This is a genomic window from Stenotrophomonas sp. YJH_SMC_127 (genome assembly GCF_059372445.1).
Map to the genome: position 1 here is coordinate 447,456 of NZ_JCAFVO010000002.1, position 53,488 is coordinate 500,943.

The 53,488-nt window shown below is 64.4% G+C and carries 62 protein-coding genes (2 of these 62 only partly in view); 40 read left to right on the forward strand and 22 right to left on the reverse strand.

All coding sequences use genetic code 11. From position 1 onward, the window contains the following. The 4 genes from AC5QAB_RS07350 to ptsP form a co-directional block, all read right to left on the reverse strand. A protein-coding gene (locus AC5QAB_RS07350; RefSeq protein WP_032959029.1) for a carbohydrate porin crosses the window boundary here: on the reverse strand, positions 1 to 737 show its 5' portion. The gene continues 517 nt to the left of window position 1, outside the view; 737 of the gene's 1,254 nt are visible here — the first part of the coding sequence; it begins with the start codon at positions 735 to 737; its stop codon lies off the left edge, out of view. Between the two features lie 13 nt (positions 738 to 750). Further along, positions 751 to 2,457, reverse strand: coding sequence for a fructose-specific PTS transporter subunit EIIC (locus AC5QAB_RS07355; protein WP_197561112.1), 1,707 nt, complete (start codon positions 2,455 to 2,457; stop codon positions 751 to 753). Positions 2,458 to 2,543: 86 nt separating this feature from the next. Continuing rightward, positions 2,544 to 3,500, reverse strand: a complete 957-nt coding sequence (locus AC5QAB_RS07360) for a 1-phosphofructokinase family hexose kinase (protein WP_100450075.1) — start codon at positions 3,498 to 3,500, stop codon at positions 2,544 to 2,546. Continuing rightward, entirely contained in the window at positions 3,497 to 6,007 is a 2,511-nt protein-coding gene (gene ptsP / locus AC5QAB_RS07365; RefSeq protein WP_197561111.1) for a phosphoenolpyruvate--protein phosphotransferase, read from the reverse strand. The genes AC5QAB_RS07360 and ptsP overlap by 4 nt, the downstream gene beginning before the upstream one ends. A 157-nt stretch (positions 6,008 to 6,164) precedes the next feature. Here ptsP and AC5QAB_RS07370 point away from each other — a divergent pair, with 157 nt between their 5' ends. The 3 genes from AC5QAB_RS07370 to AC5QAB_RS07380 all read left to right on the forward strand — a co-directional run bounded on the left by AC5QAB_RS07370 (position 6,165) and on the right by AC5QAB_RS07380 (position 8,305). Beyond that, on the forward strand, positions 6,165 to 7,148 hold the full coding sequence (locus tag AC5QAB_RS07370; RefSeq protein ID WP_014647193.1) for a LacI family DNA-binding transcriptional regulator: 984 nt from the start codon (positions 6,165 to 6,167) through the stop codon (positions 7,146 to 7,148). A gap of 355 nt (positions 7,149 to 7,503) precedes the next feature. Beyond that, positions 7,504 to 7,950 (forward strand): Rap1a/Tai family immunity protein, encoded by a 447-nt coding sequence (locus AC5QAB_RS07375; RefSeq protein WP_321210526.1) that lies wholly within the window; start codon positions 7,504 to 7,506, stop codon positions 7,948 to 7,950. A 121-nt stretch (positions 7,951 to 8,071) separates the two neighbouring features. Then, positions 8,072 to 8,305: a metallothionein gene (locus tag AC5QAB_RS07380; RefSeq protein WP_495233261.1), complete on the forward strand. Its 234-nt coding sequence runs from the start codon at positions 8,072 to 8,074 to the stop codon at positions 8,303 to 8,305. 7 nt (positions 8,306 to 8,312) lie between these two features. Here AC5QAB_RS07380 and AC5QAB_RS07385 read toward each other — a convergent pair whose 3' ends face one another. The 3 genes from AC5QAB_RS07385 to AC5QAB_RS07395 form a co-directional block, all read right to left on the reverse strand. Beyond that, a complete protein-coding gene (locus tag AC5QAB_RS07385) occupies positions 8,313 to 8,882 on the reverse strand; it encodes a cysteine hydrolase family protein (protein ID WP_053494322.1) in 570 nt (189 codons plus the stop codon). A gap of 3 nt (positions 8,883 to 8,885) precedes the next feature. Then, entirely contained in the window at positions 8,886 to 9,524 is a 639-nt protein-coding gene (locus AC5QAB_RS07390) for a DUF6766 family protein (RefSeq protein ID WP_049407371.1), read from the reverse strand. Between the two features lie 100 nt (positions 9,525 to 9,624). After that, positions 9,625 to 9,813 carry a hypothetical protein gene (locus tag AC5QAB_RS07395; protein WP_014647187.1) on the reverse strand — a complete coding sequence of 63 codons (189 nt, stop codon included), beginning with the start codon at positions 9,811 to 9,813 and terminating at the stop codon, positions 9,625 to 9,627. Between the two features lie 148 nt (positions 9,814 to 9,961). Here AC5QAB_RS07395 and AC5QAB_RS07400 point away from each other — a divergent pair, with 148 nt between their 5' ends. The 8 genes from AC5QAB_RS07400 (at position 9,962) to AC5QAB_RS07435 (ending at position 15,781) form a co-directional block, all read left to right on the forward strand. Continuing rightward, entirely contained in the window at positions 9,962 to 11,125 is a 1,164-nt protein-coding gene (locus tag AC5QAB_RS07400; RefSeq protein WP_049407369.1) for a zinc-dependent alcohol dehydrogenase, read from the forward strand. Positions 11,126 to 11,135: 10 nt separating this feature from the next. After that, on the forward strand, positions 11,136 to 11,639 hold the full coding sequence (locus AC5QAB_RS07405; RefSeq protein WP_495233262.1) for a hypothetical protein: 504 nt from the start codon (positions 11,136 to 11,138) through the stop codon (positions 11,637 to 11,639). A gap of 102 nt (positions 11,640 to 11,741) precedes the next feature. Next, complete coding sequence (locus tag AC5QAB_RS07410) at positions 11,742 to 12,683, forward strand: acyl-CoA dehydrogenase (protein WP_197561110.1); 942 nt, start codon at positions 11,742 to 11,744, stop codon at positions 12,681 to 12,683. Next, complete coding sequence (locus AC5QAB_RS07415; protein WP_032955969.1) at positions 12,671 to 13,429, forward strand: PIG-L deacetylase family protein; 759 nt, start codon at positions 12,671 to 12,673, stop codon at positions 13,427 to 13,429. The genes AC5QAB_RS07410 and AC5QAB_RS07415 overlap by 13 nt, the downstream gene beginning before the upstream one ends. After that, on the forward strand, positions 13,426 to 14,013 hold the full coding sequence (locus AC5QAB_RS07420; protein WP_032955967.1) for a class I SAM-dependent DNA methyltransferase: 588 nt from the start codon (positions 13,426 to 13,428) through the stop codon (positions 14,011 to 14,013). The genes AC5QAB_RS07415 and AC5QAB_RS07420 overlap by 4 nt, the downstream gene beginning before the upstream one ends. Continuing rightward, on the forward strand, positions 14,010 to 14,735 hold the full coding sequence (locus AC5QAB_RS07425) for a glycosyltransferase (protein WP_197561109.1): 726 nt from the start codon (positions 14,010 to 14,012) through the stop codon (positions 14,733 to 14,735). The genes AC5QAB_RS07420 and AC5QAB_RS07425 overlap by 4 nt, the downstream gene beginning before the upstream one ends. 83 nt (positions 14,736 to 14,818) lie before the next feature. Further along, on the forward strand, positions 14,819 to 15,247 hold the full coding sequence (locus tag AC5QAB_RS07430) for a BLUF domain-containing protein (RefSeq protein WP_197561108.1): 429 nt from the start codon (positions 14,819 to 14,821) through the stop codon (positions 15,245 to 15,247). Positions 15,248 to 15,382: 135 nt separating this feature from the next. Continuing rightward, a complete protein-coding gene (locus AC5QAB_RS07435; protein ID WP_197561107.1) occupies positions 15,383 to 15,781 on the forward strand; it encodes a BLUF domain-containing protein in 399 nt (132 codons plus the stop codon). Between the two features lie 16 nt (positions 15,782 to 15,797). Here the strand turns inward: AC5QAB_RS07435 and AC5QAB_RS07440 are convergent, their stop codons facing one another. Continuing rightward, a complete protein-coding gene (locus AC5QAB_RS07440; RefSeq protein ID WP_014647178.1) occupies positions 15,798 to 16,190 on the reverse strand; it encodes a response regulator in 393 nt (130 codons plus the stop codon). 207 nt (positions 16,191 to 16,397) lie between these two features. Here AC5QAB_RS07440 and AC5QAB_RS07445 point away from each other — a divergent pair, with 207 nt between their 5' ends. The 3 genes from AC5QAB_RS07445 (at position 16,398) to AC5QAB_RS07455 (ending at position 18,368) form a co-directional block, all read left to right on the forward strand. Further along, entirely contained in the window at positions 16,398 to 16,742 is a 345-nt protein-coding gene (locus AC5QAB_RS07445) for a hypothetical protein (protein WP_100450505.1), read from the forward strand. Positions 16,743 to 16,901: 159 nt separating this feature from the next. Next, positions 16,902 to 17,423 (forward strand): ferritin-like domain-containing protein, encoded by a 522-nt coding sequence (locus tag AC5QAB_RS07450; RefSeq protein ID WP_046430683.1) that lies wholly within the window; start codon positions 16,902 to 16,904, stop codon positions 17,421 to 17,423. A 36-nt stretch (positions 17,424 to 17,459) separates the two neighbouring features. Next, complete coding sequence (locus AC5QAB_RS07455; RefSeq protein WP_046430681.1) at positions 17,460 to 18,368, forward strand: manganese catalase family protein; 909 nt, start codon at positions 17,460 to 17,462, stop codon at positions 18,366 to 18,368. Positions 18,369 to 18,469: 101 nt separating this feature from the next. On the opposite strand, the gene AC5QAB_RS07460 is transcribed toward AC5QAB_RS07455, so the two are convergent. Beyond that, positions 18,470 to 18,793: a KGG domain-containing protein gene (locus AC5QAB_RS07460; protein WP_046430680.1), complete on the reverse strand. Its 324-nt coding sequence runs from the start codon at positions 18,791 to 18,793 to the stop codon at positions 18,470 to 18,472. A gap of 303 nt (positions 18,794 to 19,096) precedes the next feature. On the opposite strand from AC5QAB_RS07460, the gene AC5QAB_RS07465 reads away from it, so the two are divergent. Genes AC5QAB_RS07465 through AC5QAB_RS07475 form a run of 3 tightly spaced genes read left to right on the forward strand, consistent with a single transcriptional unit; the run spans position 19,097 to position 21,055 of the window. Then, positions 19,097 to 19,564 carry a BLUF domain-containing protein gene (locus tag AC5QAB_RS07465; RefSeq protein WP_014647173.1) on the forward strand — a complete coding sequence of 156 codons (468 nt, stop codon included), beginning with the start codon at positions 19,097 to 19,099 and terminating at the stop codon, positions 19,562 to 19,564. Beyond that, entirely contained in the window at positions 19,561 to 20,328 is a 768-nt protein-coding gene (locus AC5QAB_RS07470; protein WP_100450068.1) for a DUF72 domain-containing protein, read from the forward strand. Before AC5QAB_RS07465 ends, AC5QAB_RS07470 begins: the two co-directional genes overlap by 4 nt. Then, a complete protein-coding gene (locus AC5QAB_RS07475; RefSeq protein WP_032962431.1) occupies positions 20,321 to 21,055 on the forward strand; it encodes a DNA-formamidopyrimidine glycosylase family protein in 735 nt (244 codons plus the stop codon). The genes AC5QAB_RS07470 and AC5QAB_RS07475 overlap by 8 nt, the downstream gene beginning before the upstream one ends. A gap of 31 nt (positions 21,056 to 21,086) precedes the next feature. Here the strand turns inward: AC5QAB_RS07475 and AC5QAB_RS07480 are convergent, their stop codons facing one another. Further along, positions 21,087 to 21,584 carry a YciE/YciF ferroxidase family protein gene (locus AC5QAB_RS07480; RefSeq protein WP_005416567.1) on the reverse strand — a complete coding sequence of 166 codons (498 nt, stop codon included), beginning with the start codon at positions 21,582 to 21,584 and terminating at the stop codon, positions 21,087 to 21,089. A 247-nt stretch (positions 21,585 to 21,831) separates the two neighbouring features. On the opposite strand from AC5QAB_RS07480, the gene AC5QAB_RS07485 reads away from it, so the two are divergent. The 3 genes from AC5QAB_RS07485 (at position 21,832) to AC5QAB_RS07495 (ending at position 25,159) form a co-directional block, all read left to right on the forward strand. Next, complete coding sequence (locus AC5QAB_RS07485; RefSeq protein WP_014647169.1) at positions 21,832 to 22,008, forward strand: DUF3606 domain-containing protein; 177 nt, start codon at positions 21,832 to 21,834, stop codon at positions 22,006 to 22,008. Between the two features lie 13 nt (positions 22,009 to 22,021). Beyond that, positions 22,022 to 24,571 carry a DNA ligase D gene (ligD, locus tag AC5QAB_RS07490; protein WP_495233263.1) on the forward strand — a complete coding sequence of 850 codons (2,550 nt, stop codon included), beginning with the start codon at positions 22,022 to 22,024 and terminating at the stop codon, positions 24,569 to 24,571. A 138-nt stretch (positions 24,572 to 24,709) separates the two neighbouring features. After that, on the forward strand, positions 24,710 to 25,159 hold the full coding sequence (locus tag AC5QAB_RS07495) for a BLUF domain-containing protein (RefSeq protein ID WP_197561104.1): 450 nt from the start codon (positions 24,710 to 24,712) through the stop codon (positions 25,157 to 25,159). 9 nt (positions 25,160 to 25,168) lie between these two features. Here AC5QAB_RS07495 and AC5QAB_RS07500 read toward each other — a convergent pair whose 3' ends face one another. After that, entirely contained in the window at positions 25,169 to 25,399 is a 231-nt protein-coding gene (locus AC5QAB_RS07500) for a hypothetical protein (RefSeq protein ID WP_014647166.1), read from the reverse strand. Positions 25,400 to 25,624: 225 nt separating this feature from the next. Between AC5QAB_RS07500 and AC5QAB_RS07505 the strand changes: the two genes are divergently transcribed. Next, positions 25,625 to 27,118 (forward strand): FAD-dependent oxidoreductase, encoded by a 1,494-nt coding sequence (locus tag AC5QAB_RS07505; RefSeq protein WP_197561103.1) that lies wholly within the window; start codon positions 25,625 to 25,627, stop codon positions 27,116 to 27,118. A gap of 15 nt (positions 27,119 to 27,133) precedes the next feature. Here AC5QAB_RS07505 and AC5QAB_RS07510 read toward each other — a convergent pair whose 3' ends face one another. Further along, the gene (locus AC5QAB_RS07510) at positions 27,134 to 27,556 is read right to left on the reverse strand and encodes a low affinity iron permease family protein (RefSeq protein WP_019336571.1); all 423 of its coding nucleotides are present in this window, start codon (positions 27,554 to 27,556) and stop codon (positions 27,134 to 27,136) included. Beyond that, positions 27,553 to 27,807 (reverse strand): hypothetical protein, encoded by a 255-nt coding sequence (locus AC5QAB_RS07515; RefSeq protein WP_049481227.1) that lies wholly within the window; start codon positions 27,805 to 27,807, stop codon positions 27,553 to 27,555. The genes AC5QAB_RS07510 and AC5QAB_RS07515 overlap by 4 nt, the downstream gene beginning before the upstream one ends. A gap of 271 nt (positions 27,808 to 28,078) precedes the next feature. Between AC5QAB_RS07515 and AC5QAB_RS07520 the strand changes: the two genes are divergently transcribed. Further along, entirely contained in the window at positions 28,079 to 30,730 is a 2,652-nt protein-coding gene (locus tag AC5QAB_RS07520) for an excinuclease ABC subunit UvrA (RefSeq protein ID WP_197561102.1), read from the forward strand. 79 nt (positions 30,731 to 30,809) lie between these two features. Continuing rightward, positions 30,810 to 31,130, forward strand: coding sequence for a hypothetical protein (locus tag AC5QAB_RS07525; RefSeq protein ID WP_241883866.1), 321 nt, complete (start codon positions 30,810 to 30,812; stop codon positions 31,128 to 31,130). Here AC5QAB_RS07525 and AC5QAB_RS07530 read toward each other — a convergent pair. Further along, a complete protein-coding gene (locus tag AC5QAB_RS07530) occupies positions 31,127 to 31,408 on the reverse strand; it encodes a hypothetical protein (protein ID WP_010485730.1) in 282 nt (93 codons plus the stop codon). The genes AC5QAB_RS07525 and AC5QAB_RS07530 overlap by 4 nt on opposite strands. A 153-nt stretch (positions 31,409 to 31,561) precedes the next feature. On the opposite strand from AC5QAB_RS07530, the gene AC5QAB_RS07535 reads away from it, so the two are divergent. The 3 genes from AC5QAB_RS07535 (at position 31,562) to AC5QAB_RS07545 (ending at position 32,666) form a co-directional block, all read left to right on the forward strand. Then, positions 31,562 to 31,777 (forward strand): hypothetical protein, encoded by a 216-nt coding sequence (locus AC5QAB_RS07535; protein WP_044570206.1) that lies wholly within the window; start codon positions 31,562 to 31,564, stop codon positions 31,775 to 31,777. 56 nt (positions 31,778 to 31,833) lie between these two features. Continuing rightward, positions 31,834 to 32,103 (forward strand): hypothetical protein, encoded by a 270-nt coding sequence (locus AC5QAB_RS07540; RefSeq protein ID WP_012480276.1) that lies wholly within the window; start codon positions 31,834 to 31,836, stop codon positions 32,101 to 32,103. A 263-nt stretch (positions 32,104 to 32,366) separates the two neighbouring features. Then, complete coding sequence (locus tag AC5QAB_RS07545) at positions 32,367 to 32,666, forward strand: hypothetical protein (protein WP_012480275.1); 300 nt, start codon at positions 32,367 to 32,369, stop codon at positions 32,664 to 32,666. A 45-nt stretch (positions 32,667 to 32,711) separates the two neighbouring features. On the opposite strand, the gene AC5QAB_RS07550 is transcribed toward AC5QAB_RS07545, so the two are convergent. Both AC5QAB_RS07550 and AC5QAB_RS07555 read right to left on the reverse strand, forming a co-directional pair. Then, a complete protein-coding gene (locus AC5QAB_RS07550; RefSeq protein WP_495233264.1) occupies positions 32,712 to 33,023 on the reverse strand; it encodes a hypothetical protein in 312 nt (103 codons plus the stop codon). A gap of 237 nt (positions 33,024 to 33,260) precedes the next feature. Then, positions 33,261 to 34,214, reverse strand: coding sequence for an alpha/beta fold hydrolase (locus AC5QAB_RS07555; RefSeq protein ID WP_197561101.1), 954 nt, complete (start codon positions 34,212 to 34,214; stop codon positions 33,261 to 33,263). Positions 34,215 to 34,382: 168 nt separating this feature from the next. Here AC5QAB_RS07555 and AC5QAB_RS07560 point away from each other — a divergent pair, with 168 nt between their 5' ends. The 8 genes from AC5QAB_RS07560 (at position 34,383) to AC5QAB_RS07595 (ending at position 42,000) form a co-directional block, all read left to right on the forward strand. Then, positions 34,383 to 34,952, forward strand: a complete 570-nt coding sequence (locus AC5QAB_RS07560) for a TetR/AcrR family transcriptional regulator (RefSeq protein WP_103282336.1) — start codon at positions 34,383 to 34,385, stop codon at positions 34,950 to 34,952. Between the two features lie 62 nt (positions 34,953 to 35,014). Then, entirely contained in the window at positions 35,015 to 35,491 is a 477-nt protein-coding gene (locus AC5QAB_RS07565) for a nuclear transport factor 2 family protein (RefSeq protein WP_064238549.1), read from the forward strand. A gap of 79 nt (positions 35,492 to 35,570) precedes the next feature. Further along, on the forward strand, positions 35,571 to 36,299 hold the full coding sequence (locus AC5QAB_RS07570) for a hypothetical protein (RefSeq protein WP_495233265.1): 729 nt from the start codon (positions 35,571 to 35,573) through the stop codon (positions 36,297 to 36,299). Between the two features lie 233 nt (positions 36,300 to 36,532). Then, positions 36,533 to 37,177 carry an aldehyde dehydrogenase iron-sulfur subunit PaoA gene (gene paoA / locus AC5QAB_RS07575; protein ID WP_495233266.1) on the forward strand — a complete coding sequence of 215 codons (645 nt, stop codon included), beginning with the start codon at positions 36,533 to 36,535 and terminating at the stop codon, positions 37,175 to 37,177. After that, the gene (locus tag AC5QAB_RS07580) at positions 37,174 to 38,124 is read left to right on the forward strand and encodes an FAD binding domain-containing protein (RefSeq protein ID WP_495233267.1); all 951 of its coding nucleotides are present in this window, start codon (positions 37,174 to 37,176) and stop codon (positions 38,122 to 38,124) included. Before paoA ends, AC5QAB_RS07580 begins: the two co-directional genes overlap by 4 nt. Continuing rightward, complete coding sequence (paoC, locus tag AC5QAB_RS07585) at positions 38,124 to 40,328, forward strand: aldehyde oxidoreductase molybdenum-binding subunit PaoC (protein ID WP_495233332.1); 2,205 nt, start codon at positions 38,124 to 38,126, stop codon at positions 40,326 to 40,328. The genes AC5QAB_RS07580 and paoC overlap by 1 nt, the downstream gene beginning before the upstream one ends. Before the next feature lie 8 nt (positions 40,329 to 40,336). Then, complete coding sequence (locus tag AC5QAB_RS07590) at positions 40,337 to 41,398, forward strand: XdhC family protein (protein WP_495233268.1); 1,062 nt, start codon at positions 40,337 to 40,339, stop codon at positions 41,396 to 41,398. After that, positions 41,374 to 42,000 (forward strand): nucleotidyltransferase family protein, encoded by a 627-nt coding sequence (locus AC5QAB_RS07595; RefSeq protein ID WP_495233269.1) that lies wholly within the window; start codon positions 41,374 to 41,376, stop codon positions 41,998 to 42,000. The genes AC5QAB_RS07590 and AC5QAB_RS07595 overlap by 25 nt, the downstream gene beginning before the upstream one ends. Before the next feature lie 39 nt (positions 42,001 to 42,039). Here AC5QAB_RS07595 and AC5QAB_RS07600 read toward each other — a convergent pair whose 3' ends face one another. From AC5QAB_RS07600 to AC5QAB_RS07610, 3 genes are all read right to left on the reverse strand, one after another. After that, positions 42,040 to 42,510: a hypothetical protein gene (locus tag AC5QAB_RS07600; protein ID WP_495233270.1), complete on the reverse strand. Its 471-nt coding sequence runs from the start codon at positions 42,508 to 42,510 to the stop codon at positions 42,040 to 42,042. Then, positions 42,511 to 42,867 carry a hypothetical protein gene (locus AC5QAB_RS07605; protein ID WP_164109244.1) on the reverse strand — a complete coding sequence of 119 codons (357 nt, stop codon included), beginning with the start codon at positions 42,865 to 42,867 and terminating at the stop codon, positions 42,511 to 42,513. It abuts the gene before it with no gap. Between the two features lie 455 nt (positions 42,868 to 43,322). After that, entirely contained in the window at positions 43,323 to 44,078 is a 756-nt protein-coding gene (locus AC5QAB_RS07610) for a tetratricopeptide repeat protein (protein ID WP_495233271.1), read from the reverse strand. A gap of 349 nt (positions 44,079 to 44,427) precedes the next feature. On the opposite strand from AC5QAB_RS07610, the gene AC5QAB_RS07615 reads away from it, so the two are divergent. The 6 genes from AC5QAB_RS07615 to AC5QAB_RS07640 all read left to right on the forward strand — a co-directional run bounded on the left by AC5QAB_RS07615 (position 44,428) and on the right by AC5QAB_RS07640 (position 49,679). Next, positions 44,428 to 44,961, forward strand: coding sequence for a hypothetical protein (locus AC5QAB_RS07615; RefSeq protein ID WP_495233272.1), 534 nt, complete (start codon positions 44,428 to 44,430; stop codon positions 44,959 to 44,961). A 281-nt stretch (positions 44,962 to 45,242) separates the two neighbouring features. Beyond that, on the forward strand, positions 45,243 to 46,448 hold the full coding sequence (locus AC5QAB_RS07620) for an alpha/beta hydrolase (protein WP_049439763.1): 1,206 nt from the start codon (positions 45,243 to 45,245) through the stop codon (positions 46,446 to 46,448). A 347-nt stretch (positions 46,449 to 46,795) separates the two neighbouring features. Next, a complete protein-coding gene (locus tag AC5QAB_RS07625; protein ID WP_414613830.1) occupies positions 46,796 to 48,439 on the forward strand; it encodes an SEC-C metal-binding domain-containing protein in 1,644 nt (547 codons plus the stop codon). Positions 48,440 to 48,486: 47 nt separating this feature from the next. Then, positions 48,487 to 48,699: a TraX family protein gene (locus AC5QAB_RS07630; protein ID WP_111205588.1), complete on the forward strand. Its 213-nt coding sequence runs from the start codon at positions 48,487 to 48,489 to the stop codon at positions 48,697 to 48,699. Positions 48,700 to 48,741: 42 nt separating this feature from the next. Continuing rightward, a complete protein-coding gene (locus tag AC5QAB_RS07635) occupies positions 48,742 to 49,176 on the forward strand; it encodes a DUF4124 domain-containing protein (protein WP_111205585.1) in 435 nt (144 codons plus the stop codon). Between the two features lie 38 nt (positions 49,177 to 49,214). Next, complete coding sequence (locus AC5QAB_RS07640; RefSeq protein ID WP_111205584.1) at positions 49,215 to 49,679, forward strand: hypothetical protein; 465 nt, start codon at positions 49,215 to 49,217, stop codon at positions 49,677 to 49,679. Between the two features lie 97 nt (positions 49,680 to 49,776). Here AC5QAB_RS07640 and AC5QAB_RS07645 read toward each other — a convergent pair whose 3' ends face one another. The 3 genes from AC5QAB_RS07645 to AC5QAB_RS07655 form a co-directional block, all read right to left on the reverse strand. Continuing rightward, positions 49,777 to 49,944: a hypothetical protein gene (locus tag AC5QAB_RS07645; protein ID WP_414613841.1), complete on the reverse strand. Its 168-nt coding sequence runs from the start codon at positions 49,942 to 49,944 to the stop codon at positions 49,777 to 49,779. Positions 49,945 to 51,726: 1,782 nt separating this feature from the next. Further along, the gene (locus tag AC5QAB_RS07650) at positions 51,727 to 52,773 is read right to left on the reverse strand and encodes an ATP-binding protein (protein ID WP_495233273.1); all 1,047 of its coding nucleotides are present in this window, start codon (positions 52,771 to 52,773) and stop codon (positions 51,727 to 51,729) included. Beyond that, a protein-coding gene (locus AC5QAB_RS07655) for a hypothetical protein (protein WP_495233274.1) crosses the window boundary here: on the reverse strand, positions 52,770 to 53,488 show its 3' portion. The gene runs 1,171 nt beyond the window's last position; the window shows 719 of its 1,890 coding nt (coding positions 1,172-1,890); the start codon falls outside the window, past its right edge — the gene reads right to left on this strand; its stop codon occupies positions 52,770 to 52,772. The genes AC5QAB_RS07650 and AC5QAB_RS07655 overlap by 4 nt, the downstream gene beginning before the upstream one ends.

Sequence of the window (53,488 nt, forward strand, 5' to 3'; positions counted from 1 at the left end):
GTCGAGTTGTCCTGCCAACCACCGAGTTCGTAGCGGGCTTTCAGTCGTGCCGAAGCAGGGCTGCGCCAGCCGATCGTGTAGGGCACGATCCAGCCGGTGGCCTGGTTCGTATTCCACTTCAGGCCATGCTGGCCATCCTCGGCCTGGCTGGGATCAACCTGGTAGGCGCCGACGCGGACATAGACATCGGGCGTCACCCAGGCCGTGGCATCGGCCATCCAGCTCGATACCGGCCACCAGGTGAAACTGCTGGTGCGGAATACGTAGGTCGGGTTGCCACAGGCCGAGTTGCCCTGGAAGTACTGGCACAGGTCCGAACCCAGGTGGTGGATGTTGGCGACGCTGCGCCCTGCTTCCAGCACCAACCGGTCGTTGAACAACTTCTGTTCGAGGGTCAGGTTGGCCAGGCGCGTGCCCTGGCCGCCGTAGATTTCCTGCACCGAGGTGCTGTTGCCTGTACTGCTGTTGGCGAGATTGGTGCCATGGCGGTTGATGCCGTAGGCCTTGACCGTCGCACCTCGCCAGCCAAACGCCGCGTCCAGGTCCACGTCGGCACCGAACATCAGCTGGCCGGCATAGGCCGTGCCGCTGCGCTTGCCACCGTCGAGCGTGGCGGCCGCTTCGCCGGTGTAGGCGAGCTTAGGAGCGAAGACGTCGCTCGCGTCGGCGGCTGCGGCCAGTGATGGCAGGGCCAGCAGGATCACTGTCGGCAGCAGGCGGCGGGAAGGGGAGGTCATGGGCGGGTTCCTTTTACAGGGTGGGAGCCGTGACCGGCTTCTTGAGCACGCGCAGCGCGACCGCGGTGACGGCCACGCCGGCCACGAGTGCCAGCAGGTAGATGCCAAGGTGGGTGACTGCGTTCGGGATCGGCAGCACGAACACGCCGCCATGCGGCACCTTCAGTTCGACGCCTGCGGCCATCGAAATCGCACCGGCCACGGCAGAACCAAGGATCAGCGCCGGAATGGTGCGCAGCGGATCACGCGCGGCATAGGGGATCGCGCCTTCGGTCACGAAACTGAGGCCAAGCACGCCAGCGGCACCGGCCGTGCCACGCTCCTCGGCAGTGAAGCGGCTACTGAACAGCCATGTCGCCAGTGCGATACCCAGCGGCGGCGTCATGCCGCCGATCATCGTCGCCGCCATCGGCGTGTAGACCTGGCTGGAAATCAATGCGGTGGAGAAGGCGTAGGACGCCTTGTTGACGGGTCCGCCCATGTCCACCGCCATCATGCCGCCCAGCAGCAGGCCAAGCAGGATCGCGCTGCTGCCTTGCATGCCGCGCAGCCAGTCGGTCAGCCAGGCCAGCAGCCCAGCCACCGGCGTACCGATTACATACATCATCAACAGGCCGACCAGCAGCGTGCCCAGCACCGGCAGGATCAGCACCGGCTTGAGGCCTTCCAGGCTGCGCGGCAGGCGCAGCGCACGGTTGATCCAATGCACGCCGTAGCCGGCGATGAAACCGGCCAGGATGCCGCCGATGAAGCCCGCATCCATGTTGACTGCCACCAATCCCCCGATCATGCCCGGGGCGATGCCCGGGCGATCGGCGATGGAGTAGGCGATGTAGCCGGCCAGTGCCGGCACCATCAGCATGAAGCCGGACTTGGCGCCGATCTGGAACAGCGACCAGGCCAGCGTGCCCTTGTGTGCATCGTCGAAGGCATAGATGCCGCCGAGCGCGAACGCCAGTGCGATCAGCAGGCCGCCGGCAGTGACGAACGGCAGCATGAACGACACGCCGGTCATCAGGTGCTTGTAGGGGCCGGTGACCCTGGCCTTCTCGGTGGTGCGACCTGAAGCCACCCTGCCGGTCTGCACGCCAGCCTCGGCCAGCGCCTTGCGGATCAGGTTCTGGCCGTCATTGATCGCCGGCTTGGTGCCGCTCTTGAACAGGCGTTTGCCAGCAAAGCGCGACAGATCGACTTCGCGGTCGGCGGCGATCAGCACCAGGTCGGCGGCGGCGATTTCGTCGTCGCTCAACGCGTCCTGGGCGCCGACCGAGCCCTGGGTTTCCACCCGGATCGCGTGGCCCAGTGCCTTGGCCGCCTGCTGCAGGCCTTCGGCCGCCATGAACGTGTGGGCGATGCCGGTCGGGCAGGAGGTGACGGCGACGATGCGCTTGCCCGCGTCATCCCTGGAAGGGGGTGCCGATGCTGCGGCGAGCTGCGCCAGCACGGCGAGCGGGTCGTCCAGCACTTCACCGAGACCGGCGCGCACGATCTGGGCATTGCCGAAGCGGGCGCTGTCCGCCTCGCCGTCACCCACCAGCAGCAGCTGCGTTGCGGCGGCAGCCTGCGCGTCGGGCAGTGCCCCGGTCACGCCCTGATCGCTGCGGATCTCGATCGCCAATTCGACCCTTTGCTGGCGTGCGGCGCGGCGCAGCGCTTCGGCGGCAAGAACGGCCTCGATGCTGCGTTCGCCAGCGGCGATGACTACGGTGGAAGCTTGCATGGCAACTCCTGGAATTCTTCGGGTTCGTCCTTGCAGCAGGGGCGATCGGTGGCCCAAGGCCAGCCGCAGCTCCCTCTGCAGGGGTTTCAATCCAACCGCTCGATCAGTACATCGCCGGCCCACGCGCGCACCTGCGCCGGGTCCAGCCGTCGCGCGTCGCCACTCTCCAGCCGGCTCATCGAGAACGCCGTGGCCAGTCGCGCACAACTGGCCAGGTCGGGGGAGGGCTCCAACAAGGCGGCGGCGATGCCGGCGACCATGGCGTCGCCGGCACCGACCGTACTGCCCTGCGCCAGTCGCGCCGGTCGTGCGACCAGGGCGCCGCTGCAATCAATGAACAGCGCGCCGTCGGCGCCCATCGAGATCGCTACGAGTGCAACTCCGCGTTCGACCAGGGCCCGGCCCGCGGCGCGCAGGGCGCTGCGATCCAGCAGCGGCGTGCCGGCCCAGGCCTCCAGTTCATGGCGGTTGGGCTTGACCGCGTAGGGCAGTGCACCCTGTGCACCACTCAACGCCGCGGCAAGCGCGTCGCCACTGGTATCCAGCAGTACGCGCGCGCCGGCGGCGCGCACCTGCGCCTGCAGTCGGGCCCATGCATCGGCTTGCAGCCCGGACGGAAGGCTGCCGGACAGCACCACCGGCAGCTGCGGCTGGAGCAGTGCGTCGAGTCGGCGCGATACCGCGTCCAGATCGGCGTCGCACAGTGACAGGCCGGGCAGGTTGATGTCGGTGGTCTCGCCGTTGGCATCTTCCACCAGCTTGATGTTGGTGCGGGTACGGCCCGGAATGCGCAGACACGCGTCTGCGATGCCCCGATCGGAAAACAGTGCGCTGAACACGCCGTCGTTGCCATCGCCGAGCACGCCCAGCGCAGTGGTCGGCACGCCCCAGTCTGCCAGGCAGGCGGCCACGTTGATGCCTTTGCCCCCAGCGTCGTCGCGGGAACTGCGGGCGCGATGCACGTGACCCGGTTGCAGGTTCGCCAGCCGCACGGTCTGGTCGATTGCCGGGTTCAGGGTAATGGTGACGGCGCGGGAACTCATGCGCGCGCTCCATCGAGCGCACGCACCTGCTCAGCGGTTTCGCAGTCCAGCGCCGTCGCAGCCAGCGTTCGCAGATCGGCCAGCGCGCTGCCACGCAGGCGTGCTTTCACGGCCGGGATGTCGTTCGGGGTCATCGACAGTTCGTCCACGCCCAGGCCGGCCAACAGCAGTGCGCCGAACGGATCGCCGGCCAGCCCGCCACAGACGCCCACCCAGCGCCCATGCAGTCGTGCGCCTTCCACCGTGGCGCGGATCGCGCGCAGCACGGCCGGATGCAGGCTGTCGGCCTCGGCGGCCAGTTCCGGATTCTGGCGGTCGATCGCCAGCACGTACTGGGTCAGGTCGTTGGTACCGATCGAGAAGAAGTCGGCGTGGCGGGCCAGCACATCGCTCTGCGCCGCAGCGGCCGGCACTTCGATCATGATGCCGATCGGTACCCCGGGCGCCTGCAGTGCTGCGCGCTGGCGCTCGCAGATGGCGCGCAGTGCGACCAGCTCGCTCACCGAGGTGATCATCGGGAACATGATGGACAGGCGCGCGCCGTCTTTCGCCGCGCGGTACAGCGCACGCAGCTGCGGTTCCAGCAGGTCCGGCCGGCGCAGCAGCAGGCGCGCGCCGCGCACGCCCAGGAACGGGTTTTCCTCATGCGGCAGCTCCAGGTGCGCCACCTGCTTGTCGCCACCGATATCGAGCGCACGCACGATCAGTGGGCGGCCGCCGAGTGCCTTGGCCATCGCCACATACGTGGTGTACTGCTCATCCTCGCTGGGCGTACTGCCACGTTCAAGGAACAGGAATTCGGTGCGCATCAGGCCGACGCCTTCCGCGCCTTGCTCTAGTGCCAGCGGCACCTGCTCGGGCAGGTTGACGTTGGCGCCGATGTCGATGCGGTGGCCGTCCGGCGTCTGTGCCGGCTGCGCACGTTGCGCCGCTTCACGCTCGCGGATCTGCTGCTGTTCGGCGATCCACGCGCGCGCCGAGGCGAGGTCGGCCTCGGACGGAGACAGGTAGAGCCGCCCGCTGCTGCCGTCGATGATCGCCTCGCGACCGGCGCTGATCGCGAGCAGCTCGCCCCCCCCGGCGACCAGCGCCGGCAGGCCGAGGGTGCGCGAGAGGATGGCGGTGTGCGAGGTCGGCCCGCCCTGCGCGGTGGCCAGGCCAATCACGCGGGTAGTGTCGAGGTTGGCCGTGTCGGACGGCGACAGGTCCGCCGCGATCAGGATGCACGGGTGCGCGGGCAGGTCGGCCAGGCCGCCACCGGCGGCCGACGGATCAAGCTGCGCCAGCACTCGGCGGCCAACGTCACGCAGGTCGGCGGCGCGCCCGGCCAGCACCGGGTTGCCCAGCGCGGCCAGGCCCGAGGCGATGTGTTCGATGGCCTGGTGCCAGGACCATGCGACGCCATGGCCTTCGACCATCAGCTGGCAGGTACGGGTAATCAGGTCGGTGTCGTCCAACAGCGCGGCATGGGCCTTGAAGATGGCGGCGTCCGAGGCGCCAAGCCGGCGCTGGGTGTCATCCTGCAGCGCGGCCAACTGCTGGCGGGTACGTGCGAGCGCGTCCTGCAGACGCGCCCCGCCTTCGCCGAGCGGGGCCGGGCGATCGGCGACCTCGGCCTGCGTGCTGGCCAATACATGCACCGGGCCGATTGCCAGCCCAGGGCTGGCACCGATGCCGACGATGGCAGCCTGTGCCTCGGGCGGATTCCAGCCTGCCACCGGCGTGGCCTTTCGTTGTGCTGCGCGTTCGGCGTCGGCCTTTTCCTGTCCCACCAGGTCCTCCATGACCCTGCGCAGCGCGGTCAGCAGGGCAGGGGCATCCGGCCCCTCGGCAGACACGCTGACGGCATCGCCATGACGCAGGCCAAGTTGCAGCAGCGCGACCAGACTCTTGGCGTCCGCTGCCTGGTCGCCGGCACGCACCTGGGCGCGGGCCGCAAAGCGGCGCGCCGTCTCTGCCCAGCGCGTGGCCGGGCGCGCGTGCAGGCCGCTGGGGTAGGCAATGGTCCAGTCAAAGCGCTCGGCCAGATCGGTGGCCGGTACCTGGGTGGTCGTGATCGCAATGTCGCCGGTCAGCGCGTTGACGATCTCACCCGCATCGGTGGTCGCAAACAGGCGCTGCAGCGTTGCCTCATCCTGGATCAGCCGGGTCAGGCGGCGCAGCAGGGTAATGTGGGTATCGGACTGGGCAGCGATGCCAACCACCAGACGGGTGACCTGCCCCGGATTCCATTCCACGCCTTCCGGCAACTGCAGCACGGCAATGCCATCGCGGCGCACCAGATGGCGGTCCTCGCCAAGCCCGTGCGGGATTGCCACGCCATGGCCGAGGAAGGTGTTGGCCAGCGCTTCGCGCCGTCCCATGCTGGCCTCGTACCCCGGCGCCACGCAGCCGGCCGCGACCAGCATCTGCGCGACCTGGGCGATCGCATCGGTCTTGTCCTGCGCCCGCGCGTCCAGGCGGATCAGTTCCCGGCTGACGGGGGAGGGGAAGGTCTGGGGCGACAAAGGGCGGCTCCGGCAAAAGGATGGCTGGGCATATTGGGAACGTTCCCACCGCCTATTTCAATGTGCACTGCACAAAATGCCAATAGCTCTTTGGCGTTAGCATTGTCCTGAACAGCCGCCGGGCCATGGCAGGCGCACTTTTCCGGGAACGTTTCCAATGAGTATCAGCATCAATGACGTCGCGCGTGTAGCGGGGGTATCCAAGTCCACCGTGTCGCGGGTGCTCGGGGGCGGCCCGGTCAGCGAAGAGGTTCGCGGCCGGGTCGAGGTGGCGATCCGCCAGACCGGCTATCGGCCGAACCTGCAGGCAAGGCGGCTGCGCTCCCGGCACACCGGCATCATCGGGTTGATCGTTGCGGATATCCGCAACCCGTTCTTCACTGCGCTTATCCGTGCGGTGGAGGAGGTCGCCTATCGCGAAGGCCTGCGCGTCACGCTCTGCAACACCGACGAAGACCCCGAGCGCGAGGCGCTGTACCTGCAGTTGATGCACGAGGAGCGCATCAGTGGACTGATCTTTGCGCCCACACGGACCACGGTGGGGCGGCTGGAACGGCTCACGCTGGACTTCCCGACGGTACTGGTGGACCGCGCCGCGGCCAGCGGGTCGATCGACAGCGTGGTGCTGGACAATCCCGCGGCGATGGGCGCGCTGGTCGAGCATCTCGTCGAGCGTGGCTATCGCCGCATCGGCGGCCTGTTCGGCAGCACCAGCACCACGGCGGCCGAGCGCCGCGACGGCTATCTTGCTGCGATGCGCACGCACGGATTGGAGCCGGATTACCGTGAAGTCGAGCCAACGGCCGAGGCCGCCATCGCAACGGTCGACCAATGGCTGGCCGGCCCTTCGCGTCCCGACGCGCTGGTCACCAGCAACAGCCTGCTGCTCATGGGTGCATTGAAGGCGGCACGCAGCGCCGGTCTCGCCATTCCAGGGGAGCTGGCGCTGGCAGGGTTCGACAACGAGCGCTGGACCGAGCTGGTCGAACCTGGCATTACCGTGGTCGAGCAGCCGGTTGAAGACATGGGGCGCGCTGCGATGTCGCTGTTGCTGGAACGCCTGCGCATGCCGGAGCTGCCCGTGCGCAGGCTGGTGATGACGGGAAGGTGCGTGGTGAGAGGGTCGACGGCTGGGCGATAGTCCGGCGCCTGCTTGCGGCAGTCCATGAAGCAGCCGCCAGGTGTTGGCGGGTCATGCGTTGTCTGCTACAAGCCATCCGTACGCAGGCACAGGGAGCACCGCCGTGTCAGAGCCATATTCAGCACTGCTCCGCCTGCAGGCATCCATCACCATCTGTCCAGATGGCTGGCAGCGCCCGTGCCTTCATCAACCCGTTGGTCCGACTGGCGAGGCATCTCCGGGCAGTGGCGCATGGAAAACGGCCAATACGACGTATTCTGAAAGCCTCTACGATCTCACCGCGTTTCTCGGCCAGCTTGATCGGCTTTGACCTCTGCCGCGTGGCATCCATGAAAGCAACAGCCAGGGCCTCAACATGAAGGGACATCACCAACCCCAGGCGCGCCGCGTCATGCCTCGGCTCCTCGCACTTGGCCTCTGTGCGCTGGCTGGGTCCGCCGTGGCCGGAACAACGCAGCCGGCACGGACCTGGCTTGTCAGCGGCACGGAACTCATCACCCTCCTGCAGGGGAAAGGCGATGACGGGTTCTGCGACGGTGAACAGTGCCGGAGCCTGTCCAGCGCTCGAGCCAGCGGCTATATCCTGGGCGTCGCCGATGCCAGCCGCGGACAGTGGTGCGGGCAGGGCCAGATCCTTCCGCATGAACTGGTCGACCATGTGTCTTCCCATCTCCGGCAACTGCCCCGCGAGCGATTGCAGCAGGATGCGTCGCCACTGGTTGTCGAAGGGCTGCGCACGGCGTTTCCCTGTGGTCGCGGCACACCACGTGGCAACAGTGCCGAGCCCGGCAATGACCAATGAAGCATGCCGCGCCCGCTTGGCGACGATGCGGACGTCCTACACCCTCGCGACACGGTGCATTCACGGCCACCGACATTCGCGCTGCCACACTGCATGTTCCTTCCACAGCACGAGGTGCCCCATGGCTACCTGTGATGTCTGCGGCAACAACTACGACAAGAGCTTTACCCTGCAGCAGTGCGGGCGCAGCGGCACGTTCGATTCGTTCGAGTGCGCGATCCACGCATTCGCACCCCGCTGCGCACACTGCAAATGCGCGGTCATTGGGCATGGCGTTGAAGGAAATGGCCAGATCTTCTGCTGTGCACATTGCGCCGGTCATGCCGGCGTACAGGGTATAGCCGACCGGGCCTGAGCTGCCTTCAGCGCCCTCCTGCTTCCTGCCCAGAGACAAGCGAAGAAAGCCGCGCGATCCGGGCTGCGCCCGAATCAGTCAGCAGCGCCAGTGCGCGCCGCTTCCGGGAAGGCAGCCCCGCCACGACCTCCGGTGCCAACACGACGTCGAACTCTCTGGCGTTGGCATCCAGCGCGGTGGCCAGAACGCACGAATCGGCCGTCATGCCACTCAGGCACAGGCGGCGCACGCCCAATTTGGCCAGCAGAATCGGCAAGGGACTGGCCAGGAACGCCGAGTGCTTGGGCTTGAGCACGAAGTAATGACCGGGCAAGGGCGAGAGAAGGCTGGCAATTCGCCCCGCCGGACCGCCGTCGCGCCGGCACTGTTCCACCTGCTGGCGGAAATCGCGCTTCCAATCCGAGAAATTGTCATTGGCGTAGATGACCGGCCACCCGCGTTCGTCGAAGTGATCCCTCAGGCGCCGGATCTGCCGGGCCGCCCGCTCTGCCGCGGGCGCCAGCTCCTGCGCGCCCGGGAAATCGAAACGGCTGAACATGTCGATGATCAGCAAGGCCGTCGACGGATCATCTGCCATGGTTCAATCTCCTGTCTGGGTATGCGGCGCCTCGACCGGCTTGGACTGCGGCGAATCCTTCTGGCGCAGGAAGATCGTCAGCACCACCAGAGACAGCACGGCCAGGAACTCGCTTTGCCAGTTCTGCATGGATTCGAACCAGAATGTGCTGCTGGCGAGGTGCTCCACAAAGCCTGGCGGCGGCAATCCCTTCAACTGCTGTTCGGCCTCCTCGGCGCGCCAGCTTCCCAATGCATGCAGCGTAAAGCTGAACAGGAACAACAGCCCGAACGCAATCGCCAGCGAATGACCGTAAAGAACCTTCCACAGGCCACCGCGCCTGACCGGCCAGGGCGTGCGGCCGGGTTCGATGCGATTCTGTTCCTGCGCAGGGTCCAGCGGCCGCGATTCGGCCGAACCGCGCTGGCGCAGGCTGACCGTCAGCAGAACGTACATCCCCATCTGCAGGAACTCGCTCTCCCAGTTCTCGAACGTGGCGCTGACGAAGTGCCCGGTAGCCAGGTAGTGCCAGAAATCGATCGGCACGCGTCCGTGCTCGACCAGTTCCTGGTTGTGCACGTGATGCCCCGCAACTGCCTGGCCCACAATGAACACCAACGTGAGCGCAAGCAGCACCAGCGAGAGACCGTTGCGTTTCCACATGCAACACCTCGTTCAGGCCGTTCCAAAGATCGTCCATGAAGCTTGCGTGGGCAAAGGGCCATGCCTCGTGATTGCTGCGCATCCGGGATGTGAGGCGGACTCAACGCTTTCCCGTCGGATCGGGATCAGGGCGCTCGTAGTCCTCCGGTACCGCCTTGGGGCCGTCGCCGTCGTCGGGCATGTCGTGCTCCTTCCATCTGGCTCGATCGTTGCGCCGTTTGTCCGGCGTGTGCGCTTTTGACTGATCGTCCACATCCGTCGTTGGATTGAAGGGCAGTTTGTCGTTCATGGGCAGCTCCTGCGGCGAGAGAGTGAAGCCTGCGCCGCGCCGGGTTAACGCCACGACGCTGCAGAATGAACGCCGCGCACACCGGGATGTCACTGCAGCCGGATGGCGGCCTTGCGATGCTGGAGACCCGAGCTCCTGGAGCAGCACGATGCAGGCATTGACCTATCACGGCCGCAGGGATGTGCGCGTCGAGACTGTGCCCGACCCGGTACTGGCGGCGGATGACGATCTGATACTGCGGGTGACCGCCACCGCCATCTGCGGTTCGGACCTGCACCTCTACCGCGGCAAGATTCCTGATCTGCACGATGGCGATGTACTGGGCCACGAATTCATGGGCGTGGTGGAAGAGGTCGGCAGCGGCGTGACCCAGGTGAAGCCGGGCGATCGCGTGGTGATTCCGTTCGTGATCGCCTGTGGCGAGTGTTTCCACTGCAGGCTGGCCGAATATGCCGCATGCGAGACCACCAATCCTGGCAAGGGCGCGGCGCTGAACCAGAAAGGGCTGCTGCCTCCAGCTGCTTTGTTCGGATACAGCCATCTGTATGGCGGCGTAGCCGGTGGCCAAGCCGAATTCGTACGCGTGCCGAAGGCCAACGTGGGCCCGTTGCGCATTCCGGAAGGCGTGGCCGATGAGCAGGTGCTGTTCCTGTCTGACATTCTCCCGACCGGCTATCAGGCCGCGCTGAACGCGGGTGTGAAGCCCGGCTCGACGGTGGCCATCTTCGGCGCCGGTCCGGTTGGGCTGATGAGCGCGGCCTGTTGCCGACTGCTGGGAGCAGAGACCATCTTCATGGTCGACCACCTTCGTTACCGCCTGGACTATGCACGCCGTGCTTACGGCGTGACCCCCATCGACTTCAAGGAGATAGAAGACCCGGCCGATTACATCCTTACCCAGACCAGTGGGCGGGGCGTAGACGCCTGCATCGAGGCCGTAGGCTTCGAGGCCGAGGGCAGTGCGCTGGAGTCAGCGTTGACCGCTGTAAAGCTGGAAGGCAGCAGTGGCGTGGCGATACGGCAATGCATCGCGGCAACGCGCCGTGGCGGCGTGGTCAGCATTCCAGGCGTCTATGCCGGCTTCATCCATGGTTTTCTGCTGGGTGATGCGTTCGATAAAGGTCTGACATTCAAGATGGGCCAGACCCATGTGCAGGGGCTGATGCCGGAACTGCTTGACGCAATCATGGAAGGAAAGCTGGATCCGGGTGACATCATCTCGCACCGGATGCGCCTGGCCGACGCTGCGCAGGGCTACGCGATATTCGATGCCAAGGATGACGACTGCCGCAAGATCGTGCTGACACCCTGAGCATGCTGCCATGAGCGCGATTGCCGCCGGTGTCTACGCACTGTGGCTGGCTGCCGGCTGGCTGGACTTCCATTTTCACCGGCGGACCGACCTTCCACACACCTCTGCGATGCGCGAAAGCCTGTTGCATGGGCTGCAGTTGCTGCTGATCGGCAGCGGGGTGCTCGCATGGCTCCTGCTGGAAAACACGCTGTCGCTCGTCACGTTTCTGGCACTTCTGGTCCTCGCGCACGCAATCGCCGGCTACTTCGACACCGTCAGCGCGGACGGCAGACGACGCATCAGCCCGGCAGAGCAGCATGTGCACAGCGTGCTCGATGCCGCGCCGTGGGTCCTGCTGGGCTGGGTGGGCTGGCAGGTCCACCCCCGGTGGTCGCTCGAAGTGAAGCCTGCAGCACCGGGCGTCTGGTGGCTGGTCCTGCTGCCGGCGCTGGGCGTGGTCGTGCTGCCATGGTTGTGGGAGCTGCTGCAGTGCCTGCGCGCACGACGGCAGCGCGGGCAAGCGAGCGCGTGAGGATCATCGCGCAGAGAATTCATGCGCCGGCTACGCCTCCCAGACAGTGATGTGACCGCTTGCCGCCTACGTTCGACATGTCTCTCCATTTCAGGCCCCTTCATGCAGCATGTGACGCCGCCATCCCCGCTGGAGAGCCGCGCTCGCGAGGTAGTGGTCCAGCGGCCCGACCTGCCATTGCCCGGAAGCGGCCTCACGCTGCGGCGGTGGCAGGCGCTGGCGGCATGGGGGGCGGAAGACCTGTGCCTGGCCAAAGTGCTTGAGGCGCACTACGACGCCCAAGCGATCATTGCCGAACTGAACGCGCCCGCCCTGGCTGAAGGCCAGCTACTGGCGGTCTGGGCCGCGGAAGGTACAGCCAACACACTCCGCTTCGATGTTCACGGTCAGCTCCATGGTGACAAGCCCTGGTGTTCCGGCAGCGCGTGGGTGGATGCGGCATTGGTAACCGTCCGCAACGCGCAGGGCGTGTGGCTGTGCCAGGTGGCAGCGAAGCACTGGCGCACGCTTGCAGATGAGCCCTGGCCGGCCGTTGGCATGGCCGGCGTTCCGTCCACCACGGTGCGGTTCGACGGCGCACCGATGGCGCTTCTGGGAACGCGCGATGAGTACCTGCAGCGACCGGGTTTCTGGCACGGCGGTGCGGGCATCGCGGCAGTCTGGTTCGGCGCGGCGGCCGCCCTGGCCGAGCGCATGCGGCCAGCCTGCACCGAGGGGAATCGCGCGCGATTACTGGGTGAAGTGGACCTCGCCTTGGGCCCGGCGGCGGCGCTGCTTCGCGAAGTGGCGGCGCGCATCGACGCCGCGCCGGAATCGGCGCACCGCGAAGAGGTCGTGCGCCTGCGCTGCGTGGTCGAGCGCGCGGCGACGCGTGTCCTGGATCTGGCGGGGCGCGCACTGGGCCCGGCGCCGATGTGCCTGGAAGATGCCCACGCCCGTCGCTGCGCGGACCTGACCGTGTTCCTTCGGCAGAGCCACGCAGATCGCGATTGGGAATGGCTGGGCGGCCAGCGGGCGAGCCAGGAGGCGACATGGGCGCTGTAGCCAGGACACCCCTGCAGGGGGAAGGAACGCAGGAGCAGGCATGGCTGCGCTGCGATTGGCTGTGGCAGCGGCCGGCAACATCGGCCAATGCCCTGTGCGCCGGCCATGATCGCGTCGTGGTGGTCGCACCCCATCCAGACGACGAGATCCTCGGCTGTGGTGGACTGCTCCGTCACGCTGCGGAGCAGGGCATGGAGGTACGCGTCGTCGCCGTGACTGATGGCGAAGCGTGCTATCCGGACGAGCACTGGTGGACGCCAGAACGCCTGCGCTCGGCGCGACGCGCCGAGCTTGCCGCAGCGCTGGGCGAACTCGGTATCCGGCCTGGATCCGCGTTTCATCTCGGCATCGCCGACGGCGCGGTCAGTGCGCACGAACAGGGCCTGGAAGATTGGCTGCAGCAGCACCTCCAGCCGAGCGACCTGGTCCTGGCACCCTGGCGCTTTGATGGGCATCCCGATCATGAAGCCGCAGGGCGTGCTGCCTGCAGGGCGGTGCGGACAGTGGGCTGCCGACGCCTGGAGTACCCGGTGTGGGGCTGGCACTGGCTTGACCCCGCCTGCGCGCACATGGCGTGGGAGGTTCCCAGGCTGATCGACATTTCAGCAGTGGCTGCCGCAAAACGAAACGCCATCGCGCACTTCCGGACCCAGACCGGCGAGGTGCCGGAATTGAACAGCCCGCCGGTGCTGCCCGCACATGTATTGACCCGATTCTTCCGGAACTACGAGGTATTCCTGGCATGAGCGCGCAACCGTACTTCGATGAACTGCATGAGCAGGAGGATCCCTTCGGCTATCGCAGCCGATGGTATGAAGAACGCAAGCGTGCGCTGCTGCTGGCCAGCCTGAGCCAGCGCCAGTTCATTCGGGGCTGGGAGCTGGGATGCTCCAACGGCGTGCTGACCGAGGCCTTGGCCGCCCGCTGCGAGCGCCTGCTGGCCACCGACATCAGCCCACGCGCAGCGTTCCGGGCCCGCCGCAACCTGGCCCACCTGCCGCATGTGCAGGTCCATTGCGCCAGCCATCCCGAGCAATGGCCGCCGGGCCGCTTCGACCTGATCGTCTGCGGGGAAATGGGCTACTACCTGGGTGCAGCAGCGCTACACGAGCTGCGCGCCGGCATCGATTCGGCCCTTCGCGACGACGGACTGCTGGTCGCCTGCCATTGGTTGCCTTCGTTCCATGGGCGCGCAAGTCGCACCGACGTCGTGCATCGGTGCCTTGGCCAAGGCCTGCACGAAGCCTTCCACTATCGTGATGCGGACTTCGTGCTGCAGGGCTGGACGCGCAGCGCACTATCGCTGGCCCGCAACGAGGGCCTGCGATGATCGGCATCCTGGTTCCGGCCCATGACGAGGCCGCCAGCGTGGAGCGCTGCCTGCAATCGATCCGAAGGGCAGCCCTGCATCCCGGGCTGCACGGCGAAGCAGTGCAGGTGGTGGTTGCACTGGACAGCTGCTCGGATGCCACCGCGTCCATCTGCCAGCAGCAGCGGGTCGATACGGTGCGCCTGGAAGCACGCTGCGTCGGCGTTGCCAGGGCAGCGGCCGCCGCTGAGCTGCTCGGACGCGGTGCGAGATGGCTGGCGAGCACCGATGCCGACAGCGAGGTACCTCCCGAATGGCTGGTTGCCCAGCTTGAAGGCCGGTGCGACGCCTTCTGCGGACTGGTGGACATAGCAACCACCTCCAGGACGGAGAAGCGCCTGCGACGCGCGTTCCAGAAACGGCAGCAGTGGGGCGACGATCATGGGCGCATCCACGGTGCCAATTTCGGCGTCTCCGCCCAGGCCTATCTGGCGGCCGGGGGATTTGCTCCCCTGCGCTGTGGAGAGGATGTTGCACTGGTGAGGAGGCTGCAACGCATCGGCGCTGCCGTAAGGTGGGCCGGCGCTCCCATCGTCATGACCAGTGCCCGCCTGGTGGGACGCGCGACCGGAGGGTTCTCGGCCTACCTGGCCGGAATGGAGGGTGCGCGCCCCGCCACGGCGGCAGATCGGCGGATGGCGGTACCTGGAAGCGCCTCGGAAACCACGCTGAATTGGGCATGATGTGATGTTTTCCCGGCTGGCGTTTACGGTTTCGCCACGATGCCCGTCCTAGAGTGAAGCGGTGGGAGAGCAGGAGTGGCACCATGCCGAATCGAGCCATCGCCTACGTCAGCGAGGCCGTCAGTGGATTCTCGCCGGGACGTCTGAAAGCGCTGATGGACGATGCCGCGCGCTTCAATCGGGGCGCAGGGGTGACCGGGGTGCTGCTGTTCGACGGCGAACGCTTCCTGCAGTACATGGAGGGCCCTGCCGATGGACTGGATGTGGCCTTCTCCCGTGTCGCCGGCGCCAGCAGTCACATCCACCTGATCGAACTTGCGCGGGGGCGTGTCGGCCAGCGGCGGCTGCCGTTCTGGCCCATGCGTTGCCTGTCCGTCACTGCAGATGAGCTGCGCGAGATCGCCTGTGCCGACTGGACCAGCTTCATCCAGCGGGCAGCGACCGAACAGGCCGATGCCACGGCGATGGACAAGCTGCTGCTGATTGTCGAGCCCTACGCGAAGGCCGCCTGAGCCGGAAACCTGTTACTGCAGTGTGCCGCAGGGGAGAGGATGGAGCGAGGCAGGTTGTGAACCGCCTCATTTGGCGCTACGGCAAGGGCAGCATCATGGAAGGGCAGGACACTTCCTGCGTCAGAAGGAATCAACGTGCCCCTCCGCGCAATCGCTTACGCAAGTGAGGCGATACCGGGGCTTTCCATGGACCATGTGGACGACCTCGCCAAGGCCGCTGCCCGCTTCAACTTCGAAGCAGGCGTGACGGGTGTGCTTCTTTACGATGGGCACCGCGTCCTCCAGTACATCGAGGGACCGGAAGACAGCATCAACGTGGTGTACAGCCGTATCCTCGGTGCCCGCAGCCATTGCGAACTGCTTGAGCTGGGCCGGGGCAGGGTGTCCGGCCGGTTCTTTCCCTATTGGTCGATGCGGCTGCTCTGGACCGACCCTGCCGACATCCGCAGCGTCGCTCGTGGCAACTGGAGCGGGCTCTCCCGTGGTGGTGCGCTGCGCCAGCTGGGCCAGGTGGTAGCCCCACACCTGGCATAATCCCGGCGTCTGCCGCTCAATGCGTGGCAGGGGGCGCGCAGGCGTCTCCCACGACCTGCTGGACGGCTTCCTGCAACTGGTCGATGTGGAACGGCTTGGCCACGAAGGTTGCGCGGCGGTGGCGCAGCGGCACCAGCTGGTCATAGACCGCAGACACGAACAGGTAGGGAATGCCGAGTTCCGCCAGTCGATCGGCCACCGGGAACACCACGCCATCGCGGAGCTCCACATCCAGAACCGCGCCATCGAAACGTTGCGTATCCAGCAACCCCAGCGCATCGAACACGCTGTAGGCGTGGGTCACCCGGCCGCCGCCGTCTTCCAGCGCCTGTTCCATCAGTGCAGCCAGGTCGAGCTGGTCTTCAACCAGCAGCAGGTTGCACCTGCGCTGGTCCATTTCCGATTGCATGCGCGCATGCCTGTGTTGCCTTGGGAACTGCAGTGTGTGCTGTATTGCATCAACGGCGCGCGTGGGCCGTGTCAGCCCAGCGCGAAGCCGCCCCGCGCAGGTGCTCCATGCCGTCGATGCGGCGTGGAAGGCGGTGCGCCTTTTTTGACGGCGCGTTGGCGGCGGCCATGGATACTGCCGCCGTCCCCCAGCACTGGAGCCATGACCATGCCTCGATCCGCCACCGACCCCACCGCCCCCTGCGCATTGCGCGTGGAGTGCATGTCCCTGGATTGCGGCGGCGCTGCGATCGTCGTGGAGCTGGATCGCACCCCCGAACGGGCATGGATGAAGTCGCTCAAGCGCGCCCTGCAGGAGGATGACGTGCTGGAGGGTGCCCAGGCCAAGTTCGATGGCCGCTTTGTCTACGTGGTGGGCGTGGAAGGTGGCGCGCACCGTGCGCAGCACCGGGTGATCCAGGCGTTGAAGGCGTCCGCAGGCGCGCGCGCACCCGCAGCAAGCCCCCGTCGCGACGCCGGCAGCGCTGTAGTGTCCGGCGCGATGCCCGCCTGAGTTCGCGGCAGGCGTTGCCACGCAACAGCGGATGTTATGACCGCATCAGCGCCAGGTGCAGCGCGCACGCCCGCCGGCTCACGCCGGCCGACGGGGCAGTGATTGCTGCCTCGCCACCATGGTCTCCGGAGGCATGTCGCCCCACTACCGGAGACCGTGATGGCAGACCAGAACACCGTCCGCAGCGAGCGCCTGCTGAAATGGCTGCAGGATGCCTACGCCATGGAGCAGGAGGCGGAGACCATGATGAAGGCCATGGCTTCGCGCATCCAGAACTATCCCCATCTTGCCGCACGCATCGGCCAGCACGTGCTGGAGACGCAGCAGCAGGCCGCCTCCCTGCGCGAGTGCATTGAAGCGCTCGGCGGAAGCGTGCCCACCGCCAAAGGGCTGTTCGCGAGCATGACCGCAGCGATCCACGCCGCCGGCAACACCCTGATGGAGGACGAGGTCGTCAAGAGCATCGGCATCTCCTTTGGCTTCGAGAACACCGAGATCGCCACCTACCGGGCACTGGTGATCGCGGCCGAGCGGGCCGCCGCGCCGGATATCGCGGCCGTGTGCGGCCAGATCCTGCAGGAAGAGATCGCCATGGCGCGCTGGCTGGAAGAGCACCAGGACAGCCTGGTCGGCGCCTTCCTCAACCGTGACGAAACGCCTGGCGCCCAAGCCAAGCGTTGATCCCGATCCCGCCTGCCATACACAGGAGACAGTCCCATGTTCTTCCACCACAGGAAGCTGATGTACACCGTGCGCGTGCGCGAATCCAACCCGCAGCTTGCCAGCCTCATGCTGGAACAGTTTGGCGGCCCGCAAGGCGAACTGGCGGCTGCAATGCGTTACTTCACCCAGGGACTCGGTGAATGCGATCCGGGCCGCAAGGACCTGCTGATGGACATTGCCACCGAAGAGATCAGCCACCTGGAGATCATCGGCACCATCATCGCCATGCTCAACCGCGGCCCGAAGGCCATCCAGTCCGAGGGTCTTGCCGAAGCCGAGGACATGCGGCTGCTGGGCCAGAACAGCACCAGCCATACCGAACAGATCCTGTATGGGGGCGGCCCGGCGCTGGTCAATTCCAGCGGGGTGCCGTGGACGGCGGCCTACGTCGATTCGATCGGGGAGCCCACCGCCGACCTGCGCTCGAACATCGCCGCCGAAGCCCGCGCCAAGCTGGTCTACGAACGACTGATCACGGTGACCGATGATCCAGGCATCAAGGACGCACTGCGCTTCCTGATGACGCGCGAAATCGCCCACCAGAAGTCCTTCGAAAAGGCATTGCACAGCATCCAGCCCAACTTCCCGCCGGGCAAGCAGCCGGGTGACCCCGCCTTTACCGACCTGTACATGGACATGTCGCAGGGCGACGGCGCCGATGACCTGCTGGGCAGCTGGAACAGCGGCGAGCTGTGGGAGCGGGTCAGCGACCGCGAGGCCCAGGCCGCTGTGGACGGCGGTGACGGCAGCGCCACGGTGGGCCTGGACCCACGCGAGCAGGCGGCGGTGCAGGCCATGACCCTGCGAACGCTTTCCGATCCCGAAGCACGGCCGACAACCGGTGCCGAGCTGGGCGCCGGGCCGGGCGCCGGTGCGCTCGACCTGCCGCCACGGGAGCCTTGACGCGGGACAGGCCGGGGCGGGCCTCCGCCCCACGTTTCGCGTGAAAAAAAAGTGGGCGGACACGCTGTCCGCCCACATGGGGTGCAACCGGTCAGTCTCGATCAACGCTGCTGGCCACCGCGATTGTTGTTGCCGCCACGTTCCTGCTGTTGCTGCCGACCGCCCTGGTTGCCACCCTGGTTGCCGCCGCCATGGCTGTTCTGGCCGCCTTCGCGGCCGATGTCGGCCATGTGCTGGCGATCCTGGCTCACCGCTTCGCCGCCCTTGCGACCGGCTTCGCGCGCTTCTTCAGAGCTGAATTCATGGGCGTTGCCCGACTCATGCGCGGCGCGGCCGCCCTTGGCGGCGATCTCGCGCTGCTTGTCTTCGTCCATCGAAGCGAAGCCGCGGTTGCTGCTGCCCTGGTTCTGGTTCTGGTTGGCCATGGAAGGTCTCCTTGGAGTGAGCCGCCCGATTGGCGGCAGCGGCCATCTTCCAGATCCGCCGCTAGACGGCGGTGGCACCACTGCCAACGTGATGTCATGCGCAGGCACGCGCTTCCTCATGCATTCTCCACGAAAGCAAATCCATCGGCGGGAGACACGGCATGCCGGTCGTGGTGCTCGAGCCGGGTGTCAACGCAGCGCGGCGTTGGCACGTACAGGTTCAACGCCGCCTCCACGCAGGTGTCACCGCGCGTTTGATCCGCACCGCTAAGGTAGAGCCATCTGCAACAACCCGGTGCTGTCATGCCTCTTCGTGCCATTGCATATGTAAGTGAAGCCACCCGAAACCTGACTGCAGAACGGCTGCAGCAGCTTGTCGCGGACGCGATGCTGTTCAACGAGTCGGTTGATGTGACCGGCGTCCTCCTGTTCGACGGCACGCGCTTCCTGCAATATCTCGAAGGCCCGGAGTCCGGTGTCAGCGCGGCGTACACCCGCATCCTGGCGGCCGGCAGCCACAACGGTCTGGTCGAACTCAACCGGGGCAGGGTGGGGCGGCGGCAGTTCCCGCACTGGCGCATGCACAGCGTGCGCGTGGATGAGCTGGCGCTGGGAAAGATCGCGATCTCCGACTGGACCGGCTTCGTGCGCAGCGCCTCCGCGCTCGCTCCTGGCACCAGTGCGCTTGATCGACTGCAATCGGTGGCGCAGGCGCCGCCAGGCGCCGGCGATGGCCGGTTGCTGGAACCGGACGGACCGGTGGCACGATGAGCGCAGCCGACGCCCCGGGCACGCCAGGACAGGTACGCATCGGCTGCGCAGGCTGGTCGCTGTCGCGCGCGGCGCAGGCGGCGTTCGGCGCAGGCGACAGCGTACTGCAGCGCTATGCCACCCGCCTGCCGATGGTCGAGATCAATTCCTCGTTCTACCGCCCCCACCAGGCGGCCACCTACGCCCGGTGGGCGGCGAGCGTGCCCGCGGGTTTCCGCTTCGCGGTGAAACTGCCGCGCGTGATCAGCCATGAACGCCGGCTGCGCGACGCGATGCAGCCGCTGGCGCTGTTCCTTGATGGCGTGATCGCGCTGGGGGACAGGCTGGGGCCGCTGCTGCTCCAGCTGCCGCCCAGCCTGGCGTATGAGCCGGCGACCGTAACGGCATTCCTGCACGGACTGCGCGCACGCACCTCGGTTGATGTCGCCTGCGAACCGCGCCATCCCAGTTGGTTCACTGCGGACGTCGACACGCTGCTGAGCGACCATGGCATCGCACGGGTCGCGGCTGACCCGGCCCGGGTACCGGCAGCAGCGGTCCCGGGCGGTGACCGCACGTGGAGCTACTGGCGCTGGCACGGGCAGCCGCAGATCTATCGCAGCCCCTACAGCGAACAGGCGCTGGCGGGGCTGGCCCAGCACCTGCAGCGTGAAGCCGCTGCGCAGCGCCGCGCCTGGTGCGTACTGGACAACACCGCGCTGGGCCACGCGACCGGCAACGCCCTGCACCTGCAGGCACTGCTGCAGGAGAACGCGCATGCCTGAGGGTCCGTCCATTGTCCTGCTGCGCGAAGCCGCCAGCCGCTTCAAGGGTCACGTCGTGCGCGGCGTCTCCGGCAACAGCCGCATCGACCTGTCACCGCTGCAGGGACGCAGGGTCAAGGCGGTTCGCAGCTGGGGCAAGCACTTCCTGCTGGAGTTCAGCCACCACACGCTGCGCATCCATCTGATGATGTTCGGCAGCTGGCGCATCGACGAACGGAAGCCAGTTCCTGCACGGGTATCGCTGGCATTCGAGAACGGGGAACTGAATTTCTATGCGTGTTCCGTCCGGCTGATCGACCAGCCGTTGGACGACGTCTACGACTGGCGGGCGGACGTGATGAACGACGCCTGGGATCCAAAACTGGCACGGCGCAAGCTGAAGGCGCTGCCGGACACCCTGGTCTGTGATGCGCTTCTGGACCAGACGATCTTCGCCGGCGTCGGCAACATCATCAAGAACGAGGTGCTGTTCCGCATCCGCGTGCATCCGGCCACGCGACTGGGCGACCTGCCACCGCGCAAGCTCACCGCCCTGATCACCCAGGCCCGTGCCTACAGCTTCGACTTCCTGGAATGGAAACGGCGCTTCGAATTGAAGAAGCACTGGCAGGTGCATACGCGCAAGGTGTGCCCGCTCTGCGGTGGCCCGGTCAGCAAGCTGTACATGGGTACGACGCGGCGACGCACGTTCTTCTGCCCAAACGATCAGGTACTCTACCCACCCTGAGGCCGCCGTCCATGGCGGCCTGCGATTCGACTCAGGCGGCCTGCGCGGCCTTGGCATTGCCGCCGCCCTTGGCCAGCAGGGTCAGCTTCTCATCGGTCGCCTTTTCTTCCTCCAGCGTCTCCAGCAGCAACGGCAGGGCATCCTTGTAGCCCAGCTGCTTGGCCAGCGCGGCGATGGTGCCGTAGGAGGCTATTTCATAATGCTCGACCTTCTGCGCGCCACCGATCAGGGCAGCATCGCGCACCGGCCCCTTGTCGATGCTGTCGATCACCTCCTTGCCTTCCTCGACCAGGCCTTCCATCGCCGCGCACTTGATGCGCTTCAGGCGGATGCCGAGCACCTCGACCACCTGGTCGATGCGTTCGATCTGCCCCTGGGTTTCTTCCAGGTGCGTTTCGAACGCTGCGGCCAGATCCGGATTCTCGGCCGCACGGGCCAGGCGCGGAAGCGCCTTGGTCAGCTGCTTCTCGGCGCTGTAGATGTCCGAGAGCTCGTGGATGAACAGATCTTCCGCCGTCTTGATAGCCATGCTGGGCTCCGCTGTGAATGGAGTGCTCAGAGTAGGTCCCGTCCGGTTGCGATCAGGCGGGGAAGGAGTGAAGGCGGCATGTGAATTCCCACGCGGACCCTGCGCGCTGCCTTCACGAAGCAGCGTCTTTCGCGCATCGGCAGGACGCCGTGCCGGCGGCCTTCGCCATGGCTTCACAGTGGCATCGCTCCGTGCCCATGGAGTGGCCGGTACGGTCAGTTCACCCCCGATCACGCTGGAGACTCCCATGAGCGATGACAAGAACAACGCCGGCAGCCCGGACCGGGACCGCATCAACGTCAATGAGGATTACGAACTGCGGTACTGGACCACGACGCTGGGCGTGTCCGCCGACGAACTTCGCGCGGCCGTCGCGGCAGTCGGGCCCACGGCGGTTGCTGTCCGGAAGCACCTGGGCAAATAGCGCGGAGCTGGCCATGTCCCTGGTCGAGTATCGCCGCAAGCGTCGTTTTGACCAGACCAAGGAGCCCGAGCCGGGCAAGGCGCTGCCGAAAGGCCAGCGCGCCATTTTCGTGGTGCAGCTGCATCATGCCAGCCGCAGGCACTATGACTTCCGCCTGCAGGTTGGCGATGCGCTGAAGAGCTGGGCGGTGCCCAAAGGCCCCAGTTACGACCCGAAGGTCAAGCGCATGGCGGTGGAAGTGGAAGACCACCCGGTGGACTACGCGGCGTTCGAGGGTGATATTCCCAAGGGCCAGTACGGCGGCGGCCATGTCGCCCAGTTTGACCACGGTGTATGGGCCACGCAGGGCGATCCGGAAGCCCAGCTCGCCAAGGGCCATCTGCGCTTCGAGCTGTTCGGTACCAAGTTGAAAGGCGGCTGGCATCTGGTCCGGTCGGGAAAGCCCGCGCGCCAGCCACAGTGGCTGCTGTTCAAGGACGACGACGAATTTGCCAGCGATATCGAGGCAGACGATCTGCTGGGGGACGTCGCTGAAGCGCCACCGGAGGATCTGAAGCGTGCCGGCGCTGGCAAGGCCGCGAAGAAGCGGCTGACGGCGGTACCTGCCACACGCGCCCTGCGAAAGAACTGGGCGAAGAAGGCCCTGGCGCTCAGCAAGGCGAAAAGGGCCGCAGCGCCGTCCGGGCCGTTTGAGCCGCAGTTGGCCAAGCTGGGCGAAGCGCCGCCCCAGGGCGGGCAGTGGGTGCATGAGATCAAATGGGACGGGTACCGCATCCTTGCTACGGTGGCTGAGGGCAACGTGCAGCTGTGGTCACGGAACGCGCTGGAATGGACCGCCAAACTTCCCGAAATACGTGACGCGATCGCGGCCCTGGGCCTGACTTCGGCGACACTGGACGGCGAGCTGATCGCCGGCGCCGGCACCAAGGAAGACTTCAACCTGCTGCAGGCCACGCTTTCCGGCGAGCGGCAGGGCGTCCTGACGTATGCACTGTTCGATCTGCTGCATCTTGATGGCGTGGATGTGGCCGATGCGCCCCTGCTTGAGCGCAAGACCCTGCTGCAATCGGTGCTGGAGGGGCAGGGCAGCCCATTGGCCTTCAGTTCGCATGTACAGGGGGATGGCGACCAGGCCTATCGTCTGGCCGGTGAGCAGCACTTCGAGGGCATCATTTCCAAGCGCGCCGATCGCAGCTACCACAGCGGCCGCAGCGAGGACTGGCGCAAGACGAAGCAGCTGGCCAGCGACGAGTTCGCGGTGGTGGGCTACACCGCACCCAAAGGCAGCCGCACCGGCTTTGGTTCGCTGCTGCTGGCCCGGCCAGACGCAACGCATGGCTGGCTCTACGCAGGCCGCGTCGGGTCCGGGTTCTCGGATGAACTGATTGGCGACATCAGCAAGCGCATCAAGGGCGGCGGCGGCCACAAGCCAACCGCGTACGTGCCCACGCAGGACACCGATCTGCGCGCCGCGACCTGGTTCGAACCGCGTTTCGTGGTGGAGGTCTTCTACCGCGGAATCGGTGGGCAGCAACTGTTGCGCCAGGCGTCGCTGAAGGCGGTGCGGGCGGACAAGGATATCGCCGACCTCGCCGATTCCGATCGCGCCGGAGCGGCCCCGGCCGCTGCGCGGTCGCAAGCGCCCGCGCGGCGTGGGCGCCGGGTGGAAAGGGCGCCGGCAACGGATCGCGCGCCCCCCGTGCTGTCGTCCCCAGGCAAGATCCTGTTTCCCGGCGACGGCTACACCAAGCAGGACGTGTGGGATTACTACGCAGCAGTGATGGAGCACCTCCTGCCCGAGGTGGTGGATCGTCCGCTGTCGATCATCCGCTGCCCCAGCGGCACCGCAAAGCCCTGCTTCTTCCAGAAACACCATACGGCCGGGCTGGCGCTGGTCGATCCGGTAAGGCTGAAGGAGGAAAGCGGCATCAACGCCCATTACCTGGTGGTGCGGGACGCAGCCAGCCTGCTGGAACTGGTGCAGTTCAACGCGTTGGAGTTCCACCCTTGGGGCAGCCACGCCGAGGCGCCCGACAGGGCCGACCGGGTGGTGTTCGATCTGGATCCCGGACCGGATGTGCCCTTTGCCGAAGTCAAGAAAGCGGCAACCGATATCCGGAAACTGCTGGCGCAGCTGGAGCTGGAATCGTTCCTGCGAGTCTCCGGCGGAAAGGGCCTGCACGTGGTCGTGCCGCTCAACCCAGGGTGCGATTGGGACCTGACCAAGCGTTTTGCGAAGGGTTTCGCCGATGCATTGGCACAGTCCGAACCGCAGCGGTTCCTGGCAACCGCCACCAAGAGCCTGCGCAACAAGCGGATCTTCGTCGACTATCTGCGCAATGGGCGCGGTGCGACGGCGGTTGCGTCCTATTCGTTGCGCGCCCGGCCGGGCGCGCCGGTGGCACTGCCGATCGCCTGGGGTGATCTGGCGAAACTCAAGCGCGCCAACGCCTTCACGATCAAGGACGTGCCCGCAAAGCTCAGACGTCGCCGCAAGGACCCTTGGGCCGGCATCGCGGAAGTGAAGCAGAATCTCGCCCGATGGGCCCGGGCAGACCCGTAGGCCAGGCCCGTGCTGCGTACCGTCTGTCAGCCCGAACCCAACTGATTCGCAGAATACACAGGGCCGGAACATATCGTCGGCGCGGTTGGCCTATGCTTGCGGTACGGAATCTGGGGGGATTCGCTACAGGAGCAGCCAATGCCGATCAGGGCAGTCGCATACATAAGTGAGGCGGGCCCGGCCGTTGCCGGTGACCCGTTGGGCCTGCGCAGCGGGAAGCTGGACGACCTGGTCGATGATGCCGCCAGCTTCAACCGGAATGCCGGCGTTACCGGCGTACTGCTGTTCGATGGCGCCCGGTTCCTGCAGTACATGGAAGGACCCGAAGATGGCTTGAACGTGGCGTACTCGCGGGTACTCGGTGCTGCAAGCCACACGGGACTGATCGAGCTGCAGCGCGGCAGGGTAGGCAACCGGTGTCTCCCGTTCTGGCCGATGCGCTGGCTGCCGACGCAACCCGAGCAGTTGAAGAGTCTTGCCCGCGCGGACTGGTCAGGGTTCGCCCAGCGGACCGGTGACGATGTGCCAACCGAGACGGCGATGGATGTCCTGGCCAGGTTGGTGGAACCCTATGCCGTCGCAGCGTGATCGATCGGCCTAGCGGCCTCCATAGCGCGCCGCCCAGGGGATCTCGCCGCTGCACGAATCGAGGTGCCCGGTGCGCATCACGCAGTACAGGCGGGCATCCGGGTCAGCACTGGCAGCGATGTAGTCCAGCGCCTCGGCGAGCATGCGGATGAACTGCGGCTCGGGATAGAACGCCGCCCAGGTCGGCAGCATTTCCTCCAGTTGCGCGATCATCAGGTCGATTTCCAGATGCGTGCTCACTGCCTGGCCCTCCATGCAGCCACGTTAGCAACCACGCTGCAAGCAGAGGGTCGCGGTTTGCACAGGCGACGCAGGCATCGTATCCATGCGGCACTCACCCCGTCTTGATCCTCACCGCGGCAGTGCCTCGCACGTGAGCATTTCCTGCACGGGCACGCCACCGTCGTTTCACCCGGCAGGGCGTATCAGGGAAGGCTCTCCGATGAACCTGCAAGGATCCTTTTCATGGCCGACCCGTCCCCGCGCGCCAGCTTATGGTCAGCTGATTCCGATCCGCACGGCTTCCGCCCGCTCGCCGGGACCACGCGCGCGGACGTGCTGGTGGTCGGTGCAGGCATGACCGGCCTGTTGACCGCCGCCCGCTTGGCCGACAGCGGCCTGGATGTGGTGGTGGTGGATGCCGGCCCCATCGGCGGGCGCAACACGGTGATGTCAACCGGCAATCTTTACGCTCCCGTGTCCCGGATGGCAGACCTGATCGCGCGTTGGGGCGGTGACACGGCACGTCGTGTCGTGCAGTGGCGGCAACTCGCGCTGCGTTCCATCGAAACACTGGTCCACCGCTACGATCTGCACTGTGGCTTCGAGCGCGTGGCCATGCAGTACGGCGTGCAGGAGCGTTCGCGCGAGGCCACGGCGCAGTTCGAACGCGAGCTGCAGGCCTACCAACGCGTTGGCCTGTATTGCGAGCACCGCCAATCCGGGCTGCCGTTCACCTTGGGCCACGCTTTCCGCGTTCCCGACCAGGCGCAGTTGCATCCGGCGGCGTTCTGCAGGGAACTGGCCCGTCATCTGGTGGGCCGCGTGCGCATCCACGACTGGACCCGGATCACCCGCATCGAGGCTTCAGCCGGAGTGGCGACGGCCCCTGGTGCCCGCATCCATGCCAGGCACTTTGTGCTGGCCACCCACTCGCCAGCAGGATTCAACCTGGTGCAGGCCGAGATGGAGGTGTACCGCGAATACGGCGTAGCGGTACCGGTGGCCAATCCGCCAGCGGCAGGGATTCACTGGATCGCCGACCGGCACCGCTCGCTGCGCGGGGTGCATGGCGCTGATGGCCGCGACTGGCTGGTGCTGGTCGGTGAGACACATCGCACTGGCGAAACCCCGGCGATGGATCCGGCCCAGCATCTGGTCGCCGACGCGCGTCGCAACTTCAGCGTGCAGGGCGAGCCGCTGTGCTGGTCCGCGCAGCAGTTCCGGGCCGCGGATCAGCTGCCCTACATCGGCAGCAGCGCGCACGACAATGTATGGGTCGCTACCGGCTATGGGCCGGACGGATTGAACTGGGCGGGCGTGGCCGCGCGCGCGATCACGGAGGGAATCACGGGAACGACCAGCGAGATCGAGCAGCTGCTCAGCCCCATGCGCTTTACTCCGCTGCGCTCGGCTGCAGGCTGGGCCCGCACCAACGCCACGGTTGCGCGGCACATGGTGGGCGATCGCCTTGGAACCGCGTCGTCGCGCGCTCCCAGCGAGCTGGGCCGCGGGTGCGGTGCGCTGCTGGACGTGGACGGAGAGCGCACCGCGATCTACCGCGATGATGATGGCCAGCTGCACGCAATGTCGGCGCTGTGCCCGCACCTGAAGTGCGTTGTCCAATGGAATGGCCATGAGCGCACCTGGGACTGCCCCTGCCACGGCAGCCGCTTTTCCGCCACCGGAGCGCTGCTGGAAGGCCCTGCCAGACAGGGCCTCACACCAGAACAGCTGTAGGCGCAGGCATCCACCTCAGGCTTCGGCGGCTGCATCCGCATCGCAGGGCATGCAGCGCTCCTTCTTGGACTTGATGTCTGCAGCGGTCTTCGCCAGTGCCTCGTAACGCTGGCGTATCTCTTCAAGATGGGCCGGCTCCATCGACTCCAGGTTCAACAACTCCTGGTTGGCGTCCTTGCTCACCCGGATCAGTTCATCCAGCTTGATGTGCAACGCAGCGGTATCGGCGTTCTGCGTATGCTGGATCAGGAACACCATCAGGAAGGTCACGATAGTGGTTCCTGTATTCACCACCAGCTGCCACGTGTCATTGAAGTGGAAGGCCGGCCCGCTGGCAGCCCAGGTGATGATCACCCCCAGCGCTGCGACAAATGCCCCCAGGCTGCCGGACAATCGCGCCGTCGCCGCCGCGACGCGGGCGAAACCGCGCCGGATCACTGGTCACCTCCCGCGGCCTCCTCATCCGTGTGACGGTCTGGCAGTTTGACCCGCTCCCCGAGGCGTTTGGCCTGTTCGTCCGGCGTGGGCGCAGCGACGAAGGGGGAGATCGGGTCACTGGCGGGGAAGGTTTCCTGCAGCGCCTCGTCATGATTGCGGCGGTTGTGCAGCGTCGCCTGCAGCGGACTGACAGGATCGGGGCGCTGCGCCTCCGGGTCCGGATGGGGAAGGTCTTTCTGGTCGCGTTGCATGGTGCATCTCCAGGTTGATCACCACCTCGCAGGTGGCGGGCCCAGCATAGGAATGCGCTGTGAGCGGCCCCATCAAGGGCGGGGCAACGTGATGTCAAACCTTCAGGCAATACGCGTTAACAATCAGCGCGGCGGCGCGGTCTGCGTCGGCCATGGCGTTCTGATGCGGCACGTGGTTGCGCACCCCCTCACGCCATTCACCCCGCAACAGCGAGAATGGCCTACCGGGCGCACCATGCGCGAGCCGCCCACCGATTGCAGGAATGCTGAGATGTCCAACACCCCCTATGGCGAGTCGTCATGTGCTGCCGCAGCCAGCGGCTGCATCGAGGTCCGCGGTGCGCGCGAGCACAACCTGAAGAATGTCGATGTCTCCATTCCGCGCAATGCACTGGTGGTGTTCTCCGGCGTGTCGGGATCCGGCAAGTCCTCGTTGGCCTTCGGCACGGTTTTCGCCGAGGCGCAGCGGCGCTACTTCGAATCCGTCGCACCCTATGCGCGCCGCCTGATCGACCAGGCGGGCGTGCCCGATGTGGATGCCATCGACGGGCTGCCCCCGGCGGTCGCCCTGCAGCAGCAGCGCGGCGCCAGCAATGCGCGCTCCTCGGTGGGCAGCGTGACCACGCTGTCCAGCCTGGTGCGCATGATGTTCTCGCGGGCGGGAGCCTACCCGGCCCACCAGCCCATGCTGTACGCCGAAGACTTCTCGCCCAACACCCCACAGGGCGCCTGCAGCACCTGCCATGGGCTGGGGTATGTCTACGAAGTGACTGAAGCACTGATGGTTCCGGACCCGTCGCTGAGCATCCGCGAGCGCGCCATCGCGTCCTGGCCACCGGCATGGCATGGCCAGAACCTGCGCGACATCCTGGTCACGCTGGGCTACGACATCGATGTGCCGTGGAAGAAACTGCCGAAGAAGGACCGTGAGTGGATCCTGTTCACCGAGGAGACGCCCACCGTGCCGGTCTATGCCGGCTTCACGCCGGCCGAGACCCGTACCGCACTCAAGCGCAAGCAGGAGCCCAGCTACATGGGCACGTACACCGGCGCACGCCGCTACGTGCTGCACACCTTTGCCAACACCCAGAGCGCCCTGATGCGCAAGCGTGTGTCGCGCTACATGGAAGGCAAGCTGTGCCCCGCCTGCCACGGAAAGCGCCTGAAGCCGGAGGCGCTTTCGGTCACCTTTGCCGGTGTGGATATCGGCGAGTTCATGCGGCTGCCATTGGACCAGCTGGCGGCGTTGCTCGAGCCCATCGCGCGGGGCGACTTCAGTGCACACAGCCACGGCGCGCGTTCCAGCAGGCGTGCAACGCCCCGCGATCGCGCCAAGCGGGCAGCAAGTGACCGCGCGACCCACGAAGGCGCACCCGACGTGCGCCTGACCTCAGCCTTGTCTGAGGAAAAGCGCCTGGCGGCACAACGCCTGGCGGGCGGGGTCATGTCGCGGGTACGGCAACTGCGCGAGCTCGGCCTGGGCTATCTATCACTTGATCGCGCCACGCCCACGCTGTCGGCCGGCGAACTGCAGCGCCTGCGGCTGGCCACGCAGCTCAGCTCGTTGCTGTTTGGCGTGCTGTACGTGCTCGACGAACCCTCGGCCGGCCTGCATCCGGCCGACAGCCAGGCGCTGTACGACGCACTGGAACGGCTGCGCGACGGCGGTAACTCGGTGTTCGTTGTTGAACATGATCTGGAGCTGATGCGCCGCGCGCAGTGGCTGGTCGATGTGGGCCCGCAGGCAGGGGAGCATGGCGGACGCGTTCTCTACAGTGGCGAGCCCGATGGCCTGCGCGACGTTCAGGATTCGCGCACGGCGCAGTACCTGTTCGACCAGGTGCCTGCGCCCGCCAGCCGGCAGCGCAGTGTCATCAGCTGGCTGGAGCTGAAGGGTATCCACCGCCACAACCTGCAGGGCGTGGACGCACAGGTGCCGCTGGGGCTTCTGACCGCAGTGACCGGCATTTCCGGGTCGGGCAAGTCCAGCCTGATGGCGCAGGCGCTGCCCGAGCTGATGCTGCTGCACCTGGGGCATGAGCCGGTGGACGACAGCGCCGACAGCACGCCCGCGGATGGGCCGACCGTGATCGAAGCCACGCGGGGCCAGCTGGCCGGCGACGTGGACGCCATCCAGCGCGTAGTGCAGGTAGACCAGAAGCCCATCGGCCGCACGCCACGATCCAATCTGGCCACCTACACCGGCCTGTTCGATCACGTGCGCAAGCTCTTCGCCGCGACACCCGACGCGCGCCGCCGCCGATTCGACGCGGGCCGCTTTTCGTTCAACGTGGCCAAGGGCCGGTGCGAAACCTGCGAAGGCGAGGGCTTCGTCAGCGTCGAACTGCTGTTCATGCCGAGCGTCTATGCGCCGTGCCCCACCTGCCATGGCGCCCGCTACAACGAGGCCACCCTGAAGGTGCTGTGGAATGGTCGCACCATCGCCGAGGTCCTGCAGATGACGGTGGACCAGGCGCAGGCGTTCTTCGCCGAAGAAGACGCCATTGCCCGCCCGCTGCAGTTGCTGCAGGAAATCGGTCTGGGCTACCTGCGGCTGGGCCAGCCGGCCACCGAGCTTTCAGGCGGTGAGGCACAGCGCATAAAGCTGGCGACCGAGCTGCAGCGCAGCCAGCGCGGGCGCACGCTGTATGTGCTGGATGAGCCCACCACCGGCCTTCATGCATCTGACGCGGACAGGTTACTGGCGCAGCTGCAACGGCTGGTGGAGGCTGGCAACACCGTGGTGATGATCGAGCACGACATGCGTTCTGTCGCACAGGCGGACTGGGTGATTGATGTCGGGCCAGGTGCAGGCGGCGCGGGTGGCACCATCGTGGCGAAGGGCACGCCGCAACAGGTGGCCCGCGCCAAGGGAAGCAGGACTGCGCCGTTCCTTGCGCGCGAGCTGGGGCAGGCCAGCTGACGCCATCTCATCCGGGGCTGCGTGCATTCTGTTGTACTGTGGGAGTACTCGCAGCGCCCATCAGCGAGAGGATGGTCAGGTGAACGCTTCCATGCTCCCAAGAATCGTCGGCTTCGATGTCCCGTTGTTGCATGAGCGTGTAGACGCATCCACCGACGAAGCCATCACCGCGCTGCTGGATGTGGCGCCGGGCGCTCGCTGGACAGAGATGTTCCTCATCAAGTGCAGGGCACTGGCGTCCCAGCTCCAGCTGGCGGATGTTCGCATTGAAGGCGCCAGGATCTACTTCTACGGATCCATAAGCGATTCCCGTGGACTTGCCGACGCGGTGATGTCCATTGTCCACGTACTGAATGATGAGTTGATGCGCGAGCGGAATCACGCAGCCAGCCGCGCCTAGGCGCAGCCAAGCAGGGACCAGCACCGATCGGCAATCTCCGCTGCGCCAGGATGGCCGCGCAGGCTCGATCGCTTCGCAAGCCTGCCCTGCAGATCGTCGATCCATGCCGACCGGGTGCCATGCGGATCTCTCACATAGATATCGCAGGCAAGCCGGATAACGGGCGCCACTTCATATCGGAAGCTCATCGCGGGCAGGGCGCCCAGGTTGAACGCGATTTTCCAGTGGGCCAGCTCGCGCTCGACGTCGACAACGTGCTTGCTTCTTCCATGGATCATGGCGTTACCCCTTTTCGAAACTCCACTGTACACGCTTGTTGCTGCGGGCCTGTTCATGACCCTTGTTCATATGGGACGCGTCCCCGTACGTTCCCGTAACGGTGACACGCCCACAGTCAATCGGCAGCAGACTTGCTGCGGCGGAGAATCGAAATGAACAGCGTCCCCGAACAGAACAGGAATGACCGCTCCAACGCGTCCGCTGAAGCAGAACAGCCTGCACAGCAGGGGCAGGGCGAGGGGGGCGAACCCGGCGGGGAGGAGCCCGGCAAGCAAGGACAGCAACAGCAGCAGGACAACAAGGATCGCGAGAGCCCGAAGCCAGCGGATGAAAAGAAGGGCGGTCTCGGCGGCGATACCCGCCGCTGAGGAACAGGAGGAGCCGCGCGCCGCGCGGCTGCTTCCGCAGCAGACAGGGAGCGTGCATGTCCGCACAAAGCCAGGCGATCAGCCTGATGACCAAGATCATGTACCAGTGTCGCCCGGAGAAAACCACAACAATGGCGCAATGCCGTTGCTGCCACGCGCCCAGCCCTGGCGGGATGGAGTGCGCACGGTGCCTGACCGGCAGGCTCGGCGATACGATTCACAATCGTGGTGCAGCGTTCGGCTGGCTGGAATCGTTCCGCAGGGTCCAGCAGGACGAAGCACACGTATTCGAATGCGCAAAGCGCGCCGATGTGGCATCTCCCTAGGCGTCGCATCCGGACCTGACATCGCGCAGGCGTATGCTCGAGTCATTCAGGAGCAACGCGATGACTTTTCCGATCTGCATCTACGATAGAACGGGCACAGGGCTCCGGCTGCCTGCGGGATGGTGGATCGACCTTCAGTCCGATCTGCCTGCACTGGTGAAGGGTGCCGCGCGCATTGACCTTCCGCGATCTTCAAAAGACGAGCATCCACGATTGGATCCTGAGGTTCTCACGGATCTCTTCCGGCGCATTGGAGGCTCTCAGTGGCTAGGTTGAATCCAGCCCATTCCCTGGGAGTGCGCTGGCTGTTCTTTCGCCTTCGCAACGGGCAGTCCATCAGTCCGGCCAGGCTGATGTCTGTCTGGTCCGAGGCGGCGGAATCCAACGACTGCGCCGTGCGCCGTGAAATCATCGACGGCGCCGGCTACGTCTACGCCTTGTATGCGCCCAACAGCCTGCTTTCACCCAGGCGCGTGGAGCTGCGCATGAGAGCGCTGCTGGAGGAGGCCGGCTACGCCTTCACGATGGGCAGCCTGGCGGGGCGGCACCCGGGCGACGGCTGAGGCGCGGCGCTGAGGCGCCGGCCGAAGAGTCCATGACAGCCGCTCTCATTCGGGGACACCAGGCTCCAGTGGTTCGTCAGGCGCGGGATCGAAGAGCGCCAGCATCCGCTCACGCCGGCACTGTTCGAGCCAGTGGTGCCATATCTCCACCTCGTCCATCAGCCCCGTGTCACCGCACGCTGGGCACGTGAGCGTCGTGCCCGATGGACTCGTCTTGATGCCCTCGTCCTGAGTCATTGATGAGCGCAAGCCGCAACTCTTGCAGGTGGATCGCAACTGATCGAGGCGAACGATGGCGCCATTGCGCGCAAGAAGGGGCTGGATCGCATGGATCCGGAAGGCATTGGGAGGGTGCATGGCCGTGTCGTCTTGGGCTGGACACGGGAGCAAAGGATTCTGCGCCGGAGAAGAGCCGTGAGGGCGCAGTGTCCTCCGTTGGAGGTTAACCCTTCATCAAAGTGCGGAACACGCTCCATCGTTGGCCTGAAATCCTACGCCCGCAATCGTGCACTGACGCGGCACCTGGCGCTTCTCCGGTGCCAGCCCTGCTTCTGGGAAGGAAGGGCTCTGCCATCACAACAGAGCCCCGGTCACTCACTTTTCCTGCAGGAACGCCAGCAGATCCTGGTTGACCTTGTCCTTGTGGGTGTCGGTCAGGCCGTGCGGCGCACCCGGGTAGACAATCATCCTGGCGCCCTTGATGAGCCTTGCCGATTGGCGGCCTGAGATATCGATCGGCACGATCTGATCGTCGTCACCGTGGATCACCAGGGTAGGAACATCGAACTTCTTCAGGTCGGCGCGGAAATCGGTGGCCGAGAACGCGGCGATCGAGTCGTAGGTGTTCTTGTGGCCGCCCTGCATGCCCTGCGCCCACCATGCGTCGATCAGCCCCTGCGACACCTTCGCGCCTGGGCGGTTGAAGCCATAGAACGGGCCCGACGGAATGTCGCGGTACAGCTGCGCGCGGTTCTCCATCTGTGCCTTGCGGATGCCGTCGAACACTTCGATCGGGAGGCCGTTCGGGTTGTCGGCGGTCTTCAGCATGAACGGCGGCACCGAGCTGATCAGCACGGCCTTCTTCACCCGCCCGGTGCCGTGCCGGCCGATGTAGCGCGCCACTTCGCCGCCACCGGTGGAGAAGCCCACCAGGGTCACATCGTGCAGGTCCAGCGTATCGATCACCGTGGCCAGGTCATCGGCGTAGTGATCCATGTCGTTGCCGTCCCATGGCTGGCTGGAGCGCCCGTGGCCGCGACGGTCATGCGCGATGACGCGGTAGCCATGGTTGGCCAGGAAGATCATCTGCGACTCCCAGCTGTCCGAATTCAACGGCCAGCCATGGCTGAAGGTCACGACCGGGCCGTCCTTCGGGCCCCAGTCCTTGTAGTACAGCTGCACGCCGTCGGCGGTGGTGATGTAGCTGGCGGTGCGCGCGATGGTGGTGACCGGGGCCGGCTTGGCCGGTTCGGCGGCCTGCGCGGACAGGCCGGCCTGGACCGAGAGGGCGAGGGCGGCAACCGCCAGCGTACGGGCGAAGGTGTTCATGCGGGAACTCTCATGGGTGGGTGGTGAGACGTACTTTGCGCCTGTGATCAGGCGCCCGGGTGATGAAGTGTCCGGATTTCTTGATAGATCGTCTTGCATGGATGTGCGCGCCCCCATCGCTCGCGATTGTCTGTTGACAGTGTAGAACGACCGTTCTACCTTGCAGCCATGAGCAAGGTCACCACCGACACCCAACAGAAGATCCTGGCCACGGCCGAGGCGCTGATCTACCAGAACGGGATCCATGCCACCGGCATGGACCTGCTGGTGAAGACCTCGGGCGTGGCGCGCAAGAGCATCTACCGCCACTTCGAGAACAAGGACGACGTGGCCGCCGCCGCGTTGAAGGCGCGCGACGTGCGCTGGTTGGCCTGGTTCCGGCAGGAGTGCGACAAGGCCGACAGCCCGGAAGCGCGCATCCTCGGCATGTTCACCGCGCTCAAGAGCTGGTTCCAGTCCGAGGGCTATCGCGGGTGTGCGTTCATCAATACCGCGGGGGAGGTCGGCGATCCGGCCGATCCGATCCGGCAGATCGCGCGGAATCACAAGCAGAAGCTGCTCGATTACACGCTGGAACTTACCGAACAACTGGATGTGGAGCAGCCGGCGGACCTGGCCCGCCAGTTGCTGATCCTGATGGAAGGCGCCATCACCCTGTCGCGCGTGATGGGTGATCTCGACGCCGCAGACACCGCGAAGGATGTCGCGAAGCTGTTGTTGGAACAGGCCAAGCGTTAGCGCCTGGGTACGCCAGATCCTTTGAAGCAACCCGTGTATCCATTTCGATTGGAGGTCTCCCCGTGTCCGCAGAACAACCCCGTCCGCCGCTTCCTCCGTTCACCCTCGAATCGGCCACGCAGAAGGTGCGCCTTGCCGAGGATGGCTGGAATTCCCGCGATGCCGACAAGGTGTCGCTTGCCTATTCGCTCGACACCCAGTGGCGTAACCGTGCCGAATTCACCAACGGCCGGGAGGAAGCCCGGCAGTTCCTGGCACGCAAATGGAACAAGGAACTCGAGTACCGCCTGATCAAGGAGCTCTGGGCCTTTACCGAAAACCGCATTGCGGTCCGCTACGCATACGAATGGCGCGACGACTCCGGCAACTGGTTCCGTTCCTATGGCAACGAAAACTGGGAATTCGGCGAGGACGGCCTGATGCAGCGCCGCTTCTCGTGCATCAACGACCTGCCGATCAAGGAAAGCGACCGCAAGTTCCATTGGCCGCTGGGGCGTCGCCCGGATGATCACCCGGGGTTGTCGGAGCTGGGCATGTGATTCCCGCTGGGGCGCCTTTCGAAGCGTGCTCAGGTACGATGGGGCGGCCGGCATCTGCGCCGGCCGGGGCAGGGGTGCAATGGACATGCAGGCAGGGGGCGGCGTCGATCCGCCGGCAACGACCGATTCGCAGGAACTGACATTCCACTGGCTCTATCAGCGGGTGCAGGGGCTGGTTGAGCACAGCATCTACCCGAAGGCGGGCAGGGTGGAGACGTGGGCGTTCCGCATCGGCATGGGGGCGGCGGTCATCGGCATTCTCACTGGCCAGCTTCCGGATCGATGGCTGCCTGTTGGCGCAGTGCTTCAGGTGGTTGTTGCCTGCCTGGCAATCGAAATCGGAGGGTTCATTGTCGGTGGCGTCCTGGCCGCCCGCAGAGGTATCCGCCAGTTCAGCCAACCGCGGCTCTCGCACGCCCGGGAGATGGATGAAGACTTCGCTCACTGGCAATCGGTGGTGACCGAGCTTCGCGGATTTCCGCGCGTCCAGCGCGAGCGGCGCCTCAAGTACGTCAGTCACCTGCGCACAAACATGATTGAGCGCATGGGCATGATGTATGGCGGGCTGCAGCGGCTTGGACCATTCCCGCTGTTGATTGCCCTCTACCTGCAGTTCCGCGGATGGAAATGGGGCGACTGGGCGGGCGCTTTCGATGTTGGATTGCTAGGCGCACTGCTTATCTTCGCCATGGTGCTGCTGTACCTGCTGGGCTGGATGCTGATCGGCCTTCGCACCAGGCTGGATACCTACGTGGCATTGTTGGAGGCCTCTATCCACGAGCCCGAACCCTCGAAGCCAGCGCCGTGAGGGATAAACAGAACTGTGAGCCATCCAATGAGGCATGCGCATGGTTCAAGAGTGCCGCGCTGAAGAGTAAAAGTCGCGGTTGCCTGCATTGGTCGGATCGTACATGTCGCCGACTTCACAGGCCTGTACCCCGCAGATGGGCATAGTGCCCCTTGGGTAGTGTGAGCGCGTCCATCCAGCCACGGGATTTTCCCGAACGCCAGGAGGTCACTGTGCCAAGTTGTGATGAAGGAATGAAGTTGACGCGTCGCCAGGTGATCGCCGGCGGCGTCACGACCGTGGCAATGTCCGCCGCACCGGGGGCGTCATCGCTCGCCGCCGAACTGGCGACGCCCCCGCCGCCCAGGCCGCCGGTCATCAGCACGGTGGCGTTGACCGTCAACGGCAAGCGGCGGGAGCTTGAGCTCGACACGCGGACTACGCTGCTCGATGCCCTGCGCGAACATCTGAAGCTGACCGGGACCAAGAAGGGCTGCGATCACGGTCAATGCGGTGCCTGTACCGTGCTGGTCAACGGTGAGCGCATCAATGCCTGCCTCAGCCTGGCGGTGCAGCACCAGGGCGATGCTATCACCACCATCGAAGGGCTCGGAACACCCGATGACCTGCATCCGATGCAGGCCGCCTTCATCAAGCATGACGGCTACCAGTGCGGGTACTGCACGCCGGGGCAGATCTGCTCGGCGGTGGCGGTACTGGACGAGATCAAGCGGGGTGTCCCCAGCCATGTGCAGGCAGACATCAGTGCACGGCCCCGGGCCACCAACATGGAGATGCGCGAACGCATGAGCGGCAACCTCTGCCGCTGCGGAGCCTATTCCAATATTGCCGAGGCGATGGAAGAGGTTGCAGGCGTGACCCCTGGGAGGCGCGCATGAGGGCCTTCAGTTACGAACGCGCGAAATCCCCGGCCGAGGCCGCCAAGGCCGTCGCCGGTATCGAGGGCGCGAAGTTCCTGGCCGGAGGGACCAACCTGCTCGACCTGATGAAGCTGGAGGTCGAGACGCCAGCGCACCTGGTCGATGTGCAGGACATCGGCCTGGACAGGATCGAACCCACCGACGAGGGCGGCCTGCGCATCGGCACGCTGGTGACCAATACCGCGCTGGCCTCGCATGAGCGCGTGCGCCGCGACTACGCGGTGCTGACCCGCGCGATCGTGGCAGGCGCCTCCGGGCAGCTGCGCAACAAAGCCACCACCGGCGGCAACCTGCTGCAGCGCACGCGCTGCCCGTATTTCTACGACCCCCATCTGCCCTGCAACAAGCGCCTGCCCGGATCAGGCTGCGGCGCGCTCGAGGGATTCTCCCGGCAGATGGGCGTGATCGACACCTCGGACAGCTGCATCGCGACCTATCCGGGCGACATGGCGGTGGCCCTGCGGGTGCTGGACGCCTCGATCCAGACCGTCAGCGGTGACGGCAGTACGCGCAGCATCCCGATTGCCGATTTCCATCGTTCCCCCGGCGACAGGCCGCAGCAGGACAACGTGCTGCAGCGCGGTGAGCTGATCACCCACGTCACGCTGCCGAAGCCCCTGGGCGGTCGGCACGTGTACCACAAGGTACGTGACCGCGCGTCCTATGCGTTCGCACTGGTGTCGGTCGCTGCGGTCGTGCAGCGAGACGGTTCGGCGCGGTTCGCCTTCGGTGGGGTTGCGCCGAAGCCGTGGCGCGTCGAGGCAGCCGAACCGCTGCTGCGCGACGGCGTACAGGCCGCGACCCGGCAGGTGTTCGCCGGCGCCCGTCCGACGCCGGAGAACGCGTTCAAGATCGCGCTCGCCGAGCGCACCCTCGCGGCCGTGCTGGTGGAAGGAGAGCGCTGATGCCCCTTCAATTCAACGCCCCCGCCGGCGACAACCTGTTCGACAAGGCCAAGGTCGTCGGCAAGTCGACGCCGCGAATCGACGGTCCACGCAAGACCACCGGCACCGCCCCCTATGCTTACGAGCGCCACGACGTCGCGCCGAACCAGGCCTACGGCTACATCGTCGGTGCGGGCATCGGCAAGGGGCGCATCATTTCGATGGATGCCTCCCGCGCACGTGCCGCGCCCGGCGTACTGGCGGTCATCACCGCACCGGAAACCAAGCCGGTCGGCAAATCGAACTGGAACAACGCGCCGTTGTTCGGCGGACCCGAAGTGGCCCACTACCACCAGGCCATCGCCTGCGTGGTGGCAGAGACTTTCGAGCAGGCCCGCGCCGCCGCGGCGCTGATCCGCACCCGCTACGAGCGCAGCAAGGGCCGCTTCGATTTCCCGGCCCTGGCACCGACCGCGCCGCTGGCAAAGGGGCGTGACGGCAAGCCCGACCGGCAGGCGCTGGGCGATTTCGACACCGCCTACGCGAGGGCCGCGGTCAAGCTCGACGAGACTTATCACACCTCCGACGAAAGTCATTCGATGATGGAGCCGCACGCCACCATCGCCGCCTGGGAGGGTGACACGCTCACGCTGTGGACGGCGAACCAGATGGTCGACTGGGCCAGGCAGGGCATGGCGGCGATCCTCGGCATCGATCCTGCCAAGGTGCGCGTGGACTCGCCCTATATCGGCGGCGGCTTCGGCGGCAAGCTGTTCATCCGCGCCGACGCGGTGCTGGCCGCGTTGGCGGCCAAGCAGGTGGGGCGACCGGTGAAGATCGCGCTGCAACGCCCGTTGATGCCCAACAACACCACGCACCGGCACGCCACCCTCCAGCGCGTGCGGATCGGCTGCGGAAAGGATGGCCGGATCTCCGCCATCGCCCATGAGAACTGGTCGGGCAACATCAACGGCGAGGATGGCGAAAACGGCACCCTGCAGACGCCCAAGCTCTATGCAGGCGCCAACCGCCTGGTGGCCAACTACATCGCCACGCTCGACATGCCCGAAGGCAATGCGATGCGCGCACCGGGTGAAGCACCGGGCCACATGGCGCTGGAAGTGGCGATGGACGAAATGGCCGAGAAGCTGGGCCTCGATCCGATCGCGTTCCGCATCCTCAACGAGCCCGAGGTCGTGCCCGGCGATCCGTCCAAGAAGTTCTCCGACCGCAACCTGGTGCGCTGCCTGCGCGAAGGCGCGGAGCGCTTCAACTGGAACAAGCGCAATGCCAAGCCGGCGCAGGTCAGGGAAGGGCATTGGCTGGTCGGCATGGGCGTGTCCGCGGGCTATCGCGGCGCACCGACGATGAAGTCGGCGGCGCGGGTCCGGCTTGACGGCCAGGGCGGGGTGGTTGTCGAGACCGACATGACCGACATCGGCACCGGCTCCTACACGATCATCGCGCAGACGGCAGCCGAGACCATGGGCGTGCCGCTGGACCAGGTCCAGGTCACCCTCGGTGACTCCCGTCATCCCGCCTCCGCCGGTTCCGGCGGCCAGTGGGGCGCGGCAAGCTCCACCGCGGGCGTGTACGCGGCGTGCGTCAGCCTGCGCCGCAAGGTGGGCGAGAAACTCGGCTTCGACGGCGACACCGCAAACTTCGCCAATGGCCGCATCCAGGCGGATGGGCGGACCATCACGCTGGCGGAGGCGGGAACCCTGTCGGCGGAGGACGGCATTGCCTTCGGCGACTTCAAACAAGGCTACGACGTCGGCACCTATGCAGGACATTTCTGCGAGGTCGCCGTGCATGCCTACACTGGAGAAACGCGCATTCGCCGCATGCTTGCCGTATGCGATGGCGGCCGGATCCTCAATCCGCTCTCCGCACGCAGCCAGGTCATCGGCGGGATGGTGATGGGTGCGGGCGCGACCCTGATGGAGGAGCTGGTGGTCGACAAACGGCTTGGTTTGTTCATCAACCACGACCTGGCCGGCTACGAGGTTCCCGTGCACGCCGACATCCCGTACCAGGAGGTGGTCTTCCTCGACACGCTGGATCCGGTGATCTCGCCGATGAAGGCCAAGGGTGTGGGTGAACTGGGCATCTGCGGGGTTGGCGCCGCGATCGCCAATGCGATCTACAACGCAACCGGCGTGCGCGTGCGCAGCTATCCCATCACCCTGGACAAGCTGTTGCCCGGCTTGCCCGACATAGGCTGACGTTGCGCATGGACCGACCCGTAGCCTCGCCCACTCTGGAGGTCTCCGCCGCAGGCGGAGGGGAGCCCGGCGATCTTGCCGAGGACCTGTCCGCAGCGCCGGGCTTCCTCGCCGAAGGCAGCCCGCGCGGCGTGCTCGAGACGGCCTTGACGCGCATGCGTGCGGGGGAGCACGCCGTGCTCGCGCTTGTGCTGGAAACCGATGGCTCCACCTACGCCGGTGCCGGCGACATGGTGCTGTTCTGCAACGGCAGCCAGGTCGGCTGGCTGAGCGGCGGATGCCTGGAGCCCGAGCTCGCGCGACGCGCGGAGCAGGTGAGCGCGGCAGGGCGGGTCGACTGGATCGAGATCGACACCCGCAGTGACGACGACCTGTTGAGCGGATCCGCGCTCGGCTGCCGCGGCCGGCTTCGGATTGCGCTGCTGCCATTGCGTGCCATGGCAGGCATCGACGACGTGATCGAGGCTTGGTTGCGGGAGGGCGTGTCACTCCAGCGCGACCTTCGCACGTCGGGGCAGGTCGTTTTCCGTGCCGGCCATCGCGAGCAGGCGTGGCAGCTGCATCCGATGGAGGGTACGCAGCCCTTTGGCGAGGGTGCGTGGTGTTTGCCGTTGCCTCGGCTTCCGCGGGCCCTGGTGTTGGGGGGCGGTCCCGAAACGCCCTTCCTGGTTCCGCTGCTGCGCGGCCTGGGGTGGCGGGTCAGCGTGGCCGAACGTCGAGCGCGCTGGGCCTCAGCCGGGCAGTGCGCGGATGCGCATCTTCAGACCAGCCCGGCCGAGGCCCTTCATGGCGACCCGTGCGACGCGGCACTGGTGATGCATCACGATTTCGAACTGGACCGGGAGGCGCTGGTGGCCCTGGCTGATACCAACGTCGCGTTCATTGGACTGCTGGGTCCGCGGCGAAGGCGCGAGGACCTGTTCAAGCTGCTGACACCGGATCAGCGCCACCGCCTTTCCCCGAGACTTCGTTCACCGGTCGGCCTGAACATCGGCGGCCGAGGGCCGGAGGCGATTTCGCTCAGCATCGCCGCGCAGCTGCAGCAATGGCGAAGCGCGCACGGCAGGTGACTGACGCGCATGCGGTCATCGTGCTTGCTTCCGGCGGGAGCACCCGACTTGGCCAGCCCAAGCAGCTTCTCACCCGGCAGGGCGAGACCCTGGTACACCGCGTGGTGCGGTTGGCGCGTGAGCTCGCGCCAGCGCAGGTACTGGTCGTGGTGGGCGCGAACGCACAGGCCGTGACATCCAGCATTGCCGGGCTGGATGCCGCTCCGGTAACCAACCACCACTGGGAACGCGGCCTGGCGAGCAGTCTGCAGGTTGCCGGCGCACACCTGCTGCCCACGGTGACCGCGGTGATGATCCTGGCATGCGACCAGCCCGCAATCGAGCGCTCCCATCTGCAGGCGCTGCTTTCGGGTGCCCGCGCCGCAGCGTCAACGTGCGCGGGTACCCGCCACGGAAATGCGCTTGGCGTTCCCGCAGTCGTGCCGCGCGCCTGGTTCACCGCTGTCGGTGCAGCCGGTGACCGCGGCTTCGGAGCGCGCCTGCGGCAACTTCCTGTCGATACGGTGCATGTCCTGCAGGCACCGGAACTGGGCCTGGATATTGATACGCCAGAAGATCTTGCGCGTGCGCGCGATGCGGGCTGGATCGATGCCGGGAGGTGACCCGCATGGTCACTGGGCCAATGCCTGTCGCGCAGGTGACTAGTGTGGGCCACATCGCGCGCCCTCAGGCACCTCGCCCCCGAGCATCTGCAGCACCCGATCCAACAGAACAGGTTCCGGCACGTCAGCCAGCACCTGCTCCAGATAGCCCACCGGCTCCAGCTGCCATTGAAGCAACGTACCAAGCTGCACAATGGCGGGCGCCCGCTGCTCCGCGTCCAGTGAGACCTGCAACAGCAGATGGTGCGAGCGCCCCTCCAGCCACAGCACGGGTATGCCCCGGCAATGAACCTGGAACTCGGCATCTCGGCGCCGCTCGACGAACTGGAAGCCCTGTCGTGGCCGAGAGTCCACGAACTGCATCGCCTGGCGGCGCAGTTGTGAGAATCGATCGTCGTTGATGCTTTGGAACGCGACAGGCGAGGGCGCCGGCGTCGCCGGCCACTGCGCCTGTGCCGCAACCACCACCACAAGACAGAGCGCGTTGGCCGCCCAGCGGCACCACGCCACTCAGCCCTCCGGATGCAGTCGGGTACTGGCGTGTGCGGTAAGGCCGATTCCGGCCATGATCAGGCCCTCCATGACGCGCGGGCCAACGTACTGTTCCAGTTCGCCGTTCTCGCGGGCGCGCTGCGCGGCCAGCAGGATCTCCAGCACCACCCGAAGGCCGGCCAGCGAGCAATCGGTGTCCGCCAGGGCGATGCGCCGGCCGGGCATCTGATGGCGTTCCGGCCACGGCTGACCATCGGAGGCGACACCGGCGCCGATGCTGTGCAGCAGGGCGATGAGCGTGTTCGGGTCCAGCGCGGGGCTGTTCGCGCACGCGTCGTGGATCGGGTGCGGGGCAGGGGAGTGGGGCTGGGTCATGGCTGGGCTCCTTGCGTGCATGCAGAAGCCGCCACCGATAAAGGTGGCGGACGGTGCGAGGTTCGAAACCCGGTGTTCGCTAAACCGGCAGGCACAAGGCCTCCACGCACCGCCCGCCATAGCCGGCCGACGGATTGCCAGCCGGCACCACACAGGGTGATGCCGGCTGGCAAGCGTTTACTTCAGCGAACTACCGGGGTTTCGAATCCCGGCCACCTGTTTTCGGTGGCACGGAGAGGAATACGCCCGGCTGTGCGCGATGCCAATGCAGTAAGGCCGATGCCGTCACCACATTCAACATTTTCAGAATCGTTGCATATGGCGCAACGGCGCTGGAGCCTTGCGCCGCAAGGCTGTTGTCGATTTCGGCGGTGCACGCCTGACGAGTGTCGGCATCCGCCCGGCGAGGCCGTGAACGAGGCGGATGCGACAGGGTTGCCAAAGGCCGCCAGGCGTCAGTAGCCCTTCAACGCGACCTTGGTCCGCTCCAGCCATGCGGCATTGTGGCTGCGTGCGTGACGCGACCAGTGCTGGGCATCATCGATGATGCTGGCGAACAGGCTGCGGGCCTGCTCACGATCGTCGGGCTGCGGCTGTGCCATCAACCACTCGCCATACAGGCAACGGGCGGCCGCATCGTTTCCGCATTCCACGGCTCGCTCGAACGCGGCACGGGTGCCGGGCGCTTGGGCAGCCGCCAGTGCCTGCGCGTAAAGCAGGGTCTGTTCCGGCTTGCGGCGCACATCCGGATGGCGGGCGAACAGGCCGTCCAGCGTCTCCGCCGCAAGCGCGGGCTGCCCGGACTCGAGGCGGGCACGGGCAAGGCCGGTCAGGATGTAGGGATCGTCGCCCAGCGGCGAGCTGGCTGCCTGCTCAAGCAGGGTTCTGGCTTCCTCCGCCTGGCCAGCATCCAGCAGTGTCATGCCCAGGCGAACCCGATTCTGCACGGTGGGCGTACGCGCCAGTTCGGCACGCGCGTTGCGCAGGTCCTGGCCCGGGTCCATGAGCTGCTTGGCGGAGCGGATTGCCTGCCGCGCGCCGCGCGAGTTGCGGGCTTCCGGGAAGTAGATCGCCAGGAAGTAGACGATGCTGCCTAGCAGTGGGAAGGAGAAGAGCAGGATGAGCCAATAGAGGCTCTGGCCCGAGCGGATGGCGTGTACCGCGAAGTAGATGGCCGCCAGTACGTGGAGTCCGATTCCGATATAGGGCATGTGTGCCGCCTCGTCCTTGTGAGGGGTGGAACTATAGTGGGGGAGGGGAGGGGCGCCAATGGGCGGGGTGATCGGGCGTGACGCGTCACGTTAATAGGGTGGGTTCTGCGAGGTGGAGCGCTGCATGCCACTATGTGGCGGGGCTGCATTGATGGAAGGGGATACATGGAACGTACGCAGAAGACGCTAACGATGGCTGATGTTGCTGGATGGGGTTCGGCGCTCGTCACGTTCGGGCTGATTCAAGGGGCCTTTTATCTGAAGGCGTATTGGGGGCACTTCGGCTTGGATCCCTTTCAGTTTGTCGCCGTAAGCGAGCTTGCGCTGGCAGGGCTTGCGGGGATCGGCCATGGTGTTGTTCTTCATACTGATTGCGCTGCTGCTTGGAGGGTGGGTCGAGGGGAAGGTGACAGCGACGCCGTCCCCAGCCAATCTGCTGATGTGGCTGACCCTGGCTCTTTGTCTTGTTGGAATGGGTGCCTTGCTTTGGTGGTCAAATGCCTGGCCCGTTTTGATAGGTGTGGCGCTGACGGGCATATGTGCAATGGCAGTACGCCTGTCTCCAGTGTTGCCGGCCGCCGTGAAGGAGTCGCCCTGGCTGGTCTATGCGCTCGTGATGATTGTCTATGTCCCGATCTCGTCAAACTGGCTTGGCTTCGAACGCGCCAAGGCGATTACTTCTGGCAGCAGCGAGTACACGGTCAATGTGACCATTGATGAGAAGGTGCAAGGTAGCCTGGGTTTGGTGGGGCGCTTGGGGGACAACTATGTGTTCTGGGACATGGCACAGAAGACTGCAGTTCTTGTGCCTGTGGGCGGCGTGAGAAGGCTGGTGATTGCGCAAAAAAACGTTTTGCCTGACAAGTCAGTCCAGTCGCGATAAGGGATGTCTATCGGGAGTAGAGGGGTGTGCACTTACGGGCGAGAGTGGCCATTTCGGACGCTTACGCTTCTTCTAGGAAGCACCTGCTATCCACCACCGTCCATGTCGGGAGCAGGGCTCTTCAGTTACACCCTTCTTGCCGAGCAGCATCCTTCCCCGAACTACGGACCGCACCCAGTGCTTGAATAAACTCGCGAACTTCCGGCCGCGATCAACGAGACCAAGGTACAATTCTCTTCGCGGCTCACGACAATTCCATTGCTTTGTTGGAGATTGAATTGATGGATAAGATTTCGCTCAAGTTTGAAGAGGGCCTGTTGCTGCCGGGAACTTACATCATAAGCAAGGAAGACTTCATTGCGGAGTTCTGTAGCAGTCCCGAGAAGACCTTCGGCCATTATCAAGAGATGGCTCGCTCGAAATTCCTCAAGCCATTCCTGGATATTTACGAATGGGCCGAGGAGGCTGGGGCAACGTCAATTGTCGTCGGAGGGTCATTCGTATCGCGCAAAAATGATCCCAATGACCTGGATGTAGTGATCTTTTTCGCCACATCTTCGCAGGTCCCACACGGCCGGGAACGCTACGACATAGATGGCCTCATGCTCGATGTGCAACTTCTTGCGGAGGACCAGCCCGAGATCGCTAGTGCATACCTTGAATTACTGGGGACCACCCGATCCGGCGCTAGGCACGGCTTGGTCCAGGTAAAGATGCACAGCTCTGTGCAAACCTTCTACAGGCCTGAGCAGTCGTCACAGAGCCTTGAGATAGTCAAGGTTGCATACTTGGGCCGGCGCTGGTCGAAACAGCAGACAACGAAGGGGGTTATCGTACCGTTGCACGGGATTCGAACGCATGCGGACGGATGGCTACCACGCCTGTGTCTATCTGCGAGCACGTCAGGATGGGCTGTTGCTCCCTATGTGTACGGGTATCGATCTGCAAACGTCCTTCGCAATGAGGAGGAGAAGGCTGAAATCGTTGAGGGGTTTAGATCCTGGCTGATTGATGTCCGAAAGGAATATGAGGGTCCAATTTCCATCGTGGCGCACTCTTTCGGGAGCTACATAGTGGGTCGTTACCTGTCCAATGCCGGTGATATTTCGGAGAAATTCGAGTGCGTAATCCTGTGCGGTTCGATACTCACAACTAATTTCGATTGGGGTGATTTCATTGATCGAGGCATCGTAGGACGAGTCTTGAATACTATTTCAGAAGAAGATGAGTGGGTTAGGTATATTCCAGACGGCGGCATACGTTTTCTGGCGAAGGACGATCTGTTTGGCGCCGCCGGAAAATCTGGCTTCGTCAAGGAGCATCCTCAGCTGTGTCAAATTCGTAGCGCATTGCTGACTCATAACAATGTGTTTCGTGAGGACGTAGTGACCGCCCAATGGCTACCCTATCTGGAAGCATCGAAGGGAGCTCTAGAGCAAAAGGCCTTCCAGCTCTTGCTAGAAAGGCTTAAGTCCGAGACTATGTAACTGGCTGTCAATGTGCATAGGTTTGTTCATGCTGCACACAGCCTCTCGCCAAGGAGCCTGGGCACCCGCAGGGAACTGTCGATCCTTCTTTGAGTGCATGGCCGTCAGACTTATTTGCTAGCTCGGCAACTGGATAGACCGCTTCTGGCCGAGTGCGGGCCTTGAGCAGGGACGGAGATTAGGAAGATTTATCGAGGGTAGGGGAGGGCTGTTCCCGCCCCGATGCGGAGGCTGTAAAGTAGCGGCGAGGCTACATCGAAGTGATTTCTGCTCTATACGGGCATTTAAATAACTGAATGTGCGACTGAGGTGGTCTCCCTCAAGGAAGAACAGCGAACGAGCGATCTATGGGCGGAACTAAGCCAGGCAGGAATGAACTTTGTCCGTGTGGAAGCGACAAGAAGTTCAAGCGCTGCCACGGCGGCCTCAATGTCAATTACGAAGAGATGATCTCGCGAGGTGCGGAGGAAGCCAAGCGCAGGGCTGAGATCAATCGGATACAGCAGCAGCGACAGCAAGGCCTAGGTCGCCCAATCATCGCCGACCAGACTGCCGGCAAGCGGATCGTCGCTGTGGGCCATCGCCTATTTCAAGGCGAATGGCCAACCTTTCATGACTTCCTCTATAGCTACATCCTTGACGTTCTGGGGCATGACTGGTTCGAAGCCCAGACGCAACTGGAACACAACGAACGTCACCCTGTCATTCAGTGGCATGAAAGGTTCCTGCTGGCGTCGAAAGCCGCCGACCTGGCGCCAGGCGAGACACGCCAGACGCTGATGACCGGCGCAATCAGCGCATTTCTAGCGCTGGCGTATGACCTCTACATCCTAGAGCACAACAACGTCCAAACGCGCACCCCACAGCTGCGGAACTTACTGATCGGTCGCTTGAAGTGCCAAGATCAGTTCATCGGGGTGCGTTATGAGATCCGTGTTGCGGCCATACTTTTGAGAGCGGGATTCGAGCTGGAATGGGAAGATGAAACCGATCGCCGAACCAAGCATGTGGAATACACAGCCACCTATCCGCGCACCGGCAAAGCTTTTGGCGTGGAGTGCAAGATCCGAAACCAGGACACTGCGAAGCAGGCGAACCAGCATCTTGGGAGGTTTGCTGGGCTGGTAAGTGATGCGCTGAAGAAGACAACCCCTCATGACCGTTTGATCTTCGTCGATCTGAACATGCACGCCTATCCCTATGTTCCGGGCGGACCACATGATTGGCGAACGATCGGCATCAACACGCTTCGAAGGTTCGAGGCACAACCAAAGGCGGCGACCCTGCCCCCCGCCGTGGTGTTCATCACCAACTATCCTGACCATCACCACCTTGATACTCAGGTTCCTGATGCTGGAGCCGCCATTGAGGGCTTCAAGATCGATGACTATCGGACCGGTGAGATCCTGACCCTGTCGCAGAAGATAGGGATGCGTGTACGTAATCCTGAGATCGAGGCACTCGTAGCATCGATCCAGGAACATATCGACCTGCCTTCCACGTTTGAGGGGGAAATTCCTGGGCTGCCGTCAAACCGCCTGCTCATCGGGCACCGATATCAGATGGACGATGGCGTGGTGGGCACGTTGAAAGACGCCTGTGTGATGAGCGACAACGGGGAGGTCGCGTTGATTATTGCTCGGGATGAAGGCGGACAAGCGATCTACACCAACCAGCTTTCGCCTGAGGAATTTGCTGCTTGGAAGCGCTATCCAGAGACGTTCTTCGGGCAGATCCGCCAAGGACCTGGCCCGATCAACGATCCTATTGAACTCTATGACAGATTGAAAGCTACTTACATCCACACCCCGAAAGAGAAGCTGCTTCAATTCATGGGAGAACACGGCGACCAATTTGCTGCACTCACGCAGCCGGAGCTGTTGGATGTCTATGTGCAAGGCATGGTGAACGCCGTGATGGAGCGGGCGGGGGCGCAAGAAGTCCCGGTGCATATCCAAAGGATGAAGCCGCCGCCGACTCGAACTATTTAGGAGATAACTCACCTAGGTATTGGACGAGCTCGTCGGTGGCCGGGTTGATGCCTACCAATGCGAAAGCGGCTTCAATCTCCGAACTTGGCAAGTGCGCCGCACCCATGCGCATAAACCTGTGGGCGCTCGCGGCGGTTCCGGTGGCGCTTGGCCTGTCTCAGGTGGCGTGGCCGGTACCACGTGGCCGGTGGGCCTTCTACGGCTACTACGTGGGCCATCTGGCTTGCCTTGGGCTTGTGGCGCTTATACTGCCGCCGTGAGCGCCAGCCATTTCCTTGGTGCTCAAGCATCAGGGGGATGCCATGTTCACAAGGATTGCAGCCGGATTGCTGCTGTGTGCACTCGCCGCGCCTGCGGTCGCCCAGCAGATTTACAAGTGCGTTACCAAGGCAGGGACCGAATACCAGTCAACGCCGTGCGCCAATGGTGAGGCGGCGAAGACGTGGGCCGTCGAGGTAGCGCCTCGATCTGAGGGCGTCATTGAGAATGAGCGTCGCCTCGACGCCATTCGACAGCAGAATTCAGCGTCTATCGCGCCTCGACCTGCACCAACGCGTCCTGTGTATCGAAATGGCGGTGGTGGCGGACGCCTCCACAGCATTTCCCAGTACAAGGACCCTGACGCATGCGAGGCCGCCAAGGCTGAGCGTGAGCGCGTTTTCCGCATGTACGGCTCCAACCGGCCCTACATGGTTGGTCGCCGCATGGATGATATGGTTTGGTCGGCCTGCAAATAGCCGACCACTGAAGAGCTCTTCGTATTGGAGAGTGAGAAATGAAAGACATAGACGAACGTCTCGAACACGCTGAGGATCGCGCCAAAGAATTCTTTGCCCGATTCAATCGGCAGAATGAGTACGCGATCCCGCTGCTCCAAGGTCATCTTTACGCCGAGGAGCAACTTGAAAGCATCGTTCTTTCAGTTTTCGATCATCCAGATTGCGTGATCGACGCAAGATTGAATTTTTGGACGAAGACGAAGCTCGCGATGGCGGTAGTCGGGGGAGACCCTCAGTTGTGGAAGGCTGTTGAGAAGCTAAATTCTGCTCGTAATGAGCTCGCCCATGGGAGAGACGCTGCACACCTGGAGCGTAAGATCGATTCTCTCATCGCAGCTATGCCGCTTAGACGCGTCGAGCAATTACTCAATGCTCAAACGAGACTCGATCGGATGAAGATCTCAGTAGCCCTCATTTGCGGCTCTCTCGCACGTATGGCGGACAACTGTCAGAGGACATGACTGGGGTGTAGGGGCGGCGCCCCTACGGAAAACGCCTCATCCGCGCTGGCGAGGCCTCGGCCCCGATCCTGGTAGGACTGCCGCTGGTGGCTCGGCGTCAGGCCCACGCGACTGCAGCACGATTGTTCCCAAGTATTGAGCAATGGGAATCTGGCGCCGAGCGTGCAGCTTCCATCATCCGGCGCCATTCCTGCGCTTGGCAGGCGGTGAGCGACAGCCAGGCCAAATCTTCAGGAAGCAGCTCGCGGCCTTCAGGCGTGATCAGACGATCACCGAGGAAAGAAAAACCGGCCTAAGGGCCGGCCAAGTCGATACGGTGGTGCGGGTCGAACTCAATCATGCCGCGATCTCATCCTTGGCCGGGGTCTGAGGGCGCAGGCAAGAGCTGAGCCAGAGGCCCAGCCATTGCTGTTCGTCGCTGAGTAGCCTGTCGCACGTATCTTGCTGATTTACAAAGAACACCCCAACAATCTGAAGGCCTTCTCTGCGTCGGGCATTGCAAATAATCTTGATCCAAGAATGCTCATTGCAGAACATTTTGATGCGCCAAAGATCATCGTAGAAAGTATTGATGCTCCGAAGATCATCGCATAAGAAATTGACTTGTGGCTGACCATTGCAGAAGATGTCAGCGCGCCAGGACGTCTTTAGAGTCACCAGATGCGCTCTTCAGTCCTGGCGAGATTTAGTGGCGCACATGTTATGCCAGCACGGATGGCAAGTCTCCCAGGCCTCGTTCAGGCCAGGCAGTGCTGAGGGCGCTCACTTTGAGGTTGCTTCCGGGATCCAGAGAAGCTTCACGTGGCTGCAGCGCACCCTGCTTCGTGTCAGCGCTATTGGTCGCAGCGGAGGGGGCGGCCGTTTGCATGCGGAATATTCAACCTCGCTTAGGACCTGAAATGCGGCCCGCGCATAGGCCCTGAAGAGGATGCGGCTAAACGCACGATACAAAGCAGCCAATCGCGAACCCTCGACGCCACGCATGGAAATTGCGTCGGCTATCTCCCGCAATGTCGCTTGAGCGGATCGTGACAGCACTCTCCCGTCGAAGAAGAGCCTTCCATGGACGGCATAGGCAACCAAGAGGATGACGTTGATCCTCGAGAATCGACGCGGCGACTCATCAGTGGTCGACATCCCTAGGAGATGCCTTTCACGTTCAGAGAAATCACCCGGGGGGAATTTCGAGGCTATGGAGAATGTGATCCTCTCAAGGGCATCCCCCATTTCCAGTGGGAGTTCTAGAAAAAACTCCGGTGCATCCGCAATGCCTGGTGCCAAACCCGCCAGAGCGGCTGATGATAAGCACTGCTCTGACGTGGATGGGTGCTTTACAACCGACGAACGGGCGAGTAGGCCTGGAGATCCCGCAGTTCCTCGATGCCAGGCAGCTCCTCTTGGAACGAACAACGCAGAGGTCGCTTCGATCACACGGGGGTCTTCCTCGCAGCCAAAGAAGTCCCGACGCGAGCGACTTGCGTCCGCCCAAGCAAGGTATCGCCGCACATGAAATTCTCGGGCCCCAGATTTCCCATCAGGATCGGACAGGACCAAAGGCGAATGAACGTGGTCGCGTCCGCATAAACAGATGAAAGGCGCAGCGTCGGATCGAAAAGATTTCCAGAGAGGCGCGCCACAAGACGCGCACTGAGCGACCGTGCGCACCCGATGCCAGGGACACTGATTGACCCAGGGCAGCTGGAATAGCATAGAGTGATAGCTGCTTTTGAGACACTCCGGACAGGCCGTTAGATAGGGCCTCCATTGAGCAGCCGCACCATTGAGCGCGTGCCACTTCCGGGGGTTCCAGAGCGGCGCCAACGTCTTGGCCGCCGGCACCCTTGCTACGATTGCAGTCTGTGCACTTTGAGAGTAGCAGAGGTGCCTGCACCAATCGTCTGAATACTTTGGCCTAACGCCTAGCAGGCCAAAGCTGTCATGGCAGTCTAAGCAGTTGAGCCTGAGAGTTTGAGCCAAGAAGCCCAAAGGTGAGATGCCCAGCAGCTGGTCGGGTGAATGGTGAAGGATCGCATCGAACGAACTTTCGTCAGACATCGTCATATTCCATTCCACCCTCAGGACCAGCCAAGCTTCCCCGATCAGGGGTGAAGTTCAGCTCCGCACAGGCACCGTCGTACTCAACAAGGTCGGAGTACCCGATGGCCATCTTGAGATCCGTGTCTGTCATCTCAGTAAAGCCAGGCCTGGTGATGATCCGCTTTGCAATGTACTGAGCCATCACGCTCACTGCTTGCAGCGGCCACTCATCGAATTCCCCCCGACCGGCTGCGGCTCTTTGCTGTACCCCGCAATCCCACAGTTTTTCACTGTATTCGGCAATCCTGAACTTCCCATCGTAGAGATGTGGTGCCAGACTCCTAGGCAATGTTACGCCAGAGCCAGGAGCCATCTCAGCGTCATCTTCAAACCGCTGAAGAAAGCATTTGAGGTCTTTTGCCGAGCGAATCCCGTGGAACTGATGAAACTGCGTGAAGAAGCGCCCCCTGATCTGAGGCGGGGCATGGAGCTTGTTGACCGCCTCTTGCTTGTTGGAAGTGTGGTTATCCTGGAACAGAAAAACGACGAAGATCGATTTCCCACGCTTCTCCAGTTCGTTATCAAGTGTTGCGAAATGCTGCAGGGCTGCTGTTTCGATCAGATTGGCATCGTCGATGACCAGGAGCAGTCGATCCACGCTGGCGTTACTCAACATCATCTCGATGGCGTTGATGACGCGATCAATCCTGTTCTGGGCCGACTGCCGCGCGATAGGCCGCTGTCCCAGCTGGGCTATCATCCAATCCATAAATGCGGCCTCGGTGACGCCGATTGAGCGCACAATAGCCGACACGGGCGCACAACTGAATGGACACCAGTCGAGGTTTTTGCAGATGTACCGGGAAAGGAAGGTCTTGCCAAATCGGGATTGCGAGTGCAGCCCAATGCCGCGGTATCCCTTCTCAATTGCCAGGACAATCTTGGTGAGCGCCTCTTCCATCGCGACCGTTTCAATGATGGGTTCGCCCCTTTTAGTAAAAACTGTTTTAAATGTTCCCAGGCCCGGGTCGAGATTTACTTCGTGATTGGCTCTCATTTCTTGTACCCCCTCCTGCCGAGCTTCACCCTTCCCGAAAGGGGGATTCCCAATTCCGCGATGATCGCTGCTTGCGGCGCATGCTGAAGTGGAGAATTGGCAACCGTTTTCGGCAGAGCCTCGGGAATCTCAGCCGCGTCGAGGCTCTTCTTGTGCTGCAGCTGACTGGAAGCAGCTTCTTTGCTGTCACGGAAGCGCGCCCGCAGGTGCTCCTTATAGGCTAGAACTGCATCCTCGACGCCCGATAGGTCAATATCACCTCGAGCGACCCTCCTGTGGATTAGCTTGCGCAAGGCGAGGCTGTGCGGCGTCCTTGCCCATGGGCGCAGTGCCCGAAGCACAACGAAAAGATCTCCTTCCTCGGTGTAAAGGTACATTGTCCGGCTATCAGTGATGTCCACTTCAGCAGAGTAGTCAGTGCTCACCAAGTCCCATCTATTTTTCAGTGCGACTGACCGGTATCGTGCGTATTTGAACTGAACATAGGGCTGCCGGCGGCGGCCCTTGTTCCCCTTAATCCGGACTCGAATGCTCATGATCGACATGGCAACTGCCCGCTCCTCATTGTTTCGAGTCGCGAAAAGCCAGCCGCCAGCTGCTGCGTAGCTCCGGAGGACCTCATAAGGGTCGCGTCCCTGGTGAGACCCATGGCTTTCGACGTTCGACGCGGCAGCAATCACATCCATCAGATCTTCCAGTGCATCTCGCTGCAGCG

Excerpts from the sequence above, each read along its gene's own strand:
- AC5QAB_RS07640 (WP_111205584.1), top strand. The coding sequence starts at position 49,215 with ATGAAAGACATAGACGAACGTCTCGAACACGCTGAGGATCGCGCCAAA.
- AC5QAB_RS07555 (WP_197561101.1), bottom strand. The coding sequence starts at position 34,214 with ATGAACACCTTCGCCCGTACGCTGGCGGTTGCCGCCCTCGCCCTCTCG.
- AC5QAB_RS07370 (WP_014647193.1), top strand. The coding sequence starts at position 6,165 with ATGAGTATCAGCATCAATGACGTCGCGCGTGTAGCGGGGGTATCCAAG.
- AC5QAB_RS07425 (WP_197561109.1), top strand. The coding sequence starts at position 14,010 with ATGATCGGCATCCTGGTTCCGGCCCATGACGAGGCCGCCAGCGTGGAG.
- AC5QAB_RS07550 (WP_495233264.1), bottom strand. The coding sequence starts at position 33,023 with ATGCACCCTCCCAATGCCTTCCGGATCCATGCGATCCAGCCCCTTCTT.
- AC5QAB_RS07635 (WP_111205585.1), top strand. The coding sequence starts at position 48,742 with ATGTTCACAAGGATTGCAGCCGGATTGCTGCTGTGTGCACTCGCCGCG.
- AC5QAB_RS07410 (WP_197561110.1), top strand. The coding sequence starts at position 11,742 with ATGCAGCATGTGACGCCGCCATCCCCGCTGGAGAGCCGCGCTCGCGAG.
- AC5QAB_RS07520 (WP_197561102.1), top strand. The coding sequence starts at position 28,079 with ATGTCCAACACCCCCTATGGCGAGTCGTCATGTGCTGCCGCAGCCAGC.
- AC5QAB_RS07580 (WP_495233267.1), top strand. The coding sequence starts at position 37,174 with ATGAGGGCCTTCAGTTACGAACGCGCGAAATCCCCGGCCGAGGCCGCC.
- AC5QAB_RS07610 (WP_495233271.1), bottom strand. The coding sequence starts at position 44,078 with ATGCCCTATATCGGAATCGGACTCCACGTACTGGCGGCCATCTACTTC.
- AC5QAB_RS07475 (WP_032962431.1), top strand. The coding sequence starts at position 20,321 with ATGCCTGAGGGTCCGTCCATTGTCCTGCTGCGCGAAGCCGCCAGCCGC.
- AC5QAB_RS07355 (WP_197561112.1), bottom strand. The coding sequence starts at position 2,457 with ATGCAAGCTTCCACCGTAGTCATCGCCGCTGGCGAACGCAGCATCGAG.
- paoA (WP_495233266.1), top strand. The coding sequence starts at position 36,533 with ATGAAGTTGACGCGTCGCCAGGTGATCGCCGGCGGCGTCACGACCGTG.
- AC5QAB_RS07515 (WP_049481227.1), bottom strand. The coding sequence starts at position 27,807 with ATGCAACGCGACCAGAAAGACCTTCCCCATCCGGACCCGGAGGCGCAG.
- AC5QAB_RS07385 (WP_053494322.1), bottom strand. The coding sequence starts at position 8,882 with ATGGCAGATGATCCGTCGACGGCCTTGCTGATCATCGACATGTTCAGC.
- AC5QAB_RS07505 (WP_197561103.1), top strand. The coding sequence starts at position 25,625 with ATGGCCGACCCGTCCCCGCGCGCCAGCTTATGGTCAGCTGATTCCGAT.
- AC5QAB_RS07440 (WP_014647178.1), bottom strand. The coding sequence starts at position 16,190 with ATGCAATCGGAAATGGACCAGCGCAGGTGCAACCTGCTGCTGGTTGAA.
- AC5QAB_RS07395 (WP_014647187.1), bottom strand. The coding sequence starts at position 9,813 with ATGAACGACAAACTGCCCTTCAATCCAACGACGGATGTGGACGATCAG.
- AC5QAB_RS07625 (WP_414613830.1), top strand. The coding sequence starts at position 46,796 with ATGGGCGGAACTAAGCCAGGCAGGAATGAACTTTGTCCGTGTGGAAGC.
- AC5QAB_RS07380 (WP_495233261.1), top strand. The coding sequence starts at position 8,072 with ATGGCTACCTGTGATGTCTGCGGCAACAACTACGACAAGAGCTTTACC.
- AC5QAB_RS07460 (WP_046430680.1), bottom strand. The coding sequence starts at position 18,793 with ATGGCCAACCAGAACCAGAACCAGGGCAGCAGCAACCGCGGCTTCGCT.
- AC5QAB_RS07540 (WP_012480276.1), top strand. The coding sequence starts at position 31,834 with ATGTCCGCACAAAGCCAGGCGATCAGCCTGATGACCAAGATCATGTAC.
- AC5QAB_RS07595 (WP_495233269.1), top strand. The coding sequence starts at position 41,374 with ATGGCGAAGCGCGCACGGCAGGTGACTGACGCGCATGCGGTCATCGTG.
- AC5QAB_RS07405 (WP_495233262.1), top strand. The coding sequence starts at position 11,136 with ATGAGCGCGATTGCCGCCGGTGTCTACGCACTGTGGCTGGCTGCCGGC.
- AC5QAB_RS07605 (WP_164109244.1), bottom strand. The coding sequence starts at position 42,867 with ATGACCCAGCCCCACTCCCCTGCCCCGCACCCGATCCACGACGCGTGC.
- AC5QAB_RS07400 (WP_049407369.1), top strand. The coding sequence starts at position 9,962 with ATGCAGGCATTGACCTATCACGGCCGCAGGGATGTGCGCGTCGAGACT.
- AC5QAB_RS07480 (WP_005416567.1), bottom strand. The coding sequence starts at position 21,584 with ATGGCTATCAAGACGGCGGAAGATCTGTTCATCCACGAGCTCTCGGAC.
- AC5QAB_RS07570 (WP_495233265.1), top strand. The coding sequence starts at position 35,571 with ATGGACATGCAGGCAGGGGGCGGCGTCGATCCGCCGGCAACGACCGAT.
- AC5QAB_RS07450 (WP_046430683.1), top strand. The coding sequence starts at position 16,902 with ATGGCAGACCAGAACACCGTCCGCAGCGAGCGCCTGCTGAAATGGCTG.
- AC5QAB_RS07530 (WP_010485730.1), bottom strand. The coding sequence starts at position 31,408 with ATGATCCATGGAAGAAGCAAGCACGTTGTCGACGTCGAGCGCGAGCTG.
- AC5QAB_RS07390 (WP_049407371.1), bottom strand. The coding sequence starts at position 9,524 with ATGTGGAAACGCAACGGTCTCTCGCTGGTGCTGCTTGCGCTCACGTTG.
- AC5QAB_RS07535 (WP_044570206.1), top strand. The coding sequence starts at position 31,562 with ATGAACAGCGTCCCCGAACAGAACAGGAATGACCGCTCCAACGCGTCC.
- paoC (WP_495233332.1), top strand. The coding sequence starts at position 38,124 with ATGCCCCTTCAATTCAACGCCCCCGCCGGCGACAACCTGTTCGACAAG.
- AC5QAB_RS07455 (WP_046430681.1), top strand. The coding sequence starts at position 17,460 with ATGTTCTTCCACCACAGGAAGCTGATGTACACCGTGCGCGTGCGCGAA.
- AC5QAB_RS07465 (WP_014647173.1), top strand. The coding sequence starts at position 19,097 with ATGCCTCTTCGTGCCATTGCATATGTAAGTGAAGCCACCCGAAACCTG.
- AC5QAB_RS07470 (WP_100450068.1), top strand. The coding sequence starts at position 19,561 with ATGAGCGCAGCCGACGCCCCGGGCACGCCAGGACAGGTACGCATCGGC.
- AC5QAB_RS07615 (WP_495233272.1), top strand. The coding sequence starts at position 44,428 with ATGGTGTTGTTCTTCATACTGATTGCGCTGCTGCTTGGAGGGTGGGTC.
- AC5QAB_RS07630 (WP_111205588.1), top strand. The coding sequence starts at position 48,487 with ATGCCTACCAATGCGAAAGCGGCTTCAATCTCCGAACTTGGCAAGTGC.
- AC5QAB_RS07620 (WP_049439763.1), top strand. The coding sequence starts at position 45,243 with ATGGATAAGATTTCGCTCAAGTTTGAAGAGGGCCTGTTGCTGCCGGGA.
- ligD (WP_495233263.1), top strand. The coding sequence starts at position 22,022 with ATGTCCCTGGTCGAGTATCGCCGCAAGCGTCGTTTTGACCAGACCAAG.
- AC5QAB_RS07650 (WP_495233273.1), bottom strand. The coding sequence starts at position 52,773 with ATGAGAGCCAATCACGAAGTAAATCTCGACCCGGGCCTGGGAACATTT.
- AC5QAB_RS07495 (WP_197561104.1), top strand. The coding sequence starts at position 24,710 with ATGCCGATCAGGGCAGTCGCATACATAAGTGAGGCGGGCCCGGCCGTT.
- AC5QAB_RS07375 (WP_321210526.1), top strand. The coding sequence starts at position 7,504 with ATGAAGGGACATCACCAACCCCAGGCGCGCCGCGTCATGCCTCGGCTC.
- AC5QAB_RS07420 (WP_032955967.1), top strand. The coding sequence starts at position 13,426 with ATGAGCGCGCAACCGTACTTCGATGAACTGCATGAGCAGGAGGATCCC.
- AC5QAB_RS07560 (WP_103282336.1), top strand. The coding sequence starts at position 34,383 with ATGAGCAAGGTCACCACCGACACCCAACAGAAGATCCTGGCCACGGCC.
- AC5QAB_RS07415 (WP_032955969.1), top strand. The coding sequence starts at position 12,671 with ATGGGCGCTGTAGCCAGGACACCCCTGCAGGGGGAAGGAACGCAGGAG.
- AC5QAB_RS07485 (WP_014647169.1), top strand. The coding sequence starts at position 21,832 with ATGAGCGATGACAAGAACAACGCCGGCAGCCCGGACCGGGACCGCATC.
- AC5QAB_RS07430 (WP_197561108.1), top strand. The coding sequence starts at position 14,819 with ATGCCGAATCGAGCCATCGCCTACGTCAGCGAGGCCGTCAGTGGATTC.
- AC5QAB_RS07360 (WP_100450075.1), bottom strand. The coding sequence starts at position 3,500 with ATGAGTTCCCGCGCCGTCACCATTACCCTGAACCCGGCAATCGACCAG.
- AC5QAB_RS07590 (WP_495233268.1), top strand. The coding sequence starts at position 40,337 with ATGGACCGACCCGTAGCCTCGCCCACTCTGGAGGTCTCCGCCGCAGGC.
- AC5QAB_RS07445 (WP_100450505.1), top strand. The coding sequence starts at position 16,398 with ATGCCTCGATCCGCCACCGACCCCACCGCCCCCTGCGCATTGCGCGTG.